This window comes from Natronorubrum sp. A-ect3 (genome assembly GCF_041821125.1).
Taxonomy (GTDB): domain Archaea; phylum Halobacteriota; class Halobacteria; order Halobacteriales; family Natrialbaceae; genus Natronorubrum; species Natronorubrum bangense.
Window position 1 is genome coordinate 1 of sequence record NZ_JBGUBB010000002.1, and the last position, 54702, is coordinate 54702.

The window sequence follows — 54702 nt, forward strand, 5'->3', positions numbered from 1 at the left end:
CGACCCGTGAGCGAACGAAGTGAGTGAGAACCGCGGGAAAGCGAACGGGGAGGAACGACCCGTGAGCAAACGACGTGAGCGAGAACCGCGGACAGTGCGATGGGTGTGTCATCGGTTCCATTAGGACACAAAACCTGTTGTTGAAACAGACCAACAGCGCCAGCGCTTTCGATCGGCGCACCAATCGGTGGTTATCACCCATAATCAGCTATCGAAGGAAAAAGTTATTCAATAGTCCCCGCTGATGTCTAGCAACCACAGGTGACGTGATATGGTCAAAATGGAAACGGCAGAGCTGGAAACCGATCTAAGTTTGTTCAAATACGACTCCCTCGAGCAGTTGCCGCCCCAGTATCGGGACCTCGAGACGTCCGAACGAACCGAACGCATCGAAGCGGCACTCGAGGAACTCGGCGACGACGTCGTGATTCTGGGCCACAACTATCAGCGCCAGGAGATCGTCGAACACGCCGATTTCATCGGTGACTCCTATCAGCTCTCGAAGGAGGCTGCCAACGCGGACGCCGAGTACGTGATCTTCGGCGGCGTGACGTTCATGGCCGAGAGCGCGGACATCATCACCGACGACGACCAGACGGTGATCCTCCCGAGCATGGAGGCCTCCTGTCCGATGGCGGGCATGGCCGAGGCGCTGCAGGTTGACGCTGCATGGGCAGAGATTACGGCCGCCGCACCCGACGCGAACATCATTCCGATCACGTACATGAACTCCTATGCGGACCTGAAGGCGTTCTGTGCGAGTCAGGGTGGACTGGTCTGTACCTCCTCGAACGCCCACAAGGCGTTCGAGTACGCCTTCGAGAAGGGTGATAAGGTCCTGTTCTTGCCGGACAAACATCTCGGAGAGAACACCGCCCACAGACTGGGGATGGAAGACGCAATCGCCGAGTGGGATCCGTGGGATCCCGAGGGGAAAGCTGCCGCGGAGGTCGCCGAGAGCGATATTATCCTCTGGGATGGCTACTGCCAGGTCCACGAACGGTTCACGACCGATCATATCGAGCAGGTTCGAGAGGCGAACCCAGACGCACAGGTCATCGTCCACCCCGAATGTCGGCGCGAAGTCGTCGAAGCCGCCGACAAAGCGGGCTCGACCGCGACGATCTGTGAAACGATCGAAACCGCCGACCCCGGCGAGACGTGGGCGATCGGCACCGAGATCCACCTCACCGAGCACCTGAAGCGCTGGCATCCCGAGGTGAACGTCCTCCCGCTATGTGGGGACGCCTGTATGGACTGTAACGCGATGCGCCAGATCGACCCCAACTACCTCACGTGGGTGCTCGAGGAACTCGTTGCGGGCCGCGAACGCAACGTGATCGAAGTCGCCCCCGAGGAGAAAGAACTCGCCGGACTCGCCCTCGAGCGAATGCTCGAGATCTAACCACTAATGACAGAGACACCAGACCACGACACTGCAGACGTCCTCGTCGTCGGCAGCGGCATCGCGGGCTGTGCGGCTGCCCTGTCGGCCGCCCGCAACGGCAGCGACGTTCTGTTGCTCACCAAGGCCGAACGCCCCGACGGCACAAGCACTGACTGGGCCCAGGGAGGCATCTCGACGACTCGAGACGATCCCGAGCGCTTCAAACAAGACATCCTCGCAGCCAGCGACGGCACGGCCGATCCCGACGCTGTCGAGGTGCTCGTCGAGAACGCCGACGACGCCGTCGAAGACGTGCTACTCGAAACGCTGGACATCGCGTTCGACGAAACCGATACCGGCGAGTTCGACTACACACGCGAGGCTGCCCACTCCGAATCCCGCATCCTCCACGTCGATGCCGCGACGGGGACCCACATCCTGCGGCCGTTTCTGCGCTACATCGACGATCACGACCGGATCGAGATCCGACAGGACACCGCCGCACTCGAGTTGATTACCCATGAAGGGCGCGTCCACGGTGTCGTCAGCGACGCCGCACCCACTGGCCACCCCATCTTCGCGGGCACGACGATCCTCGCAACCGGCGGGATCGGTGCACTCTATACACGCTCGACCAACCCCGACGACGCGACCGGAGACGGGATCGCTATGGCCGCGCTTTCGGGTGCAAACGTCGCAGACCTCGAGTACGTGCAGTTTCACCCTACTGCATACGATGGCGATGATCCGTTCCTCCTCTCCGAAGCGCTGCGCGGCGAGGGCGCCGTGTTACGAAACGGTGACGGCGACCGATTCATGGACGACTACCACCCGCAGGGCGACCTCGCGCCGCGGGACGTCGTCGCCCGCGCTGTCGAAATCGAACGCGAGGCGACGGGAGCGGTCGTGCTGGATGTCAGTACGCTCGAGGGCGAGTTCGAGGAAGCGTACCCCGCCATCGCCGAGACGTGTCGCGACCGCGGGATTGAGGGCGAGGAAATCCCGGTCGCTCCCTGCGAACATTTCCTCTGTGGCGGGATCGACGTCGACGACCGCGGGCAAACGTCGCTCGATCGCCTGTACGCCGTCGGCGAGTGCGCCCGCACGGGCGTCCACGGCGCGAACCGACTCGCAAGTACGAGCCTGCTCGAGGGGCTGGTCTGGGGACTGCGTGCGGGTGCAGACGCTGCAGAGTCCGGCGCTGAACCGCAGATCGTCGAGGCACCCGAGCTCCGCAACAGCGACCCCGACCTTCCGGAGCGCTTCGCCGCCGAGAAGTCGATCCGACTGAAGCGGACGATGGACGAGTATCTGGGTCTCGAGCGTGACCCGGACGAAATCGCCCGCGCGAGCGCCGTTCTCCGGCGGCTCAAAGGCGAACTCGACGCCTACATTCGCACGCGGACGGCTCGCGAACTGTACGAACTTCGGCACGCCTGTGTCACCGCCTTGCTGATCGCACGGGCAGCGAGCGAGAACCCCGATTCGAAAGGCTGTCACTACGTCGTTGCCGACTCGAGTGAGACGGTTGACCACACTCATGCTCACTGACACACAGCTCGAACGCTGGCTGCGTGAGGACCTCGGCCACCACGATGTGACGAATCAGGTTCCCGGCGACACGACGGGGCGGCTCGTCGCGACGGAACCCGGCGTCGTCGCGGGCCTCGAGGCCGCAACAGCCGTCTTCGAGTATCTCGACGTCGACATCTGTGCGTGTCTCGAGGACGGCACCGTGATCGAACCCGGCGACGAACTCCTCCGCGTTGAGGGGCCCACACGAGCGGTGCTTCGGGGCGAACGGGTGGCGGTAAACCTCGCTGGCCACGCCTCGGGCATCGCAACGCGAACGCGTCAGGCAGTCGAGGCGGCGCGAGCCGAATCCGACGCTGTCCGAATCGCCGCGACCCGAAAGACGACCCCCGGTCTCCGTGGGCTCGAGAAACGCGCCGTCGTCGCCGGCGGCGGCGACACCCACCGACTCGACCTCTCGCATATGGTGATGGTCAAAGACAACCACATCGCCGAGATGGGCCTCGAGGAAGCGATCGATCACTTCGAGGAGCGAACGTCGTTCGCGACGAAACTCGACGTCGAAGTCGAGACCGTCAACGATGCACCGCGGGCTGCCGAAGCCGGTGCGGATATCGTCCTCCTTGACAACATGACACCCGCCGAGACGAGCGACGCCGTCTCGTTGCTCGCGGAGTACGAGGGCGTTCTCGCCGAAGCCAGCGGCGGCATTACCTGTGAAACCGTCGCCGACTACGCCGCGACGGGTGTCGACGTGATCTCGATGGGATCGCTTACCCATTCGGCGCCGGCGCTCGATTGTTCGTTCCGGACCGGCGAGTAGCGATGGCTCGAGCAGCGACTGCTCGAGAGACAGACACTCACCTCGAGGCGGTCTACGAGGGCTGTCGGTCGTGACTGCTCGCGACAGCCATGCGAGGGCTGGGATTTGAACTACGCGAAGACGATCACCTCGCTTCGCTCGGTGCTGCGACTTCTCTACTTCAAATCCAGATACCGCAGTCGCCACTCACGAGTTGTTCGTGGCGACATGCGAGGGCTGGGATTTGAACCACGCCCAGACGGTCCGAGTCACTCACTTCGCTCGTTTCCCGGGCTGCGACTGGTCTGATTCAAATCCAGATGCTGCAGTTGCCACTCACGAGTTGTTCGTGGCAACATGCGAGGGCTGGGATTTGAACCCAGGGACCTCTACAGGAGCGGGTCTTAAGCCCACCGCCGTTGGCCTGCTTGGCTACCCTCGCACAGAAGTGCACTCGAGGGTAGTACCCCACGTGGAATGTGCGTTTCGATGTTGCTGTCGCGTAGCACGCAGTGCGAAGTCCGCGTTCGTGTCACCAGTCAACACTTAACGTCCCGTCGCCGTGTGGATCGGGCGCGATCTCTTCGTCGGTTCGACGATCGATGATATGGATACAGCCGTCGTCTTTTTTTGCCGGACAGACATCCGCTGCACGAACGTTGTGCTCGAGGTCGTCCTCGCCGAAGAAGTACGTCTTCGGCTGGGCGATTCCGGATGTGATCGACATCTCCCAGTTGTCACTGACCTCAGCGCATTTGCCAGCGCCAAAGCATTTGTTGGCCTCGAAGATGAGCTTGTAGGGCTTTTCCTCGATCGGTGGCGTCTCCGACGAGCCGATGTCGCTCGCACGCTGGATACCGTCGTCGCTCATTGGAGAGAGATTCGTTGCTGTGGTCTTTCGCGTTACGGTCGCGCGCCGGTTGCGGGTGCTCGCTTGCGCCCAGCGGTCGACGCCGTCGCTCAGGACGACCGCGTTTCCGGCATCGGTTCGGGGAGATCGTAACTGACACCGGTGAGGTCGCTCGAGACGGCCCACAGCCGGCGGGCCGTCTCGCGGTCGTACGAGCGATCGGACGACGCCTGTCGCTCTGGCGGGCCGCGCATGTTCATGAGACCACCGGGACCGTAGTACGCCCCACCCTCGACGTCCGGCGCGGTCGCGGCGTACAGCGTCGGCAGTGCACCCTGTTCGGCAGGCTGTGCCAGCACCGTGTTCGCAAGCCGCGTTGCCGCTCGAATCACACGGCCACGGTCCTCGACGCCGCGCGACTGCAGTTTCGTATCGGCGTATCCGGGGTGGACCGCGACGCTTACCGCGTTGACGCCGCCTGCGCGAAACCGTCGCTCGAGTTCGTACGCAAAGAGCACGTTCGCGAGTTTCGACTGACTGTAGGCGTCCCACCTGTCGTAGCTACGCTCGCCGTGAAGGTCGTCAAACACGATCTCGCCGCGTTCGTGAAGGCCGCTTGAAACGGTGACGACGCGTGCCGGTTCCGGGCCGTCGGTCCGCAGGTCGTCGAGCACCAGCCCCGTGAGCGCGAAGTGGCCCAGATGGTTGACGCCGAACTGGGTCTCGAACCCGTCGGCGGTCTCCCGGCGCGGGATCGCCATCGTCCCGGCGTTGTTGATCAGCACGTCGATCGATTCGTCGCCGAGACGGTCTGCAAACGCACGAAGCGACTCGAGACTCGCCAGATCACACGTTTCGACGCGGAGATCTGCATCGGGGATATCCACCCGAATGTCCCGTGCTGCGTTCTCGCCACGGTCGGTATCCCGGCAGGCCATGACCACTGTCGCACCGTTTCGGGCGAGTTTTCGGGTGGTCTCGAGGCCGATACCGCTGTTTGCACCCGTCACGACAACGGTGTGACCTCGTTGCTCCGGAATGTCGGCGGCAGTCCAGCCCATACCTGTTCGAACAGGTGCGACACAACTAAACATACTGTTCGCGGTACTCCACGACGGCGGGCAGGAACTCAGCGCTGTCTGGTCCGGATAGCAACAACCGTTGTAGACACAGTGACACAGCCCGTCTCAGGACAGTGTTCGTGACGGTTGCTGTACATGACACGTAGCCTTTTGTGTCTAGCGAACCAATGTCAGAGTATGCCACACGGTCAAGACGTCGAAAACGACACGTCAGATATCACATCCGAGTACGAGTGTCTCCAGTGTGGAAAGATCGTCACAGCCGAGACCAATCCCGGCGAATGCGAGGCCTGTGGCGGTGATTTCCACAACCGGGCGAAATCGGTCGAGTAGTCATTCATTCACGAGATTGACTGCTCGAGACGCGCTGTTATCAATAGAAAAACGGGACTCGCTCGAAACGCCAAGCGGTGGCGTTACTCGTAGTTGACGGAGACCGACTCGAGGACGACCTCGTCTCGTGGCTTGTCGTTTCGGTCGGTGTCGACGGAGCCGATCTCACGGACGACGTCCATGCCGTCAGTGACCTTGCCGAAGACGGAGTGGCGGTCGTCGAGGTGAGGTTGGGCGGCGAGCGTGATGAAAAACTGCGAGCCGTTGGTGTTCGGGCCGGAGTTTGCCATGCTCAGAACGCCAGCGTCGTCGTGGCGCAGCTCCTCGTGGAACTCGTCGTCGAACTGATAGCCGGGGCCGCCGCGACCGGTTTCGGTTGGGTCGCCACCCTGAATCATGAAGCCCTCGATGACGCGGTGGAAGGCGACGTCGTCGTACAGCGGCTCGCCCTCGACGTCCTCGCCCGACTCGGGGTCGGTCCAGGTTTTGCCACCAGTTGCGAGGCCGACGAAGTTATCGACGGTCCGTGGTGCGCGGTCGTCGTACAGTTCGACATCGATGTCTCCCTTGTTAGTGTGGAGGGTCGCAGTAACGTCTCCCATAGCGTCAGCGACGGCGGGCCGACAGAAAACGATAGTGGTCTCGAGTCGCGGCGGCGATCACGACACCATCGCGTGGAGACAGCAGTCGCAGGTGGCACGAGGCGGCCGCAGCTACATACACCCGGACGTGGAACGACACCGTATGACCACTGGAACGCATACGTCCGAAGAGGTGACGCTCGCGCGGCTCCCCTCCGGCATGGCGGTGACGACGACGATCCACCGGTATCGAGGTGCGGAGGATGGTCCGACCTGTTACGTCCAGGGGGCCCAGCATGGCCGCGAGATCAACGGAACCGAAGCGCTCCGACGGTTTCACGATCGGCTGCCGCTCGAGGAGTTGTCGGGAACCGTCATCACCGTTCCCGTCGCGAACCCGCTGACGTTCGATCGCGTCTCCTATACGACGCCGGAGGTGCTCGACAGCGTCAACCCAAACATGAACCGGATCTGGCCCGGCGACGCCGAGGGGAGTCTCCATCAGCGCATGGCAGCCCGACTCTGGGCGGAGATCAGTCAGGCAGACGCCGTCGTCGACCTCCATACGGGCAGCCCAGATATGCTCCCCCACGTCGTCTATCAGGAGGGTGACGAGGACGCGCGACAACTCGCGGAAGCGTTCGGAACCGGTCTCTTGCTCTCTGAACAGGCTGACGACGACGCAAAAGAGGAGTGGCACCAACGCGGGTTCGCGGGCAAACTTCGTGTCGTCGCCGCCGAGGAGGGGATTCCGGCGATCACGCCCGAACTCGCACACAACAAGCAGATCGTCGAAGCCGTCGTCGAGATCGGTGTCGACGGGCTGCTCGACGTCTGTCGCCACCTCGGGATGCTTCCCGGGGACGTCCCCGAGCGAGAGCAGACGGTCGCCCGAAACCATCTCGGACAGGTCAGTGCCACCGATTCTGGGCTGTTCCGCCCGGAGCCGACACTCGAGGTCGGCCAGTTCGTCAGTGAGGGGACGACGGTCGGAACGGTGTACGATCCGACGACGTACGAACCACTCTACGAGGCGTCGGCAGACCGGAGCGGGCTGCTCTACGTGCTCACCCAAGAGGCGACCGTCGTCGCGGGCGATCAACTCGCAAGCGTCGCGCTGGTCCGCAACCGGTGAACCGCCACGAACGCGATGGCAGACGGTCGGCTATCCAGTGGTGGACCACGAACAGTGTGGTGTGCTGGGAGACGGGGTTTGCCATCCGTCTCAGCAGGTCGAAAAGCCACCGTCGACAACCAGTCCGTGGCCGCTGACGAACGAGGACTCATCGCTCGCAAGAAAGAGGACTGCGTTCGCGATCTCTTCGGGCGTCCCCAACCGCTTGAGCGGATACTGCTCGACCATCTCTTGGCGGGCGTGATCTGGATCGTCCTGTCCTGCCAGATACTGCTCGAGCAGCTGCGTCTCGGTAAAACCCGGACAGACGGCGTTGGCACGGACGCCGTACGGGCCTGCCTCGGCGGCGATCGCCCGAGTCATGTTCAACACGGCGGCTTTGGTCGTCGAGTAGGCGGCCTGTTTTGGCAGCCCGAGAAGACTTGCTAGCGAGCCGATGTTGACGATCGAGCCGTGGCCCTGTGCTTTCATGTGTGACAGTGCGGCATGACAGCCGTTCCAGACGCCGTTGATGTTGACGTCGACCACGAAATCCCGAATCTCGTCGTCGATCTCCTCGAGGCTGCAACCGGGGTGACCGATGCCGGCGTTGTTGACCAGCACGTCGAGGCCGTCGTTCTCGGCGATCTCGTCGACGACGGCGTGGACGGCCTCGCTGTCGGTGACGTCGAGTTCGGCGAACGACGCCTCGCCGCCGGCGTCTTCGATTGAAGCCACCGTCTCCTCGCCACCACTCGTGTCGATATCCGTCACGATCACTCGCGCACCCTCCTCGGCACACCGTTTGGCTGTTTCCTGCCCGATCCCCGACGCTGCACCTGTGATAACAACTGTCTTGCTTTTGAGTCGCATACAGCTGTCATCGGACCGCCATCACATAACTTCGTTCATCGTTTTCGGACGTTGGCTCGAAGCTGTTTGGGATTTGGCGAACCATCCTGAACAGTGGAAAGTATTCACGTTAGCTATCGATAAATTGGTATTTAACGAAACGTCTCGGCCGGCAGCTATGCAACGCCCGCTGAAACGGGTTAGAACGCCTGCAGTTCCTCGAGGACCGCTTCAGCGCGACCGTCTGCAATGACCTCACGGGCTAGCGCTAACCCCTCCTCGAGCGTGTCGACGTCTTGGCGAGCGTACATCCGAAACGCGCCGTTGAGTGCAATTGCGTCGGCGAACGCGTCATCGCGCTCGCCAGCGAGAACGGCCTCGGTGATCGACGCCGACTCCGCGGTGACGTCGTCGACTGCGAGGTCGTCGCTTTCCATTGCCATGCCGTACTCGGCGGTTTCGATCTCGTAGTCCTCGAGTTCGTCGTCCTCCTCGTTCCATTCGGCGACTTTCGTGTAGCCGGGTCGGATGTCGTCGTAGCCTTCCATGCCCTGGAAGAAAATCGCCCGGGAGAACTCGAGTTGGTCGCTTTCGTTGAGGAGGTCGGTCAGCTTCTTCGCGAACGCGAGGTGATAGAACGAGCCGAGGTGGACATCGGCGTTTGCGGGGTTGGCGACGGTTTCGATGGTGTTGACGAACGTGCGAACGCCCATCTCATCGCGTCGCTCGTAGAGGTCCTGAATACCTGGGTTGAACGCGGGCTGGTAGTAGAAGCCGAAGCCGGTCTCGTCGACCATCTCGGCGCTCTCGGCCGGCTCGAGCTCTGTTCGAACGTCGAGTTCGTCCAGGACGTGTTTGTACGCCGTCGCTTTCTGCGTGGGAACACGGTCACCGGAGTGGACGACGACTGGCGTGCCCGCGGCCGCAGCGACGATTCCGGCACCAACGCCAAGGACGGCAGAGGAGTGTTTCCCGTCGTAGTTTGCTCCACAGTCGACAGGGTCGGCGTCGGGTTCTGCAGTCACGACCGACTCCTCGCGCATGACGTCGGTGTAGGCTGCCAGCTCTTCGGGGGTGTTTCGCTTCCAGCGATTTGCCAGCCAGAACGCACCGAGCGTTGTCTCGTCGGGTTCGCCGGCCAGAATGCGCTGGAAGGCCTCTCGAGCCTGTGCGTGGCTCATGTCGTCGGCAGACTTGGGGCCGGAGCCGACGACGGCCGTTAGCAGCCGTTTGAGCGGCCAGTCGCCGAATTCCTGGGACGGATGAGTCATGGATGGCGGTTTGGAGGGGCCAGTCAAAAGCTTCCCGCTTCCGGGAGCAAACACGGGGGACGCGACCGTTCTCGACCGTCTGCACGAGACAGAGACGAATCACAGCACGCTGATCGGGCCGCGTGGCCCGCACGCAGTCGAACACGCCGTCTCGATGGACGACGATCGACGCTACTCGACCGTAACACAGCGATGGACAGGTGTACGCTTATCGGGCCTCGAGGAGAGTCTCACACTGTGAGCGAGACGACGGAGACGGCGTCTTCTGCTGACGTCTATCGCGGTGAGCCGTCGCGGCGAAAACTGCTCGAAATCGCGAGATACTTTCTGTTCATCGGCATCGTCGGCTTTGGCGGGCCACTCGTCCACATCGCGATGATGGAAGCCGATCTCGTCGGTGAGAATAGCCGTGAGTGGGCGGATGAATCGACGTTCATGGAGGGGCTTGCGATCTGTAATATGCTTCCCGGCCCCGCATCGACACAGCTTGGGATTTTTATGGGGTGGCTCTACGCTGGAAATCTCGGAGCGATCGTCGCTGGGTTCTTTTTCATGCTCCCGACGTTCGTCATCGTCGTCTTCTTCTCATGGCTGTACTTCGCCTACCAGGAGCTGCCGTCGGTTGTAGCGCTGTTTTACGGCATCAACCCGGTTGTGATCGGCCTCATCGTCGGGGCATCGTGGTCGATGGCACAAAGTGCGTTCGCGGAGGGACGGGCAGACGTCGAGTTCCAGTTTGGCGATGAGACGTGGTCGATCGATTATCTGCTGGTCGGGCTGCTCGCTGCCGCCGTCGTCGTGACAGCCACCATCGGGATGAATCCTGTCGTGCAGTTCGTTGTCGCCGGAGCGATCGCGGTCGGGATCTACCGATCGGGGTGGGTCCGGCAGAACTGGCAGCGAGTCTCGCTGTGGTCGATCGTCGGACTCCTCGCCGGGATCACATTCGCGATCCGTGATCGCCTGTTTGCGCTTCTCGGCCCAGCGACACGTCGGATCATCGAAGCGAGTCCGCTATGGGGCTTGTTGCTCGCGGTCTGGGCGAACCCATGGGTGCAGCTGTTCGCGTTCATGGTTTACACTGGCTCGTTCATCTACGGCGGCGGGCTCGTACTGATTCCGTTTATCGAACTCTACGTCGTCAGCGAGTTCGGCTGGATGACCGGTCGCGAGTTCGTCGACGGCATCGCAATCGGGCAGCTCTCTCCCGGGCCGGTCGTGATGACGACGGCGTTCGTTGGCTACAAGCTCATGCTCGATACCTATGGCCTGGTCACGATCGCCGTTGTCGGCGCACTCGTCGCGATGGTCGGCGCGTTCGGTCCCTCTTTCGCGTTTATTATGGGCTTTTTTCCGTACTTCGCGAACGTTCGGGAGAACGACATCGTCCAGTCGGCGCTCGTCGGCGTCAACGCCGCCGTCGTCGGTGCGATCCTCGGTGCGACAGTCACGCTCGCCATGGAGTCGTTCGTTGATCCCTTCACCGTGCTCTTAGCCGCCGTGACCTGCTGGCTGTTCGTTCGTGGGATCCACGCCGCGGCACTCATCCTCGGTGGCGGTGGCGTCGGAGTCGCGTGGTTCGTTCTCGTGGTGTAGCTCACCCGAGTGGTGGCTGGGGTGGGTGATCGACGAACGGATCTCGGATCCGTCGATCAACACGTGAGAGCGAACCGGTGTACGCGAGCCGAAAAGTGGCCCCGTTGTTTTCCCACGTGCGCCCCAGGGGCCGCCGTCTGCGTAAGACGGCACACCGTAGTACGGATAGAATTGCAACAAGAAATATGCCTAACCAGTTAGGATTCATCTGGAGCGGCCCGCAGAGCAGTCGGTTGTAATCGCATCGACTGCCGGATAGCCCGGGTGATGGCTGTTCAGTCACACGACTCTCGAGTGCGACCGAGAGGCGATGTTTCGATGACACCGAGTTGCTGCCCACCTGGCCGGCGTGCTCCGGTCGACGACCTGTCGCAGCGCTCGCCGATCCGTCCGTAGGTTTATCAGTCATACCGCGGCCAACGGGGGCATGTCTCACCGACAACGGCCATCGCGGCGAACCGTTCTCCAAACACTTGGCGCCCTTGGAACGGCAACAGGCCTTGCATCAGCAGTCGCCGGTGCACAGCCTGGTGCTGATGAGCACCAGTCAGCAGACACCGCTGTCCACCCGACCGGCGTGACGGCAGACGACATCCCGGATGGCGCGACACAGTACGTCGCCGTCGTCGACCGAATCGTCGACGGACAACACGTCGTCTTGCTGCTCGAGAAGGATGGCGAACTCGTCGACCAACATGTCGAACCCAGAGCCACGTTCGACGAGATCGCAGAACGGGACATCCTACACGTCGTGCTCAAAGACGGCTCGCTGCTGAGCTACACGCACCTGTCAGAGCGACCAGGAAGCAGTGTTCGCGACGCTCGAGACCGTTCGCTCGCTCCCCTCACAGCGAACGCCACGGAGCAGAACTGACAGCCGCCTCGGAGCGGTTCCAGCGCTCACTCTCCGTTACTGATAGTTCGGTATCTGACGGAGGAGCGACGCCGAACTCGAGCAGTCGGGTCGTTCATCGTTCGCTCGCTCGAGATGAGCCGATATGAGCGGCTGAGTCGGCGTCTCAGAACGCAACTCAACGGAAAAGCAGTCGATCCACTCGGAATTCATGCGTGAGACTCGCGAGTTTGCTCGCCACGAGAATATGGGCCAACTCGGATTTGAACCGGAGGAAGACGGTCTCACTCGCTTCGCTCGCGAGCGTGCGACTTCCAGGGCTCAAACCGAGTTAGATACAGAATTTGCTGCTCACGAAGTTGTTCGCAGCAAAAGTATGGGCCAACTCGGATTTGAACCGAGAGCCTCCACCTTATCAGAGTGGCGCTCAACCTGATTGAGCTATTGGCCCGCGTTCGCATTCAGTAGTTGTTGGCTGGTATGTTTAAGGGTTTCTTTCTTCGAGTGCCGTGAGAATCGCTACCGAGCGGAGGGATCGTCGGTGTCGTCGTCCAGTTCATCCGTCGTGGACTCGTTCCCGAAGTCGATCGTATACGACTCCTCACCGTTGTTGGCGTCGACGGAGTAGTCATCGGCACCGAGGTCGTACGTTCCGCCGTCGGCCGAGCTAGTCTGGGTGCTCTCTCGAGCCATCCCCTCGTCAGGGAAGCCGAAAGTCCAGACCTTCCCGCTGGCGAAGCCGCCGGTTTTCTTGTCCGCGTAGGGGACGATCACGAAGCGTTTGAGCGCGGCCCGAATCGGGAGCCGCGTCAGCGGAACGACGAGTAGGAACCCGATAATGTCGGTGACCAGTCCGGGTGTGAGCAGGAAGGCACCAGCGGCGATCAGCAGGCCCCCATCGAGCAGTTCGTTCGTCGGCGGTTTGCCCTGGGCCATCGACCGCTGCATTTTCCGGATGGTTCGACGACCCTCGGCACGAACGAGTAACATGCCAACGAGTCCGGTCAGGACAACGAGCAACACCATTCCCACCCAGCCGATGTACGTCGTCTGACTGACGACGATTGCGAGAATCACCGCATCGAGAAATGGGATGAGCAGGAGCGCGAAGATCCACCGGAGCATGCCCCAGTATAGCCGGTGGAGAGTGAAAACGCTTTACTCTCGTGTTTTACAGGATGAGCGAAACGATCTCGATCGCGCTTAGTCCCTCGAGTCCCGGAGATGTCGATCTAGCATCGAACGAAGGGCTTACGCCCGCGACAGCCGAGACACCGATATGAACGATCCGACGCGTGTCGAGTGGCGCGAGTGGGGACAGGAAGCCTTCGATGAGGCGGCGGAGGCAGATATGCCCGTCTTGCTCTCGCTCACTGCGACGTGGTGTGATCACTGTCACGAGATGGACCGCACGACCTACGCCGAGCCACGAATCGCGGCCAACATCAACGATAGTTTCGTGCCGGTTCGGGTCGACGCCGACCGTCACCCGCGCGTGCGTGATCGGTACAACATGGGCGGCTTTCCGTCGACGGTGTTTCTCGCCCCCGACGGTTCCGTGCTGACCGGCGCGGGCTATCTCGGAACGGATGGAATGCGTCAGGTACTCGACAGCGTTCGCACCATGTGGGACACCAAAGGAAGCGGTGCCGGACGGATCCCGCGGCCACTCAGAGAAGACAGCCCACCCGCGGGCGAACTGACAGCCGACGTCGAAGCCGCGATGCTCGGCCAGCTTACCGAAACGTACGACGAAGTCGCCGGTGGCTGGGGAGACAGTCCGAAGTTCCCGCTCCCTGACGCCCTCGAGTTTGCGCTCAAACGCGACCGAGAGATGGCTCTGCGGTCGTTCGATGCAGTCAGCGCGAATCTGTTAGACGAGTACGACGGCGGCTTCTATCGCTTTGCAAGCGAATCGAACTGGTCTGGGCTCCACCACGAGAAACTGCTTGATTCCAACGGCGCGCTCGTTCGGGCGTTCGCAAACGCCTATCTGCACACGGGCAACGACGTGTATCGCGAGCCCGCCGACCGGACGATCGAGTATCTCACGACAACGCTGTGGAACGACGATGCCGACGCCTTTGGGAACAGCCAGGCTCCCGGTGAGGACAATGCACATACCCTCGATGCGACCGACCGCGCCAGTGCAGCCGAGCCGCCGGTCGACACGGGCGTCTTCGCCGGCCCCAACGCGCTGGCGATCGAGGGGCTGTGTACGTACTACGCCTACACCGACGACGAACGTGCGCGGCGGTACGCCGAGCGTGCACTCGAGACACTTCGGGAAGACCTGCTTACTGACGGCATCGTCGCTCACACGCTCGAGGGCAGCACGGAACGCGAACAGAACGGCGAGCCGATCCCGCTGTTGCTCAATCAGGCTCGTACGCTGGCGGCGCTGACGACTGCCGCGAGTACGCTCGAACCGGCCGTCCTTGCGGACGCAACTGCGGTCGCAGACGCGACGATCGAGCAGCTGCATGACGAAGACTCGTTTTTTGACGGCCCTGCGATTGGTGCCGGGCTGCTTGACCGACCGCTCCGGCCACTCGACGCAAACGTCGCAATCGCAGACGCGTTGCTCGAGCTCTCGGTCCTGACGGAGACACAGCGGTATCGTGATCTCGCCCGGGAAACACTCGAGGCGTTCGCCGGTGCGAGCGATCGCTTTGGCGTCCAGATCGCCGGCTACGCAACGACTGTCTCGCGGCTGCTCGAAGGCCCGCTCGTGATCACGGTCGGTGACGAGCCCGGCACCGACCTCCACCGAGCTGCCCTGCGACTCGCCGACCACGAGAAGGTCGTCGTCCCGGCTGCCGACTCCCTCGAGGCCGGAACAGCCCGAGCCGAACGCGGCGAGTTCGTCTCCGACCGTGCCGAAACCCCCGCCGAGTTGAGTAACCGCGTTCAGTCGATCCTCGAGTAACGCCACCAGGCGCTGCTGCGATGGAAAACTGAACGGCAATCAAACCACCACAGCGTTTATGTTTCTTCAGTTGGTCGGTCATCACATGGCCAGTCTCAGGGATCTCGGGCTCTCGGAGTACGAAGCTCGAGCATATCGGGCATTGCTCAACACCGGCCCCACAACAGCCAAGGAGTTGTCACGCGCGAGCGACGTGCCGATGGGTCGGATCTATGACGTCCTTAACAGCATCGAGCAGTACAATCTCGTCCGGAGCCAGACCGCAAGCCGGCCGAAAAAGTACGTCGCCGTCGAGCCTGCGACGGCGCTCGATCGGCTGCTCGACGACAAGAAACGCGAACTCGAGGAGAAGGCAGACCAGTATGCGTCGATCGTCGACGAACTGGCCGACGAACTCGACGCCGCAGAGCCGGTCGAAGATCAGTTCTGGACCGCTGCTGTCGGTCCTGAAGAGACGATCGACCTGCTGCTCGAGCGGCTTGCAGCCGCCGACGATCACATCGTGATGGTCTCTGCAGATCCGGCCCCCCAATGGGATCTCCAGACCGTCAGCGAGCAAGTTAACGCGCAACTCGAAGACGCCCTCGACCGGGGTGTCTCGGTCGATCTCCTGTTGACTCGCGAGATGGTGGCGTCGCTTTCCGAAGATGTGGGCACGCGGTACCGAGAAACCTTACAGCAACGGTCTGATTTCGACGTGCGGACGAACGATGACGTCACGGGCTCGTTCAACATTATCGATGGTGTCGAGGTCTGCATTCAGGTCCCGAACCCACTCGCCTCGAGCGAGGCGTTCGGTATGATCGACCTCAAAGACCCCGAGTTCGCTGCGAACGTCCACAAGGAGTTCGCCCCCCGGTGGGACGAGGCAGAGCCGCTCGAGTTCTGAGCATCTCGAGTCGGGCAGACAGATCGGTCTCAGTTGTCGCCGTTGACTTCCTTGCGTAGCGTCGCCATCTCGACGATGCGTTCGGCGTGGGCGTTGTGCTGGTGGATCGACTCGTCGTTGGACTGGGCCATCGTGATCACTGCGTCGTCTGGCAGATGATCGAACTCGTCGACGACGCCGTCGGCCAGCGCGCGCACACAGTCCTCGACGAACTTCGCGTCGGCGTGGGCCGCGTAGGTCATGTGATCCTCGTCGGGTCGTTTCGCGAGGTTGTAGATCCGGGCACTCATCGAGTCGCGGGCGACGTCGATGATATCGTTCAGATCAATCTGCGGGTCGCCGCTAGATTCGACGGTCAGCGTTGCATGCCCTCGCTGCGAGTGGCCGGGCTGAGGGACTTCGTCCAAGAACGCCGTGATCGTCTCGTCTTCGACGCCCAGATTCTGCAGCGTCTCTTTCGCGCGTGAGGTGGACATCCCCTGCGAACACGGACAGACGGTCATCCCGGTGACCTCTGCGCCGATCTCCTCGCGCGTGCCGTCTTCGGTCGCCGTCGCCGAGGCGATGATATCGACGGTGTGTTGGGTCTCACGGTCGCTTGCGGGTGTCTGCTCGCGGCGCATGAACTCTGCTTCCATCGACACCTCGGCTTTCGAGGTGTAGTCGTGTTTCTCGAGGAGTCGCTCTGCGGCCTCTCCACAGACTTCTTCGACGCGGTAGGCCTCTTCGCGAGTTGCATCCTCGAGAATCTCGTCGATGACCTCCATGTTGCGGCTCATGTCCGCGCCCTTTCGCCAGCCAGGGAGATCGACGAAGACCTCGAATTCGGCAGTGAGAACGATCGGGCGCTTGTCTTCGCGGGCGATCTTGACGAGTTTGTCGACGCCAGTGACGCCAACCTGACTCAGTCCGACGGTGACGTCGGGAGACGACGCCTGCACGTCCGGCAACTGGTGACTCATTGTGCGCATTCAGAGCAGGATGTGATTCAACCTTTCGGAAGACGACATTCTCGGGATGAGCAGTCATCGACTCCAGTGCCGGGACTGCACCAGCAGCAAGCTGGGCCCGAGCAACGGCAACTGCCGGCCGCTCGGTACGATGGCCTGCAACGCTCGAGGTACTTTAAGTACTTCTAGTCACAAGGTAGAGATACGACGGGAGAACGGTTACTTCTTGACGCGTTACTACCCACACAGCGACCGGTGTGTCCGCCGACCGGCAGTGTTGCTCCGGTCCCGATCCGCCTTTAAGTTACTCTCGTCACAAGGTGGAGCTATGACGGGACGTCGCCGTTCTCGAGGACTCACAACCAGCAAGTCACCACTACGATTGCCGTTCTCAACGACCATCGAACGACTCGAGTGACGACTGCGACCATGCCGCTCTGGCTTTAAGTGCCTCTGGTCACAAGGTGAAGCTACGAAGGGCATTTGGACCTGGTCCACCGCTTTCTCCGTCCAACTCGCAGACAGCAGCTATGGAATCGGTTCCGACACACGTCTTTGACGCGGTCGACGACACACTGGAGACACTCGAGTCCGAGTATGACGTGACCGTCGCGTTGGCCGTCGCCCGCGGCAGTTACGCCTGGGGGGCGGCTGGTCCCGACAGCGACTACGACGTCGGCGTCGTCTTCGTACCGACAGACCTGCGCCAGTACGCCCACCTCCGCGGCCCCACGGAGGTCATCAACCGCGAATACGGCGAGATCGACGTTCAGGGCTGGGACATCCGCACGTTCGCAGGCCTGCTTGCCGACTCCAACGAGGGTGCGATCGACATCCTTCGCAGTCCGATCCGCTATCGAGCCGCATACGATCCAGCCGACCTCGCAGCGTACATCGAACGGACGTACAACCCGATGGAGCTCTATCACACGTGGCGCGGCATCGCGACGAGCAACTACCGAAAGTACATCTCGCACCATCTGGTTCGCAACGACGACGAATGCGTCCCGATCATCGACGTGCTCGAGGATGCATACCTCGTCGAAACTGACGATGGGACGATGACGGTCGCAGCCGGCGACGAGCGATTCACCGAAACCCAGACCAAACCGACGGTGAAACGGAATCTGACGATCACTCGCGCGGCGATGTCGGCCCGCTACCTGCAGGCCACTGGAGAGCGTGACGGCCACGAGCTGCCGGCCCTCGAGTTCGAACGGTTCCTGACCGAGCAGGCACCCGCGGTGTTCGATGCCAAACGGATCGAGCGCGCTCGTGAGCTGCTCGAGCGCAAGCGCGCGGGCGAGGGTGCCGCCACGATCGGCGACGCCGTCGGTCGCGACTTTGCCCACCCACCACAGGAGATCGATCCCGCGATACACGCACGCGATGGTCCCGATATCGGACAGCTAGACGAGTATATCGACGGCCTGATCGCTGCGGTTCAGTAGCTCGTTCTGCGTCTCTCCAGTCACGATCCGTGTCCCATTTAAGTACTTCTCGTCACAAGGTGGAGCTATGACGGGAGAACGGTCGCTTCTCGAGTGCTCATATTCGCCAGTTACGACGTTCGATCGGCTCGCTGTTGATCGCCGACGTTCTTTAAGTGTCTCTGGTCATAAGGTGAAGCTACGAAGGGCTTTTCGCGGACACCATCTCCTCGAGAGCATCAGCGCTGGCGATGGTTCGAGGACTTGTTATCTGAAAGAACAGTCCTCGTTGGAGGCAGTTCGAGACGAGCGAGCCTTTTTCTGTCTGCCTGTCCGAGCGAGACGTAATGAGAGACGACGGTGCTGAACCCGGTCCGGACGCCAGCCAGTCCGTGGCCGTCGGCGACAGCCCGCAATCAGCGTACGAGGCGGACCGGCGCCTCGAGACACGACCCGGCTCTGGCTCGCTCTCTCGAGCGGATGTCCAGCGCGATTCGACGGTTCGTCAGTGGGGCGTCGTCACGCCGAGTGCGACCGTCATCGGCCGCGCGGAGTCGCCCGACGGGGATCTCTCCGACAGCGTTCGTCGCCTCCACGACGAACAGCACGCGGCGACGCCGGGCTACAGCGAGCGCGCCCACCGACTCGACCGCCTCCGAACGACCCAGGCGCTGTGTAACGCCCTCGACGTGACGCCGTGGCAGCGTGATCTCGCTCTCGGAGTCATGGATGAGATCGACCTTCGAGAGTTTGGCAGCCAGCGCGCAATCGAAAAAGTCGCGCTGGTGGTGATCCGCCACGTCGTCGACGTCGACCGGCAAGCGTACTTCGGGCTCGACGATATCGACGCCCAGGCGCTGTCTGCCGAGCGAATGGACGATCTGTTCGGCCAGTACCGTGCCCACGATATTACCGACGAGGAGACGTTCAAACGCCTCGCAGCCGACTACGGCCTCGATACGACGAGTCTGAACCGGCTTCGACGCGTGCTCAAAGCCCAACTCGAGGACGAGCTCCCAGCCTACGGTCGGAACCCGTACCGAGATCCAAATCTGCCGAACGTGACCGGAACGGCCGAAAGCGGCGACAGTGGGGGCGTACCAGCGGGCGAGCGTTCAAACGGACGCTAACCGGGTTTTCGTACCCCCGAAAGCGGGATTTCGGCAACCAGCGTCTCAGATATCAGTCAACGACAATCCGAATTGTGTCATGACTCAGCATATCGACTTTTCTGTCCCGGCGCGTTAGCAGTCGTATGTCCGAGACAGTCGACCAACTCGAGTGCTACGCCGATTACGTCTGCCCGTTCTGTTATCTTGGCACCCAGTCCCTCGAGCAGTACCGCGAGACGCGTGCCGACCCACTCGAGATCGACTGGCAGCCGTTCGACCTCCGAAGCGGGAAGCGCAGGGCAGACGGCTCGATCGACCACGATGTCGACGACGGCAAAGACGAGGCATATTTCGAGCAGGCGAAACAGAACGTCCGCCGACTCCAGGCGGCGTACGACGTCGAGATGGTCCAAGAGCTGGCGATTGAGGTCGACTCGCTGCCTGCCCAACAGGCAGCGTGGTACGTCAAACAGGAGTATCCCGACCAGTGGGCCGCCTTCGATGACGAGATTTATGCCGCGCTCTGGCAGGACGGGCGTGATATTGGCGAGGTCGATGTACTAGCTGACATCGCAGCCACTGTCGGGCTTCCAGTCGATGAGATTCGATCGGCGATCGACGACGACGGCGTCCGGACGGCACTCGAGGATCGATTTTCGATGGCTCAGCAACGGGGAATCACCGGTGTGCCGACGTTTATGTACGACGGCCAGATCGCCCGTGGAGCCGTTCCACCGGCACGGTTCGAGCGCCTCCTCGAGTGATCGAAAATCAGTGATAACGGGTCGCCAGATAGACGATTCGTCAGGAGTCGAGTTTGTCGAGGCTGGCAACGAAGTTTCCTCGCGGTCCGACGAGCCGAACCGGCTCGGCCGCAAGCGAGACCGTAACCGTCGCCGGCGGCTCGAGTCGCCGTCGGTTTCGGCCGTCGCTGATTACGTAGGCGGTGTCAGTACCTGAGACTGAGATCGTGAGTTCAGTCTCGGGGTCGACGACCAGCGGCGGCATCGAATCGGTTGCGGCCATCTGGGTGACGACCAGCGCGTTCGTCGCCGGGTGGACCAGCGGCCCGCCCTCACTCAGATTGTACGCAGTCGAGCCCGCCGACGTTGCGACGAGCACGCCGTCGGCGTGACTCTCGGCGTAGCAGTCGCCGTCGATCCGGACCTCGATGGTCGCGCCGCCACCGTGGCCCCGGCGTGGCCCGTGGACGACGATTTCGTTGAGTGCCGGCTCGAGTGTCCAGTCGTCGTCACTGGTCGCCTCGAGTCGAAAGCGTTCGCAACCCTCGAGCGAACCGGTTTCACGGAGCGTCGTGACGAGGTCGGTGGCGACAGCACGAGCATCGTCGGGCGCGACGGCGTTGAGAAAGCCGACTTCGCCGAGATTGACCCCGAGAATCGGTGTGGAGCCGACTTCGCGGGCAACGAACAGCAGCGTGCCATCGCCGCCGATACTCACGACGAGGTCACGAGTAGCCATCGACGCGACCGGGACGGCAGGCACATCGATCACCTCGCCGGTCAGTTCATCGACGACGACTGAGACAGCCGTCTGCTCGTGTTCGCCTTCGCACTCGAGCGTCTCGGCGAGTGTCGCAGCGAGGTCCTGTGCGCGCTCGTTGTTCCGTTGGGCAACGATTCCGACGGCGACGTCCATCGTCGGCGGCTACCCATCCCGGAGTAAAAAAGCCATGTGTCGCCCGTGCGTCAAGCTGGATCGTCGATGAGTGTAAGACGGTATTGTGAGTCGTTCGATGTGCATACTTTTGTCGCCATCACTGTCATGTACCCACATGACCGAACGGACGACCGCAGACGAAAAGCTCCCGCGCTCTGAGCTCGCAGCATATCTCGAGGCCCTCGCATCGGAGTTCGACGAGGACGATGACGAGATTCACGTCGACGTCGGCAACAAGACAGTAACGCTCAGCCCACCAGAAGCGGTCGATTTCTCTATCGATGTCGTCGAGCGGTCTTCGTTGCTCCGCGGGAGTCGTGAAACAATCGCGATCGAACTCAGCTGGAGGCCCTGATCGGAGCTGCTCGCGGTCGGAGTCGACGGCGCCCGCCGCCGGGCGATACTGGCAGCCAGTGTAACCCAACTGAACGATCTCGAGGAGTTGTGGTCGGAGGCTATTCCCACGCGGGGAGAACCACGAAAACCGCTTTTTTTATCCACTCGAGTCGTCTAGATAGCCCCTGATGTACGACCGAATCCTCGTTCCCACTGACGGAAGCGACCACGCAGCAGTCGTTGCTGCACACGCAGCCGAGATTGCAGCGACGCGAGAAGCGACAGTCCACATCCTCTCAGTCGTCGACGATCGCGCCTTTCTGGTCCTCGATGACGACCGAGTCGAGGCGGTCCGTGATGACCTCCAGGCGAACGCACACAACGCCGTTGACGAGCTCGCGACGGAGATACTCGACCACGGCCTCGAGGTCGAGACAGCGATCGATACGGGCAACCCCGCTGAGTGTATCGTCGACTACGCCGACGGACACGAGATCGACCTAATCGTGATGGGAACGAGCGGTGACGAGTACGAGCGCAACGTCGTCGGGAGCGTCTCCCAGCGAGTCGTTCGCCAGGCACCCGCCCCCGTTCTCACTGTCGGGCCGGACGTCGAACCCTGATACGGTCTGCTCGAGTTCCTAGCGCGACCGCAGGAACTCGAGACAGTAGCCCGTCCGAGTCGCCGATTCATAGCCAGCGACAGTCCTCGATCATCCGGGCCACTCAAACGCTCCCAGCTGTCGATTCGGTGGGCCGACAACAGGCAGTCGCCGGGTGATCGGGCCCGAAATACAGCCAACGCGATCCGTATCGACTGTCACATCTCTCGAGACGTTTTCGTCGCTACTACTCGAGGCGACCGCAACGCCCCCATGAATGTGGATGAGACGAGGTTGTGTTCATCTGTCAGTGTACACACGCTTCGTTGCGCGTACTGTCGTTTCAAACACCTTTTTCGGATCGAAAACGCAACATTCGTCCAGCTATTGGGCGTAAGGGGTGGGTATTAAGCTCAGCCACTCATACTCATTTATATGCCCGACGTTCACTTTTCGGACGCGGAACTGGAGCAGCGGCGCGACCATATCACCGACTTCATCAGGAGTCAGGTCGACGCTGCCGGAGCCGACGGTGCTGTCCTCGGCCTCTCCGGTGGCATCGACAGCACGCTCACTGCCTACCTTCTCGTCGACGCACTCGGTGTCGAGAACGTACACGGCCTCGTTCTCCCGGGAACCGTCAGCAGCGACGAGAACATGAGCGACGCCGAACGAGTCGCCCAGGACCTCGAGATTAGCTACGACGTCATCGAACTCGAGCCAGTGATCGACTCGCTGCTTGCGGCTTACCCCGACGCCGAAGGCGATCACATGGCCGTCGGCAACGCTCGGGCGCGAGTTCGAGCCGTCCTGAACTACCTCGTTGCGAACCACGAAAACCGGCTGGTCATCGGCACCGGCAACCGAAGCGAGGCGGCAGTCGGTTACTTCACCAAGTACGGCGACGGAGCCGTCGACTGTCACCCGATCGGGAATCTCTACAAAGCACAGGTTCGCCAGCTCGCACGCCATATGGACGTGCCTGAAGACCTCGTCTCGAAGACGGCGACGGCAGAACTGTGGGCCGACCAGACCGACGAAGACGAGCTCGGAATCAGCTACGAGACGCTCGATTCGATCCTCGTGACACACATCGATGGCCCGTTGTCGGTCGCTGCGACCTGCCGGCTGCTCGAGGTCGACGAAGCGACCGTCGAGAAAGTCCGCGGAATGTACGAGCGAAGCGAGCACAAACGACAGGTGCCACCGGCGCCGGAACCGCTGCACTGACCGCGCGGCAGTCGTCGGGGCCACACGTGACGCCCTCGATGGGCCGTCTGAACTGTCGCTCGCAGACTGTTATCTCCTGCTGATCATCGACCTCGCCGCCCGCGATGGTACAGCAGACCGTATCAGTCCGTCTCCGAACGCCACTCGTCCTCGAGCAGCCCGTACCAGTAGGCGTCTTGATACTCTCCATCGATGAACTCGACGTCCCGATGAACGCCCTCCTGTGTGAACCCGATCGACTCGAGGAGCCGTCGTGAAGGCTCATTGAACGCGAAGACGCGGGCAGCGATCCGGTGGAGACCGAGTTGGTCGAACGCGTACGCGACGACCCGCTCGACCGCATCGGACGCGTAGCCGCTGCGCCAGTGATCGGGTGCGATCCAGTAGCCGAGTTCCGCTCGATTCGAGGGCCAGTCGATCGATTTCAGCCCGACCGTTCCCACCGGCGTCGACTCGGCAACGATCAACAGCTGGATCGACTCCTCACTGCAGACGACATCCTCGAAGAACGCCCGTTCCTGCACGCGATTGAGTGGCTTCGAACGACCGATCGCCCGCCAGACTTGCGGATCGTTGACGTGTTGCTGAAGGAACTCGAGGTCATCCTCTTCGATGGGCCGGAGAGCCACGCAGTCGCCGGAGAGAAACACCGGTTCGGGCATCGACAGTTCCTACGGTCGACCGATGAATAATGGTTGTGTCGCGGACACATTGGGCGGTGCTGTCGGCTCCTTACTCGAGCAACGCGTCGATATCGTCGGCGTGGCTCTCGACGAGGTCGCCAAAGGCCTGTGCCTCGAGTCGCTCCTGTGTGGCTCGTTCGCTGTCGTCCCGAATCCGGCGTTTCAGCACGGTGAGGGTGTCGGAAGCGTTCGCTGCGATCTCTTCGGCGACCGTTCGTGGCTCGGCTTCGATCCGCGAGATCAATCCCATTCGACGCGCTTCCTCGGCGTCGACGGCTCGCCCCGAGAGCGCGAACTCGAGGGCGTCGCCCTCGCCGATCACGCGGGGGAGACGAACAGTGCCACCCCAGGCACCGAACAAGCCGAAGGTGACGCCGGGCTCGCCGTATGTCGAGTCGGGCGTGCCGACACGGACGTCACAAGCCAATGCGAACTCGAGGCCGCCTCCGCGTGCTGGACCGTCGATGCCGGCGACGACGACAGCCGGCGAGTCTTCGATGGCCCGGGCGACTCGCTGGCCCAGCCGAGCGAACTCGACGGCTCGCTCGCGGTCGCCATCCAGCCCGCTGACAGCCGTGAGATCAGCCCCTGCACAGAACGCAGGGCCGTTCCCACGGAGATAGATGACGGCCTCGTCGGCATCGTCGATCGCTGTCTCGAGCGCCTCGAGCGCCTCGACTGTCAGGGCGTTGCGTGCCTCGGGGCGGTCGATCGTCACGGTCCGGATAGAACGGTCAGCATCGATCTCGACATCAATCATATACGCCAGTCTACCCGACGTTTCCAAAGGTCTTTGCCTCCTCCGTCGTAACCCCCTGCCAATGGAAAAAGCCGACAGCTGTCGGCGGGCCGCCTCCGAGGCAATCGCAGACGTCGAACCGCCGCAGCTACACGACTACATTGAGGCGGTCCTTGACGAGGCATCGATGGTTCCTGGTGTTCTCACCCTCGAGAGTGCCACCGCGGCAGCGTCCGACGGAAGCGACATCCCCGATCTCGAGTCCGATCTGCCGGCCGGTCGATCGGTGTCGGACCACGAGGACGGCCACACCACAGCCGACGACACGCCGATCAACCACGAACCGCTTGCCACACAGGCTGCCGGCGTCCAGCTCATTTACGAAGGCTTGCGTCTCACACGGTTGCTCGCCCACGACGAGCCCTGGGCGAACGAAAGCGACGCCGCCGAGAGCAACACCGGCGACCTCGCGATTCTCGCCGCCGACATCCTCGTCGCCCGCGGCTTTCATCTGCTCGCCCGAACCGATGCGGCCGGGAAAGCCGTTCGGACGGTCCAGACGTTCGGTCGCGATCAAGCCCGCCGCGAGACGGCCACCGATCCGGCGACGATCGATGCCAACTTAGAACACGACATCCTCGAACTCGCCGTCCTCACCGGGACTGCCGCCGTCGGGACCACACCCTCGCCACACCTGCTCGCCACTGCGGAGACGATTGCCGATGACGCCGGCACTGTCTTCCCGCCCGCAACCGAGTGTCTCGATGGTCACGAGCCGTCGCTTTCGGACCACTCGCTCGATGAACACACGACCGACCGAGCGACGTCGGCGACGGACCACTGACACGGACGCTCGAATCGAGGTGAGCCATACCACCCCACTCCCGGTGTCGAATCGAAACTCATAAAGTTAACTCGCGACAACGAAGAGATGCGCGCCTGGGTAGCTTAGCGGTAAAGCGCGTCCTTGGTAAGGACGAGAGCCCGGGTTCAAATCCCGGCCTAGGCTTTTATCAGTCTCCTATCAACCCGATAGCTACGTCTCCTGTGCACAGACACTCACCGACCGTAGCGCATCGGTGGTGCCAGTACGACTCTCCGGTGACATCGTCTGAGCACCGCGACTGCGATCTCGAGGCCGAACTCCAGCCGGGTGCGAACGAACGGGAGCGGACGTAACTCGAGGGTGCTTGCGACAGGTCGTTCCAACTCCCGAAAGCGGATGCCGGCCTGCGACGAGGTGTCATCTGGAAGCCGTCTCTCGCGGAACAACTGACCCGAGTGACACACTGCTCGCACTGTCCGCGGTTCTCGCTCACGTCGTTCGCTCACGGGTCGTTCCTCTCCGTTCGCTTTCCGCGGTTCTCACTCATGTCGTTCGCTCACGGGTCGTTCCTCCCCGTTCGCTGTCCCGCGGTTCTCGCTCACGTCGTTCACTCACGGGTCGTTCCTCCCCGTTCGCTGTCCCGCGGTTCTCGCTCACGTCGTTTGCTCACGGATCGTTCCTCCCCGTTCGCTTTCCCGCGGTTCTCACTCACTTCGTTCGTTCCGAACCGCGTACGTTCCGAACCGCGTACGCTCCGAACCGCGTACGCTCCGAACCGCGTACGCTCCGAACCGCGCTCCCGTCGTGCGATCAGTGTGCAGTGACGAACAGTGGCTACTGCAGGTGGTGGTGCAGCCGAACCGCTAGAAGAGCCCTGTCGGTGTGGCCAGCCAGCCGCCAAGAAGAGTGACGACGAGCCCTCCAGCCAGCCACGGAAGGATGGGTTTGACGAGGAGTCGTGCTGCGCCGTCCTGCGAGGAGTCGGAGACGACGAACGCCGGCGTCTCTGGCCCATCTTCGATCACTGCACTCACGTCTCGCATCGTCTCTCGTGCGTCGACATCGTACCGCGAGTGGCCGAGGACGTAGACGTCGTCACCCGCCTCGAGCCGCCGTTCGTGATACCGTCGATCGTTGCCGGTCGCGATTTCGACGACGCGGAGATCGAGCGCGGTGTTCTCCGACTCGAGATCCGACTCGGTCTCGAGAAACTCCTTGATGGGGTCCGGTTCGGGCTCGCCGCCGTCGACCTCGACCGTGGTTGCCGTCGTCAGCGCCAGCGTGGCCCCGTCAGGATCGACCTGAACGCTTGCCGTCTCGTCCTCGAGTCGGAACCGGACCGCGCCGGACCCCGTCTCGACCGTGTTCCACGACGAGTGCTTGCCGCTGGACTGGTACTCCTCGACCGCGTACTCGTAGGCGAGACAGTCGCGCTTGGTCAGCGGTGCTGTCACGGTCCCATCGACAACGCTCGCGGTGCCCTCGAGTTCGACGGGTCCCGTGGCTCGCTCGATCGCGACGACGTCGTCGGTGTCGCCGCGAGACACGTGATAGGCTGGCCGGAGCTTCCAGCAGCCAACGCCGATCGCGCCGAGTCCGGCGAGGACGAGCAGTGGTCCGATCATCGGTCGATGATTTCGATTCCAACTGGTAATACTGTTGGTTCTCGAACACTCGTGATCGAGACGAACACGACAGCGACGTGTTGGTCGGCGTTGGCTGTCGGCCTTCCGACGGCACTACTCGTGGCGTAGCGCTTCGATCGGGTCGACACGGGCACCCCGCCAGGCGGGATAGAGTCCGGAGACGACACCCACACCGATGCCGACGACGATCGCGATGACGACCCAGTCAAGCGGGTATGCCATCGGCCACTCGAGCAGCCACACGCCGAGGTAGCCGGCACCGAGCCCGGCGGCGACGCCGACGATCGAACCGATCACACCGAGGATGACTGACTCAACGAGAAACAGCTGCATCACGTCGCGTTTGGTCGCCCCGACGGCTTTCATGATCCCGATCTGGCGGGTTCGTTCGGTGACGCTGACGATCATGATGTTGGCGATTCCGATCGAGCCGACCACGAGCGCGATCGCGGCGACGGCACCGATGAACACCGTCAGCTGATCGACGATATCGGTGAACTGCTCGATCGTATCCTCGACGGTCTGGACCTGCATCTCGTGGTCGTCCTGTTTCAACTCGGCTGCATCGGAGTCGTCCTCGAGGTACTCGGTAACTGCGTCCTGGGCTGGATCGACGTCGTTGATGTGTTCGGTGCCGACCACCAGCGATGGATACGCCCGTGTTTCCTCGCCACGTGGCGTCTCGACCGTGGTCGTATAGTAGGCGTCGACGGACACGAACAGCTGCGGCGGCGTCTGCTCACCCATTTCGGTCTCGACGACACCGGTGACGGTGACGTCCGCCGTTTCGCCGTCTTCGAACGTCAGCGAGAGCTCATCACCAGCCGAGACGTTGTCGTCGAATAGCTGGCTGGTCTGTTCGTTGATCACGGCTTCGTCCTCTCCCTCGAACGACTCTCCCTCGACGAACGTCATATGCTCGAACCGATCAGCCGTCGTCGCCTGTGCGTCGATCACACCGGTTACCTGCTCGTCGCCGGTGTCCGTCTGGGCGAGTTCAAGCGAGCCGTCCGGGGCGACGAACTCGACGTCGTCGAGCGCCTCGAGCGCCTCGACATCGCGTTCCGTATAGATCGGCGTATCGACGAGCATGATGCCGACACCCGCCTCCGGCTCTGTCTGGGTCTGAACGGTCATCACTGGCTCCTGTTCGGCCTCGATATCGCCGACAACGCTCTCCGAGAACCCACCACCGAGCACCATGAACGTGATCACGGCAGCGATACCGATGATAACGCCAATCGTCGTCAGCGTCGACCGAAGCTTGTGCGAACGGATCGAACGCCAGCTGATTCGCAGACTCTCCCGCAGATTCATGGGTCCGTTTGCACCTCCTCGTCGGACGGCTGCGCCGCAGTGAGTGCTTGGTGGCCGACCGCCACGTCTCGACGCTCGCCGAGATGTTCGATCTCCTCGAGTTGGCCGTCGACGAGGTGGACGATGTGATCGGCGTACTCCGCGACCTGTCGTTCGTGGGAAACCAGCAGTATCGTCGTCCCCTCACGGTTGAGTTCGGCAAACAGGTCCATAACCTCGGCACCCGTTTCCGTATCGAGGTTCCCCGTCGGCTCATCAGCTAACACGAGCGTCGGATCGTTTGCGAGCGCCCGAGCGATGGCGACCCGCTGGCGCTGGCCGCCCGAGAGCTCACTCGGCGTGTGCTCGAGTCTGTCACCGAGCCCGACGCGCTCGAGCAACTGTTCGGCCCGTTCACGCCGGCTCGCCTCGACAGCGTCGTGAAAGACCAGCGGCAGCGTGACGTTCTCGGCGGCAGTCAGCCGTGGCATGAGATTGAACGTCTGGAAGACGAACCCGATCTCGGTGCCCCGGAGCCGTGCTCGCTCGGCGTCGGAAAGTGCGCCGATCGCTTCGCCACTGACCGTAACGCGCCCCTCAGTCGGCGTGTCCAGACAGCCGATCAGGTTCATCAAGGTGCTTTTCCCCGACCCGCTCGGCCCCATGACTGCGGTAAACGACCCGTCACCAAGCGACAGCGAAATGCCGTCGACTGCATGCACTGGCTCGGCAAGCTGGTACGTTCGGCGGACGTTCGCTGCGGTGACCGCTGCCGTAGTTGGTTTGCTGCTGGACGACATACGTTAGCATTCGCTACTCCGGTTGGTCAGTTAACAGTTACAGGTACTGGTTCGAGCACGAACAGGTCTCGCATCCACCCATGGAACGGGGCGGTCACACCGACAGCCGATGGGAACGAGCGGGCCGAGACGACTCGCTCGAGGCGCGTTAGGCCTCGCGTCCGTCGAAAACGACCTCGCCGTCGACGATCGTCATCGCCACGTCGATCTCGTCGATTCGCTCCGCTTGCGTCCACGGGGACGCCTCGAGCACCACGAGATCCGCCCGTTTGCCGACTGCAAGCGTTCCGAGCCGATCGTCATCGAAGCCAGCGGCGGCCGCGCCGTGGGTGTACGCCCGCAACGCTTCGGTGACCGACAGCCGCTGGGCATCAGTTGGGGCGGTAACTGCGTGTTGAACACCCAACAGCGGGTCGAGTGGCATACAGTCCGAGCCAAACGCGAGGGGAACGCCGGCCTCGAGCACTCGGCGGAAGCGATTCGTCCGGAGTCGGCGCTCCTCGCCAAGTCGCTGGTCGTAGAGCCCTCCCTCGCCGGCCCAGCGATGGAAGTTCGGCTGCATCGACGCGACGATGCCGGCCTCGGCCATGCGGTCTATCTGCCCATCGGTCAGCAGTTCGGCGTGTTCGATCCGATGACGGCGGCCGCCGGGATCGCTGGTCTCCTCGAGCGCCGACAGCGTCTCTTCGATGGCCTCGTCGCCGATGGCGTGGATACAGAGCTGATACCCCTCGCCGTCGGCGCGGGCGACGAGCGTGCCGAGTTCGTCGGGATCGACGACCCACTGGCCTCGTTCGTGGTCGGCCGATTCGCACTCAGCGTCGGGCTCCGCAGCGACAGCCGCGTACGGCTCCTGGAGTTTCGCCGTCCGGCTGCCGATGCTCCCGTCCGAAAAAGACTTGATCGCGCCCGTCTGCACGCGATCGCTGCCCGCGTTCGTCGTCAACCCGACGTCGACGAGGCTCTCGAGGTGGTCGCTCCAGTAATCGATCCGAACGCGAATCGGCAGTTCGTCGTTGGCTGCCAGCTCGCGGTAGACTCGGGGTGCACTCGAGCCACGAACCTTGTCGTGGACGCCAGTGACGCCGTGTTCGACCGCGTACTGTGTCGCTGCCGACAGCACCTCCCGAAGCTCGTCGCGGTCTGCCGTCAACTGCCGCCTGACAGCTTCGGCAGCATCCTCGACAGCGACGCCAGTCGGCTCGCCGTCTGCCGTGCGGAGGTCGTCGGCGGGGAGGTCGTCTGCGAACCGTTCGAGTGCGACCGAGTTCAGCGAGGCGGTATGCAGATCGACGCGCATCGCGACAACGGGGCGGTCCTCGCTGACGGCATCGAGGTCTGCCCGTGTCAGCGGGCCGCTCTCCCACGCGCTGTCGTCGTAGCCGAAGCCGAGCACCCACTCGCGGTCCGGATCACGGTCGGCCTGTGCCGAGAGCGCCTCGAGACAGTCGGCGGCGCTGTCGGCGGTCGATAGGTCGGCGTGGACCAGATGCTGGCCAAGCTGTTCCATGTGTGTGTGCGCGTCGATAAAGCCCGGCAGGACGACCCGGCCGTCGCAGTCGATCACGTCGGTTTCGACGCCCTCGAGAAACTCGAGTTCGTAACTATCTCCGAGGCGGATGATCTCACCGTCGCGGATTGCGACGGCCTCGAAGACGGTATCGGGATCGGTGAGCGTGTGAACCACCGCGTTCACGAGCAGGCGATCTGCAGCGTCAGTCATAGCTGAGAGGCGATGGGCAACCGACAAAACAGTTTGGTCCAGTCGTCGTCGGTAGCCTCTGAAACTGCATCTGAGCACAAGGTTGACCACACCGCCCGTGGATTCGTCCGTATGATCGATCGCAACGGCCGCATCGTCTTCGGGGCGCTTCTGGTGCTCGTGCTCATCCTCACCGTGTCGGCCATCGCCGAATTCCAGTACGGTATCGAGCTTTCCGACTACCCACTCCTGTCGTTTCTGCTGTTTGCCGGCGTCGCCGTGGTCGCGCCACAGCTGTATCTCGCCATGACCGACGACCACGTCCCACCCCGGAGTCGGATTCAGTTCGCGGCGGTCACCACAGCAGTCTTTGCGATCGTGTTCGCTGGTATCGCAGATGGCGTTCGCTCGCTGCTGATCGCAGCCATCGGCACGTGTGCGCTCTTCGGACTCATCAGCTATGAGGTCCTCATCGGCTACCGAGCGACAGGCGATGAGTCCCCGACGAGGGCACCGTGAGTCGTGGGCGATGTCCGCGCGAGAGAAATCAGCAATCCTTAGGACCGGCCGCTGTCTTGGCCAATCCATGACAGACCCCGAGAACCTCGTCGCACAGGTGCGCGAGGGCGACCTTCGGCTTCACGAACTCGAGGATCACGCTGACGCCGACACGGCAGCGACGGCCCGTCGGCTGCTGATCGAACGCGAGACCGACACCGATCTCGAGACGATCGGCGACTACACGTTCCCAGCCGAGCAGGCGGAGCCGAACATCGAGAACATGATCGGTGCAGCCCAGATTCCGATGGGCGTCGTCGGCCCGGTCGCCGTCGATGGCGGCGCAGCCAACGGCGAGCACTATCTCCCGCTGGCGACGACCGAAGGCGCGCTACTCGCGTCGGTCAACCGCGGGCTCAGCGTCATCGACGCTGCTGGCGGCGCTGACGCTCGGGTGACGAAAAACGGAATGACCCGCGCCCCGGTGTTTCGGGTCGCCGGCGTCGCAGAAGCCGCTGAAACGGTCGAATGGGTCACCGACAATGTCGAGGCACTTCGCGAGGCTGCCGAATCGACGACGAGCCACGGCGAACTGATCGATGTCGAACCCTACGTCGTCGGCGACTCCGTCTACCTCCGATTCGCCTACGACACCAAAGACGCGATGGGAATGAACATGGCCACCATCGCAACCGGCGAAGCCTGTGAAATCGTCGAGTCGGAGACGCCCGCCTCGCTCGTCGCGCTCTCGGGCAACCTCTGTTCGGATAAGAAACCCGCCGCCATCAACGCCGTCGAAGGACGCGGGCGCTCGGTCACGGCCGACGTCCTGATCCCCGGTGAACTCGTCGAGCAACGGCTCCATACGACCGCCGACGCTATTGCCGAGGCGAACACGCGCAAGAACCTCACTGGCAGCGCCAAAGCCGGCAGTCTCGGCTTTAACGCCCACGCGGCAAACGTCGTCGCCGCCGCCTTCCTCGCGACCGGCCAAGACGAAGCCCAGGTCGTCGAAGCCGCAAACACGATCACGACCATGGACGCCCGCGAGCGCGAGGACGGCACCACCGATCTGTATGCCAGCGTCTCGCTTGCCTCCCTCGAGGTCGGCACCGTCGGTGGCGGGACGAAACTGCCGACCCAAGCCGAAGCGCTCGAGGTCCTCGGCCTCCGTGGCGGCGGCGAGCCAGCCGGGTCGAACGCCGACGCGCTGGCCGAGATCATCGCCGTCGGCGCGCTTGCCGGCGAACTCTCCTTGCTCGCGGCGCTTGCCTCCCGGCATCTGGCGAGCGCACACGAAGACCTCGGGCGCTAGCCGGCAGCCTGTGTCTCTGCGTTGCGCGCTCGAATCGTGACGAGTGCAATGTAGGAGCCGCTGGCGACGAGCAGGACCAGCCCGCCCAGTACCTGCGGGCCGTTGATAGCCAGCGTCACGAGCGCCAGTCCGACCGCCGCGACGCCGTGTGCAAGCGCGAGGTCACGACGCCCGTATGCGCCGTGGAGGAGCCCGACAGCGGCGAACGTCGCCGCGAACGCTCCCGTCGCCAACATTGCGGCATCGAGGCCGAGTATCGTCTCGTTGATGTACCGACTGTACCCAAAGAACGCAAGCGCGACGAGTGTGCCGACACCGATCGCCGTCCCCTGTACGTCCACCGTCTCATCCATTTCCCTCTCATTGCGGCCCGCGGTGGAAAGCCCTGACGTTTGTCCGATCTCACGTCCCTACAGCAGCCGATAGCGGCCACGGCTCTCGCTGACCGCACCGCGTCTCGTGAGTTTCTCGAGCGCGTTTTCGACGTACCCCGCCGAGACGCCGCGCTCGCTGGCGTAGTCGATCACCTCGTCTTCTGTCGGTCGGTCGAGTTCCGCGAGCGCCGCTTTCACGATCTCCTTCTTGCTCCCGCTGCGTGTCGGCCCGCGCGGATCACGCTCGCCGGCCGCCGCGACCTCGTCAACGTCGAGGCCCGATTCCTCGAGGTACGCCTCGTCGTCGACGACACCGTCGGCTACCTCGTCCTCGAGGGCGTCGTAGGAGTCCAGTTTGGCAAACGCCTCTCCCTCGCCCTGTCGGTTCGCAAGCATCGACGCGCGCACGTCGCGAGCGTGACTCGCGTCCTCGGTCTCGACGAATTTCTTGCGTTTCTCGTAGGCCCGCCGCGAGCCACAGCGGGGACACTGGGTCGTCTCCGAGCGACCTTCGATGATCCAGAGGTTCGAACACTCGCTACAGCCGACGACAGCGTACATACCTCGAGATGGCAGCGGCCGATAGTTCAACCTTCGCCACGCGTGGTGAAACTGAAACCGCCGAACGTATCGTCGCCACCCGGTATTATGCGCCAGCGCGTACTCCTGGGTCGTATGGAACGCGTGTCACTGTCCGACTGTGAACCGTCCGAAGCCGCCGACGGCGTCCACCTGGCGCTGCTTGCCGGCGCTGGTGAAATGAATATCCAACACTTTGAGATCGAACCCGGCGCGGTCGTCGACGAACACAGCCATCCCCACGAACAGACGGGGTTCATCTACGAGGGTGAACTCGTCTTCCGCTCGGACGGTGAGGAGGTCGTCTGCGGGTCGGGAGATTCGTACGCGATCCCGGGCGACCAACCCCACGCAGCCGAGAACCGCGGTGAGGAGACGGTCCGCGGCGTCGACATCTTCAGTCCACCGCGGGAACAGCCGAGTTGGCAAGCCGAGTAACGCACTCGAGGGAAGCCGATTTTTCATGTCTCGATGACGCGACTCGTCAGGCGCTGAGCCGACGGTGTTCGCACGCCGCGTGCACCGAGACAGCATCAGAATATTTACAATGTAGATTTCAATACTACAACTGTGCTTGCACAACAATGGTTGTACCTAGAGCAGATGAACGCGCAACCGACGCGACGGCGAAACACGCGAATGAAGTTTATCGCACTGGCACTGCTCGCCAGCGCGACGCGACTACGAGTTAGATGAGAGACAAGAAATAATAGGATTTGGATAGATTTAATAATATATCATAACCTCAGACATGATGATGTTAAACAGGCGCGGCACTGAAGATGTATCGGAATTCGAACAACAAGCGGGTCCGTGGATCGCACTCACTCGAGTGTTCGTCGGACTGTTGTTGTTGTACGAAGCAGTCGTCGGCGGCTGGTGGAAAGTCGGGACGATCTCGAGCGGCCCAAATCCCGAATGGCTGGGCGATGAGGCCGGTGCAGCGATCGTCTCGACCGCTGAACAGGCGATCGAGCAGGGAACGTACGGCTGGTACGCCACCCTGCTCGAGGCCGTCGTCATCCCGTATGCGCCGCTGTGGAGCTCGCTTGCGACGCTCGCACAGGTCGCCGCTGGGATCGCACTCGTGCTCGGGCTGTGGACTCGCCCGGCAGCGATCATCGGGCTTCTCTATTTCCTGCCAGTGTTTCATTTCGGCACGATCCGTACCTCACCGCTGTTTGCGGTCCCGATTGCGTTCGCCTTCGTCGCCAACGCCGGTCGATACTCCGGACTCGATGCGATCCTCACACGGCGAAGCGATGCCCTCGGCCGAGTGACACGACTTGTCAACGCCACCGGCGTGTTCCCGAAACGGTGGTATCCGGGCGCGGCGGCCGCCCTTGGCGCGATCGCGGTCTACTACTATCTCTCGGTGCCGATGATGGAGGAAACGCGAATCGCCCTCGTCGGCCTCGAGTTGGCCGTTTTCGCTGGTCTCACTGCACTCGGACTCGTGCTGGTCTTCCGCGGTCGGGAGCCGGTTCCCGTCGCAGCGGATATGATCCGCATCTTCGTTGGCTACCGGTTCCTTCACGAAATCTTCGTTCGAGTCGATCCCGGACTGAACGCGCTTCCCGGCTGGGCGAGTGCTGACGCCCAAGCAGCGGTGTTCGAAGCAATCGCAGCGACACACGTCGCTCCGGTCAGTTTCGTCATCGAGACGCTGGTGCTTCCGGCGATCGGTGTCTGGGTAGTGGTCTTTGCCATCGTCCAGACGGCGACGGGACTAGCCCTCCTCGTCGGCTGGCGCACTCGACTCGCGGGTGCCGTTGCGGTCGGCTATCTGCTCGGTCTCATCTCGCTTGGGTTCGTCCGACTCGCGCCGTTGTTGCTCATGGGAACGATCGTCGCGGCGACGATCGGCGGCCGGTACGTGAGCCTCGACGCGGTCGCCGGACGAGACGTGACGCCACCGAACCTGCCGGCAGCCGTCGGTGCTCCCGCACTCGGTGTCGCCGTCGTGTTCGTCTCGATCGGTGCCGCCCTCGGCGTCGAACCCGGCGGCTACGGTGAGACGACCGGCGCGATTGCCCTCGTCATGCTCGGGATTGTCGCCGCCGCCGTCGCCGCTGGGACGGGTGTCGATCGACTCTCCACCCTCGAGTCGACCGATCGACTCGCGACATCGGCCGACGACTAGTCGCTTTTCCAGCGCTCACCCGTCTCGGGAGCCGACTCACGTCACTCCGTTCACCGCCGTCGTTGGGAGATGACAAGCGCGACGGCTCGAGCCGATGGCGCTGTCTCGACGGGAAATAGTTAGTAATACCATGGCGTTATAACGCCCTATCGATAAGGGGGCACGATGGCAACGGAGACACGGTCACAGGAGGGGAGTACGTTCGGGAGGGTGTTCAGCCGATTGGGGCCGGCGTGGCTAGCCGGCGCGATCGCCGCCGGTCCGGCGACGATGGTCAGCCTGCTCGTCGCCGGAGCGAGCTTTGGCTACGCACTGCTGTGGGTCGTCGTTCTCTCGGCGATCCTCGGAACCGTCGGCCAGTATCTCGCGATGCGGCTGGGGCTACTCACCGAGTCTGGGATCGTCGCCGTCGTCGAAGACCATCTCGGCTCGTTTTGGGCCTGGGTGCTCGTCGTCGACGTCGTGTTGGCTGCGGGGCTTGCCCAGCTTGTGATTATGAAAACGCTTGCCGATGTGAGCGCGACGATCGTTGGAAGCGCGGGCATCGGCATCGCTGCGCTGGCCGATCCTCGGCTCTGGGGGATCACCTGGGCGGTAATCCTCGCGCTGGGGCTGGCGGGTGGTGGCTATCGGTTCGCCGAACTCGGTGCGAAAGTGCTCGTCTCGCTGGTCGTCCTCACGTTCGTCGCGTCGGCGTTCGTCGTCCCGATCGATCCGGCTGCGGCCGTCTCCGGGCTGGCCCCCGAAATGCCAGCCGGTGTCGGCGGTGCCGTCGTCGCCGCAGGCGTCCTCGGTGGCGCAGTCCACATCACGCTCCTGACGATGCAAAGCTACACGATGCGCGCGCGTGGCTGGACAGAAGGTGATCGCGATCTCGCCACCATCGACGTCGTGAGTTCGATGCTCGTCGCGTTCGGGGTCTACAGTCTCGCGATCTTCCTCGTTGCGGCGAGTGTCCTCCCCGCCGCTGGTGTCGACCCCGCGACGATCAACGAGATTCAGGCCGCCGAAGCGCTCGGCCCCGTCGCCGGCGAGTACGCGACTTGGCTGTTCCTCGCCGGTCTCTGGGGCGCCGCCGTCTCGACGCTCGGCGGGAACACGATCGTGCCGCCGTATCTCGTCGCCGACAAACTCGGCTGGGAGCAGTCTGTCGACGATTCGCGGTACCGGGCCGCCCTCGTCGTCGTCGCCCTCGCCTCGGCCGGCGGCGCGTTTCTCGAGGGCGCGTTCTTCCAACTGCTCGTGCTCGTGCTCGCCTTCGGCCTCGTCGGCACCCCCTTTGCGCTCGCAGTGATCCTCTACTTGCTGAACGATCCCGACGTCGTCCCCGAGACGAACTCCCACCTCGCGAACCTCGGTGGCGTCGTGCTGTTCGCGATCGCGACCATCCTCGCGACCGAGTTCGTGCTGGACGAACTCGAGACGATCACGGAGCCGATGTCTGCGTTCGTCGTCGCCTTCGCGGTTGCGATGGCGCTTGCAATCGTCGGTCTCGTCGCCAAGTACGGACGCGATCGACTCGATGCCGACTGATAACTGTTTGACACCCGCGTTGAGCGTCCTGCCGAACGAAGCTTCAAGCACCATGGCACCAACCACCACTTGATGACAGCACTCGAAGACGACGTGATCGTCGTCACGGGCGCGAGCCGCGGACTCGGACGGGCGATGGCCGAACGGTTCGCCGAGGAAGGCGCACGGGTCGTGCTCACTGCACGTGATGGCGAACAGCTCGACGCCGTCGCTGCCGACCTCCCTGGCGACTCACTCGTCGTTCCGGCGGACGTCCGCGACAGCGACGACGTGGCGCGGGTGATCGACCGCACCCTCGAGCGGTTCGGCCGACTCGACACCCTCGTCAACAACGCGGGCGTGAGCCTGCTTCACAAATCGGACCACGACGAACTCAGTGATATCACCGAAGACGAGTGGGATAGGGTGCTCGAGGTCAACCTCAAAGGCGTCTTCCTGTTCACCCGTGCGGCCGTCCCCCACCTGTACGAACAGGGCCACGGGACCATCATCAACATCTCCTCCGGCCTTGGCCGGCGTGCGATCCCCGGGGCAGCCGCGTACGTGAGTTCGAAGTGGGGCCTCGAGGGGCTCACCCGGGCGACCGCCCTCGAGAGCGAACCGTACGGCGTCACCGTCAACGGACTCGATCCGGGCGGTCGGGTCAACACCGACATCTGGGCGCATCTCCCGGCGGCCGAACGCGAGGAGATTCTGCAACCGGACGTGATGAACGATGCGGCCGTCTTACTGGCCGCACAGGGTCCCGACGGCGTCACCGGGGAGTCGATGGCAGCCGAGGAATGGGAACAGCGGCTGGGGTGAGTGCGCACTGACGTTCAGTGGCTACTATCGCGACCTCGGCCGAACAGGTCCGTAACGTACCGAAGTCCCGGACAGCCGTCGACGTACCAGAGACCGAGCGCCAGGACGAACAGCGAGACGTCGAACGCGAAGAACACGAGCGGATCGGTGAAGGGAGTCACAATCAATTCGACGACCGCGGGCGGTTCGAACAGTCGCTCGTTGTACCCGAACGTGGGGTGGGTGAGGATTGGCCAGAGCAGGAACTCGGAGCCGAAGGGATAGCCGAGCAAGAGCCGCGGCGGGAGGTCGGCCAGGAGGTGGGACAGATGCGCGATGACGAACGCGGTGGCCGTTTCGACCCGGTTGCGGGCGAACGCCGCGGCGTAGACGATAACGATCAGTCCGGCCGCAAACAGCAGCGAGTGTGCGAGCGTTCGACCGCCGGGGAGGACGCCGAGCCCCCAGGCGAGCGGTTTGTCGACCAGATCGGCGAACTGCGAACCGAACACCACTGCCAGTGTGGGTTCCGGCCGTGGTGGCCGCCGAAATCGCCCGCGAGAGTACAGCGAATACAGGAGGTACGCGACGCCGAGGTGTCCCCATGGCCACATGGGTCAACACGTCTCGCTTTCGGCGGTAGTTATGTCGCGTGTAATCGGGTTCATACCGTGGTTACCGGCATGACCGTCGCTGTTAGACGCGTTCGTCCAGCGATTTTCGCATCTTCACGTGCGGAATGTCGGCTTCCATGAACTCCTCGCCGTACTGTTCATACCCCAATCCGCGGTAGAACTCGGCGGCACGGGTCTGTGAGTGGAGTTTGAGCGACTCGAGTCCCTGTTCGAACGCTCGGTCTTCGATGGCGAGCATCAGGTCGCGGCCAACGCCCGCGTCGCGGCGTGACTCCAGCACCGCGACGCGTTCGACCTTTCCGAGCCCTGATTTGGGCTCTCGCAGTCGGGCGGCTCCGATCGGCTCGTCGCCGTCGTAGGCGACGAAATGAGTCGCTTCATCCTCGTGCTCGTCGTACTCGAGAGCTTCGTCAACGCCCTGTTCCTCGACGAACACGGTCTGTCGGACCGCAAAAGCATCCGCCCGTTCCACCTCGGAGTCGACTGTGCGTACCTCGGCCATCGTGGGGGGATAGGAAACGCCAGATTGAGAGCGTTTCGCCGGCGCGGTGGACGTCAGTATTGCGTCTGGAACTGTCGAACCGCGTCGAAGAACTCGCGGCGTTTGCGTTCAAGGAAAATAAAGTGCGTGCCGCCGGCGATCTCCGTGTACCGTTTCTGGTCGTCGTCGGCACCGGCCGCATCGTACAGGTTCAACGCACCTTCTCGAGAGATGGTTTCGTCGCTCGTTGCGCGAATCACGAACGTTGGGTCGTCGATACGTTTCGGGTGGTACGTCCGTGCTTGCCGGACGAGTGGCGCTGCAATCGTCCCGGGTTCGGCACGTGCCTGATTGCTCTCGACGATCGCCTGCCAGACCGCGGAGAAAACCTCTGCTACCGTGAACTCATCGCCGCCGATCCACCGGTCTACGTCCGCATCCGCTGGAACTTCGCCGGTCCACGCGCTGTAAAACTCCTCGCGCGTGTGCGGCAGGTATGCAGGTCCATCAGGGTCTGCACCCACCTCGAGGGTCTCGAACGAGCCGCCGGCGAGCGTGACCGTCGTATAGTCTGGATCGCCGAGTTCGTACACTGCACGTCCACGCCACGTCCCACCCGACAGGCCGACGTAGTGAATCCGATCGAACCCCTGTTCGTCGCGGATCCAGCGTGTAAGCTCAAGAATGTCACGCGCTTCGCGTTCGAACGACAGTGGCGGCGTGTTCGCCTCCGGCGGCTCCGTATACTCCTCGGGAAGTTCGGTCTCGCCGTATCCGCGCATGTCGGGTGCATAGGCCGCTTGCCCCTGTTCCGTGGCGTACCGCAGCCAGCCGAAGTCCTCGGCAACCGGCGGATCGAACATTGGTACCGCGCCGTAGGTCATCCCGTGGACGAAGATAACGGCCTCGTCTGGATCGTCAGGTGTTCGTTCCCAGACCCGAAGCCGGTGGCCATCGTCCATCGTCAGGTCGTGGGCAGTTGGCTTCCACGTCGCCGTCGACTTTGCCGTTGCCTCGCTTTGATCGTCGTCTGTCGTTGCCACAGCTGTGGCGGTCGTTCCGACAATGGCCGTCCCAACTGTCCCTGCAAGGAATGATCGCCTCGACGCCGGCGGGTTGTTTTTATTTGACATATGTCAACACGATACCCACCTCGAGACGACGGATAACGATAATTGATCGTTTCGAGAACAGTTGGATCGGTTCCTGAGACGGTCTCGAGGCGATACCAAAAATGAGCGTGCGTATGCGTCACACGTCGCCGCTCACTCGAGCACCGCCCAAACGTCGGCTTCGATCCCGTCCGCCTGCCCGTCAGGAACGCGATCAACCCAGAGCCGTTCCTCGAGTGCCGGTCGTGGAGCGGTCGGTTCGTCGGTCCCGCCGACGGACCCTTCGGTCGCTGCGGTAGCGATCGACTCATCTCCGACCGGCCGTCCGGAGACTGGTGCCGTCCGAACGACGATGTTGTACGTCGTGTGCGTCTGGCCGCTGTCGGTGCGGAACTCGATGCGGCGGATGCGAACTGGCGTGTCGAGCGTGACGTCGACGCCGGTGACCGCCTCGGCGACCCGACTGGCAGTCGCTGTCCAGTGGTCGTCGTGGTCGACGGGTGCAGCCGGCAGGGTCCAGCCACGGCTCCCGTCGTTGCTCACCAACACGTCGCCGCCGCCGTTGACGACGCCGACCGTCACGTGGGTCTCGATGTCGCGTGCCGCCTCGAGTTCACCGCGCGTGACGGGCCGCGTCTCGGTTTCACACTCGATGTCCTCGCGCTCGCACAGCGTTTCCGGGTCGGGAGTCTCCATACGTGAGACGCGTGGACAGCGCGTCGAAAAGCTACTGGTTGGACTCGAGGCCCGTAGGTTCGTTTGTGATGGGTGGCAAGCGCGGTCCCGGTTCGCTGGTCCAGAAAAATGAAGGAAAGAGAAACGACCGCTCGAGAAGCTCGTTTATGCGAGCTTTTCGAAAGCGTCAGACCGCTTCGCGGCCTGACTGTCCGAAAAACTGGCTTTATGCCAGTTTTTCGATATTGTCGACGACTTCCTCAGCGAACTCGCTGGTGGCGAGTTTCTCGGCGTCCTCGAGCTGGCGTTCGAGGTCGTAGGTGACTTTGCCGGAGGAGATGGTCTCCTCGACGGCGTCACGGACGAGGTCTGCGGCGTCGTTCCAGCCCATGTACTCGAGCATCATGCGACCGGAGAGGATCATGGCGGTCGGGTTGACCTTGTCCTGACCCTCGTACTTTGGTGCGGAGCCGTGGACGGGCTCGGCGAGCATCAGGCCCTCACCGAAGTTGCCACCGGGTGCGATGCCGAGGCCACCGATCTGGGCACCACAGGCGTCGGACATGTAGTCACCGTTGAGGTTCATCGTCGCGACGACGTCGTACTCGTCGGTTCGGGTGAGAATCTGCTGGAGCATGTTGTCCGCGATGCGGTCGTTGACGACGAGCGTGTCGTCGTCGGCCTCGCCGTCTTTCTCCTCCCAGAGGGTGTCCTCGGTGATGACTTCGTCACCGTACTCCTCTTCTGCGACCTCGTAGCCCCAGTCGCGGAACTGACCCTCGGTGAACTTCATGATGTTCCCCTTGTGGACGAGGGTCACGGAGTCACGATCGTTCTCGAGTGCGTAGTCGATGGCCTCGCGGACGAGTCGTTTCGTACCGAACTCCGTAATCGGCTTGACGCCGATGCCGACGGGGCCGTCGTGGATGACGCCCGTTGCGCCCATCTCGTCTTCGACGAACTCCTTGACCTGCTCGACTTCGTCGGAGCCAGCTTCCCACTCGATGCCGGCGTAGACGTCTTCGGTGTTCTCACGGAAGGTGACCATGTCCATCTCGCCAGGGTTCTTGACTGGCGATGGGACACCGTCGAGGTGATAGGTCGGTCGAACGTTCGCATAGAGGTCGAGCAGCTTGCGCAGGCCGACGTTGAGCGAGCGGAAGCCGGCGCCGACGGGCGTCGTCAGCGGACCCTTGATGGCGACACGGTGTTCTTTGATCGCTTCAACGGTCTCGTCAGGCAGGTTCTCGCCGTACTTTTCGCGGGCGGACTCGCCGGCGTAGACACGCATCCAGTTGATGTCGCGGCCGGTTGCGTCTGCGGCGGCCTCGAGGACCTTCTGTGCGGCAGGACCGACGTCGCTCCCGACACCGTCACCGTAGAGAATCGGAATAATTGGGTTGTCCGGAACCTCGAGTTCGGTTTCGGAACCGTCTTTCAGCGTGATTTTCTCCCCGTCTTCAGGAACCTCGATCTTGTCGTAACTCATCTCGTCTATACGGTTCTGCGACGGGGGTAAAAGGTCTACCTTTTCCATCCACGGGCGGCAAAAGTTGGGACGATACCCAACCGAATTATGCGTGCTACGCGATGTATAAGCGGGTTTTTGCTGACCGAGACGGGTGAAATCGCCTGCAGGCCGAAATGGACATATGTCTCATAATATTTGGATTTGTAGACTTATCTTACTTTCGAGACCTTGTGAGAAGTGTTTAGCAAACAATCGTGTAGAATACGCCACTGGCGAGCTCGAGGAGACCAGCACAGCGGCCGTGTCGACTCACTCGCGTGCGATGGTTGGACTGGCTGACTGATCCCAGTAGCGGACAATTATCACGACGCCGGCGGCGACAACACCGACACCGACGGCAGCCAACAACAGTCGTTCGACCGTCGTCAGCATGGACTCCTCGAGTGCAACCCACAGCGTGGTCAACAGCGTGATCCCGACGACAACGAGCGCCGTGCCGATATCGACGTACTCTCGCTGCTCGCTGACTACCAGTCGCCCGACAGCGATCGCTGCCATCGCCGCACAGAAGAGGACGAGGAGCGCCACTGGCGTCATTGTCGGCAACGGTACACAGGCCGGTATGGTAAGTGTGCGGATTTGGGCGCCACCGGTTGGCACTCGAAATCCATTCGTGTGACCAGGCCGTTGGATGCGTATGCAGCTTCTCGTCCATGGTGGTGCTGGCAGTGACCCCGCTGATCCCGACGCCAGACAAGCGGTCCTCGAGCAAGCCGCCGGTGCCGGTGTCGAACGATCGACTCCCGTTGCAGCAGTCGAGACGGCAGTAACTGTCCTCGAGTCAGATCCACGGTTCAACGCCGGTGTTGGCAGCGCCGTCCAGAGCGACGGCGAGATTCGGACCGACGCAGGGATAATGACCGACGATCGGACGGTCGGAGCCGTCTGCTCGATGCCAGGCGTCGAACACGCGATCAGCGTCGCTCGCCTCGTCATGGAGGAGACGCCACACGGGTTCGTTTCGGGTGAACACGCCGTTGCACTGGCCGATGCGTACGGCATCGAGACAGACGTCGACCTCTGGTCGTCACGCACACGCGAGAAGTGGGCTTCGCTTGCGGTCCCCTCCGGTGGGCCCAAGCCACAACTCGAGTGGGTCCACGAGCGGTACGGCCAGTCGGATCCTGCAGGTTCCAGTAGCGACGAGACAGCGGGAGATCCGGCCACGACTCGCGATCACGATACCGTTGGCGCGGTTGCACTCGATGGCGACGCTCTCGCCGCAGCAACGTCGACGGGTGGTCGGTGGCTCGCACTCGCCGGCCGTGTCGGAGACGTGCCACAGGTTGGCGCCGGCTTCTACTGTTCACCCGCAGCGGCGGTCAGCGCGACGGGTGCCGGCGAAGACATCGCTCGCGTGACGCTCTCACGACGGACCGCTCGCCACATCGAACGTGGCTGCGATGCCGAGACGGCGACGACACTCGCGATCGAGGAGTTCGCGGAGCTCACTGGCGCAACTGCTGGCGTGATCGCGCTCGACGCGCGTGGGACCCTCGGCTCGGCGTACAACAGTGTCGCGATGCAAACCGCTCGAGCCGTTCGATAACGGTAACCACCCTCGAAACCGCCGGATTCAACCCGCCGGGCACGTTCGCCGTCGATCTCGAGGGTGTGTCCATCGCTTGCCGGGAGCCAGTCGGAGCTCACTCGGACGTGGCGTCTCTCACGCCGGATACACCGACTTGTGCTGGCCATAAAACGCCGGTGACTGTTTCAGACAGTCTGCGTATATTATGGCGCATTTCTCCCCTAACTCCCACGAGCACTGCACCGACTGGCTCCGGGCGTCGACAGAACACGTGTCCAGTCGGTTAACTGGGCAACACTACCCACTCGTTTCTCTCGATGGAAAAGCGATGGTCGGTTCCAGTGGGGGTCGACTGGAGGCGGAACCTCTTTTTGTCGACCGGTACAACCCCGGTGCATGGCCGAATCCGAGGTGGACCTGACGTCCGAGAAGTACGAAAAGCACCGCGAAGCTGGCGAGATTCTCGCACAGGTGCGCACAGAGACCGCCGAACGCGTCGAGGTAGGCGCGAGCCACCTCGAGATCGCCGAATACGCCGAGGATCGTATTCGCGAACTCGGCGGCAAACCGGCGTTCCCCGTCAACATCTCGATCGACGAGGAGGCTGCCCACGCGACGCCATCGATCGATGACGACTCGACGTTCGGCGAGGAGATGATCAACCTCGACATCGGCGTCCATGTCGACGGCTGGCTCGCCGACACTGCGATCACTGTCGATCTCTCAGGGAACCCAGAGCTCGCCGAAGCATCCGAGCAGGCCCTTGAGGCTGCGATCGATATCATCGAACCCGGCGTCAACACCAGCGATATCGGGGCCGAAATCGAGGACGTCATCGACGGCTACGGCTTCAACCCCGTGGTCAACCTCACTGGACACGGACTAGGTCACTGGGAACAACACACCAGCCCGAACATCCCGAACCGTGCCGTCTCCCAAGGAACGACGCTCGAGGTCGGCGACGTCGTTGCCATCGAGCCGTTCGCGACCGACGGCGGCGGCAAGGTCACCGAAGGCGCAAGCGAGGAAATCTTCTCCCTCCAGCGTGAGGGGTCCGTTCGAGATCGACAGGCTCGCAAGGCGTTAGAACAGATCACCGAGGAGTTCCGCACGCTGCCGTTTGCCACCCGATGGCTCGAGACCGACCGCGCGGAGATGGCACTGCGTCGGCTCAAGCGCAACAACATCGTCCACGGCTACCCAGTGCTCAAAGAAGACGATGGGTTCCTCGTCAGCCAGAAAGAACACACGATCATCATCACGGAAGACGGCTGTGAGATAACGACAGCGTAGGCAATCCCCCCGATAGATCGAAGATGAGGGTTGTTTTCGAGTCACCGTCTTTCGACTGTGATCACAGACCGTATCGACCAGGAGCGTAGCGTCCTCGAGCGTCGACGTCTATAGTGCAAATGACAGCGGGCGACCGGGCAACGAGGGCGTTTACATACGATGGAGACGATCGTGGCTGAGCGGGGACGATACCCAGCCAGGTGTCGGCTGTAGGGTCAGACAGTTACCCATGACCGAATGTTCCTGTCGTGGGGCCGGGAAACACACTAGGCGTTGTTCATCCGCTGGCTTGTGCGATTGCCACACCGCTGGCATTCAGCCACGCGGTAGGGCTCACGCGAAAACTGCGCGTTCTCTTCTTTTCGGCTTTCAGTTCGAATCTGCACGGACACTTCGTGAAGTGTTTCGAGATCACAGTCATCGCAGTGCTCAGTCATCCCATTGACGGAGTCATCTGTCGTTGCCATTGGCGAAATCTTTCCATAGTGTACTCTTAAATCCCTGTTTCATTTCGAGGACTGTCAAGAAAGAATCGAAAGACGTAATTACTATTCTTATCAGACTGTCTGAGATCAGTCTAGACAGTTCATAAGACATTCTCTTTAGTTTAAACCGTTTTCTGTTAGCCAGACGTTACGAATTCGCGTTCGGCTCAGCAAAAGCCAGCAACCAACTGGCCGAGCCAGCTCGAATCAGCGACTGGTTGCACGCGGCTGGCTGCGTACAAGCAGCACTTGTACTCGGTATCTGAGAACCTGTGCAGTTCGGCAGGGAGTTTCAATGGGTACTATACGTGCTCTCGAGTGGTATCCGGTATGGAGCAGGTGTTTGCCCCGTGGCGGATCGAGTGGATCAGACGGGACAAGGAAAACCCCGATATCGAGGACTGTGTGTTCTGTGAACTGCCTGAACAGGACACAGACAGAGAGAATCTCCTCGTCGCACGCAGCGATCACGCGTTCGTCATGCTGAACAACTATCCATACAACCCGGGCCACGTGATGGTGATCCCATATGCACACACTGGCGACTACAGCGAACTTACCGATGACCAACTGCTCGATCATGCCCGCTTGAAACAGCGAACCTTCGACGCACTCGAGGCTGCCCTCAAGCCAGACGGGTTCAACGCCGGCTTGAACCTCGGTGACGGGGCCGGTGGCTCCATCGACGACCACCTTCACACCCACGTCGTCCCGCGCTGGCAGGGCGACACCAATTTCATGCCCGTCATCAGTGACACGACGGTGATCGTCGAAGCGCTCGAGGAAACGTATGCGCTCGTCCACGAGGCGTTCGCCGAACAGGACGGGGCCATCGTCTCCGATGAGAACAGCGCCGTCGTCTTCGAGTGACGAGTGCAGTGAAGGAATGTCGCATCGTCGAAACGAAGGGAACCGAAGCCGGGGCCGCTCGAACGTGGATCGGATAGCGTCGGCGATGCGGGCGCCGCCAGCCCAGATTGCGAGAGGCTCGTTTGTGACGTACGCCATGTCTGTCTTGCCCTAAAGACACAATACAAAGTGGGGTGTAGAGGCGCCTGCATCGAGGGAGACCCCTAATATTCGACGCAAAACAGGCTGAGCTATGCTTTCACATCGGTATGCAAAGCTGCTAGGCGCCTTCTCCCCACACTGATTGTATAGAATTGGGAAGAAGCCGCAATACTTATGGCAGTTGTCCACCAAGCCAGTATTGCATGTCAACCGAAAACCCGAGAATGCTGGCGTTCGATTACGAGTGGGAGTACTCGCCACGCGTGTCGATCCTGTTCGGCGTCTTCACGCTTGTCGCCGTGATGGGCTGGTTAGTGTCCGTTGCCCTCACAGCGATCCACTTCTTCGCCATTCCGGCGATCCCCGCCGACGCGCCAGTACAGGGTAGTATCGAAGTTATCACGAGTCAGTGGGCGTACGTCTTCGGCGTCCCGCTCGCAACGCTGGGCGGGTTCTACTACCTGACGACCATCGGGCTCTCCCTCTGGTGGTTCGACACACGCCACCCCCTGATCATTAAGATCTTGACGCCGATTACGGCCAGTGGCGTGGCGTTCTCGTCGTACTTCGTCTACCTCCAGCTGGGCGTCATCGGTGAGATCTGCCCGTTCTGTATGATGTCCGCGGGCGCGACGGTTATCCTGTTCGCCCTCGAGTTGGCGATCCTGCGAAAGAGCACGACGCCGTCGCTCTCGAACATGGTCGGTGACCTCGGCGGCGTGCTCGGTGAGACGAACCTCCCGCTGATCCTCTTCCCGGTGCTCATCGGGCTGGTCACGCTCGCTAGCCTGTTCATGGTCACGATCCTGCCGCTTCCGGACCCGGTTCCGTTCGTCTAAGCCGCTCTCTTCCTGTCAGTTATGTCGCTTGCCCAGACCGGTGACCCGTCCGAACCGACCGTCACTGTCGATTACTCTGGACGATCCATGGTCCGTTTGAGTTTTTCCACCGCGACTCGAGACACGAAGACTGCTCGCTGTAGCTGACGTTGGTCGGTCAGCTGTTTCTCACCACTCCGGCACTGAAATACTGTCGGCGAAATCGAGTTCCGAACTGACGTCAAAACAGTTGAGATCGAGTCGCTAGATCGGCTTGCCGAACGCGTACATCGTCTCGTGGGCCGTGATTTCGAGATCGACGAAATCGCCGGGCTCGAGGCCGTACTCGCTGGCGTTCTGGACAATAACCTGTCGGTAGGCCGAGTCTCGACACTTCACGGAGTCGGCAGTCCCCTCCTCGACAACGAGCACGTCTTCGCGTGTCTCGCCGACCATATCGGCGTAGGCGTCGGCGACGAGCTCCCGTTTTGCGGCGCTCATCTCCTTCGAGCGCTCCTTTTTGATCGTCCCACCCAGTCCTTTCATGTCGGCGGCGTCGGTGCCCGGCCGCTTGGAGAATCGGGTGACGTTGATCTTCTCCGGTCGGGTCTCTCGGAGCAAGGCCATCGACTGGGCGTGGTCGTCATCGGTCTCGGTCGGGAAGCCGACGATGAAGTCCGTCGAGAGCGTCCAGTACTCGAGTGCGTCGTCGAACGTGTCGACGACCTCGAGATACTCACTGACCTGGTGTTGGCGGCGCATATCTCCGAGGACGTCGTTCGATCCCGACTGAACCGGCGCGTGGAGGAAGTCGTACAGCTCGTCGTGTTCGGCGAAGACCGCAGCGAGTTCCTCGCGGATGCCGTGGACGCCTTTCGGGTTGGCCATCCCGACACGGACGCGGAACTCGCCCTCAATCTCGCAGATGCGCTCGAGCAGCCGGTGGAGTTTGCGTTCGCCTTCGTCCCAGCCGTAGACACCGGTATCCTGGCCCGTAATGCGAATCTCCTTTGCGCCGGCGTGGATCAGTGCGCGGGCTTTCGCGACGTTTTCCTCGATCGATGGCGAGTCGATCTTCCCTGTTGCGTGTTTGGTGATACAGTACGAACAGTCGGACATACAGCCGCGAGCGATGGGCAGAATGCCGACGACGCCGTCGAGGATCGGCTCGGCGTCGGGAGTCGTGGTTGGACACTCGCCGTTGGTGACGGCTTCGGGAACTTCGTCCCAGTGGAGCACTTGCCCGTCGATATCTGCCTGAGCGAACTCTTCGCCCTGTGCGAGGGCCATACAGCCCGTAATGAAGAGGTCTGCAGTTTCTTCGGAGAGCTCTTCAGCTCGACGGAGCATGTTCCGTTCGGTCTTCTCGACGACAGTACAGGTGTTCAAAATGGCGACGTCAGCGTCGTCCAGTCCATCGACCCGGTAGTGGCCCGCATCGCGGAGCCGTCGCTCGATCTCACGGCTCTCTCCGCGATTCGACGTACAGCCGTAGGTTTCGATGTGATAGCGGGCCATTCGCGTATCCGCTTCTCCGCGCTCGTCGGGCAAAAGCGCGACGGATTCCCGCGCTCGTGTGGCTGTTCATACTGCCGGACAGCACGATCCACGCACCGATCGCACACGAACGCTCGTCGCCGTCGCCGACGAGTCGTGAGACGCGATCGGGCGGTTACTGACTGTTGTCCGGTAGTATCACTCGTCCGCTCGATCACCACTCGAGGCCAGCGACCAGAGCACGAGCGCTCCGATAATGACGATGCCGATGGCTGCCGCTGCCATCGCCGAGAGTTCGATGCCGAAAAACCCGAGTACTGTTCGCAGTTCGACGAGCACCACGATCAGAAAAGCGATCACTAGGAGCAACTGCACACGCGAGAGAGCCATCGAACAAACACCTACTGTCCGTCTGTATGCTCACACACATATAGTTTCGCCGGCATATCCGCCCACGTCACGGATCGATGGCAGTTCGGACGCATACGGACGGACGGCGGACTAGGCGAGTGAGTGGTTTCATATGGACTGTTGTGGTCAATTACCGCCAATCACGGACCCCACCGCGGGTGATCGGTGGTACACCGGTACAGCAGACCGATCAGGATCGCTCGTCGTAGGCGGTTTCCCGGTCCTCGTCCAGAACGAACGGTCCCTCTTCCGGCGTCCGCCTCGTCACGTTTGCAGCACGCAGGACGTAGGCGGTGAGCACGGCGTACGGGGCGAGTGCGATGGTGTACGCGAGGCTAATGAAAACCGTCAGTGGGGTGTAGCCAAAGACGGTGACATCTGGAAAAAGCCCGGTGTCGAGGGCGAGCAACACGTAGGTGATGAAGACGATAATCGGCAGGGAGACGGTCAGCAGCGTCGTCGAGAGGTCCGAGAGCTCGAGTTTGTAATAGAGCGTCTTGAAGTACTCCCTGCTCACCATCTGCCTGCGGAGCATTCTCACGATATCGTCGATAGCCGCTCGTTCGGCCGAAGTGAGTTCGTCCCCGTACTCGGTGCGGATGCGCCGTGACTGATAGAGCTGCCACGACGAGTCATAGTTCAGTCCCGTCAGCAGTTCGTCCGTAGAGCCGTCGGGAACGCGGGAGAGCGTCGTCAGCACCTCTTCGGTGTTCACTTGGATGTCTTGCTGGAGGCGCTCGATCTCGCTACGGTACTCCCGGTCGCTCGTTCCGTCGATCGACTGCAGGTCGTTGGCCCGGCCCTTGATCGACCGGAGGACGACAGCCATGAACTGCCCCGGTCGCGCCGGACTCACGTCTACGATGTCGTGCTCCTCGATCTCCTCCTGGAAGTCGATGATCGTGTCGACCCGTTCCGACTGGTTGCCAAGCGAGGTTAGTTCTTGAGAGATTCCGACGGCCGCGATCGAGACGACGATCGAGACCAGCAGTATCGTCCCGCTGAGTAGGGTGTTAAACACGGTCTGGACCATCGTCGTCTCGGCCAGCAGTTCCTGATACTCGATCGGCCAGATACCGCCCATCGCCAGCAGGATCGTGAAGACGGTTGCGAGGAGTGCAGTCGCCACCCGCTCGCGACTGCCGTCGAACAGGAGCCACCGTTTGAGTCGGTTTTCGCTCGAGCGGTCGAGTCGACCGCGAGAGGTACCGATACGGTCGCGGAGAGACTGCAGGGCAGAGTCACCATCGGCCATCGGTGGATATCCGACATCCTCGAGCCACAAATAGGCGACACCGGCACTGAACGACGACGCACCTCGATCACGTCTCAGGTCGACTCGGACCCATCCTCGAGTCGATCGTAGTTCTCGTTGACGACCTTGAGCGTCGCGAGCAGGGCACCGAGGAGCACGGGACCGAAGAACAGCCCCATGATGCCGAAGGCGTAGATCCCGCCGAGGACGCCGAGGATGATGACTGCCGGATTGATTTCGGCGTAGCGATCGACGACGATCGGCCGTAGGTAATCGTCTGCAACTCCGACGACGATAGCGCTGTAGACGGCAAGCCCCAGTGCGAGAAGCGGTTCGCCGGTCAACAGGAGGTAGATTGAAGCGGGGATCCACACCAGCGGCGCCCCGATCAACGGGACGAGCGAGAGGATAACCATGATGAACGTCCAGAACGTGGCGTTGGGGATGCCGGTCGCGAATAGCCCCAGACCGGCGATGACGCCTTCGACGATCGCAATCAGGACGTGGCCGGCCAGGACAGCCCACATGACTTCGTTCAGTTCGCCGTAGAGGTCGTTCTGAACGTCCTCGGGAAGTGGGGTCGTCTCTCGGAGCCAAGCCATCAGATTGTCGCCATCCTTGAGCAGGTAGTAGAGGAGAAATAGCGCCAGCCCAAGGCCGATCAGCGCGTGGGTGACCACGCTGAACCAGGCCGTTGTCTGTTCGATGATGATGGTCCCGATCTGCTCTGCGGAGTCGACAAGCGTCTCCGTCAGATCGATCTCGAACCCCGTCTCGTCTTCGAGCCATGCCTCGAACTCGGCTACCTGTAGTGTTTCAGGATCGAGTTCCTGGACGAGTGCGGCGGCGTCGTCGGCGACGACAAGGGCGACCAGCACGAACGGAATGATGAACGCGATGATCGAAAGCAAGACCAGCGTTAACGCCGCAATCGTCGGCGAAACGTAGCTCTCGAGTCGAGCCTGTAGCGGATAGCAGACGAAGGCGATGAGCACGGCTCCGAGGACGAACTGCAAAAACGGTGTGACTAGTTGCCACGAAAGATACGCGAAAAGGACGACGAGTGCCAAAAGATATCCCTTACTCAGATTCACAGTAAGCGTCTCCACGAAGTGACGGATAAATCTGGGGCCAGAACTGTAGTGTGAGGCCACGCTGGTCCTGTTACGTTCTCGATGTCTGCGGTGCTCGCTTGCTCAGCCAGCCCGGGCGTACACAACGCAGTTGAAAGGCACCAGTCCGAAAATCAGTGTGCGTCTCGAGACGCCGCCGTCGTTCCAGGAGGTCAGGTTACAGTTCGATGACGGCCTCGAGTGCGATATCGATCGCGCGGCCGACGTTGTTTTTGGCCTTATCGGGGAGTTCGTCGTCTTCGGTGTCGGTGCCTTTCTGGGTGCCCTCGACGAGGTTGCCGTCGACGGTACAGATCGCGCCGGCACGAAGGCCTTTGCGGCGGGCCAGCGAGAAGACGGCAGCGGCTTCCATCTCGACTGCGAGGAGACCGGCAGCCTCCCAGTCGGCGACGGCCGCCTCGGATTCGGCGTAGTAGGCGTCATCAGAGGCGATGGGGCCGACGTGAACGTCTTCATCGTTTGCTTCCGCAGAGTCGACCAGCGCCGACAGCACGTCGTAATCCGGGACGGCGGGGTATTCGACGGCTTCGTACCGTTTCGTGGTCCCCTCGTTTTTGGCAGCGCCGGTTGCGACGACCATGTCGCCGATCTCGATGTCGGACTGGAGTGCGCCGGTCGTGCCGACGCGGATGAACGTCTCGACGCCGACGTTTGCCAGTTCCTCGATCGCGATGGCTGCGGACGGACAGCCGATCCCGGTCGAGCAGATCGTCAGCTCTTGCCCCTCATACGTTGCGTTGACGACCTTGTACTCGCGGTTTTCGGCGACCGTCTCGGCGTCGTCACAGTGGCTGGCGATTCGGTCGACGCGGCCGGGGTCACCCGGGATGAGTACGCGATCGGTCAGATCTCCGTCGTCGACCAGCAGGTGTGGTTGGGTTGCCATACGCTCTGATTCCCGTGGTGGCGAGAAAAAAGGTTCGAGGACGAGCCCCGAAATCGTGCGTTCGGCGCTCGTCACTCACATCCCACTCTATCTGAGAGCGCGGCGGATTCCGCGCTGTCAGTTCATCTGACGCACGTCGATTCGACCTGCCCGAACCGTCACCAGCACGTCTTCGACCGCGAACTCGATGGTCCCCGCTTCCCGGCGCCGCCCCGTTTGCGTGTCCGCAAAGAGGGCATCGAGTGCATCAGGGTCGATGTAGTCGTACAGGCACGTATCGGTTTCCTCGACGCGTTCTCCGTGGTACTGTGCCAGCGCCGTTGCAACGGCGATACTTGGCGATTCCTCCGCACCTCGCTCGTACTGGATGTGGCGTTTAAACTCACACCCATGGGACTCCCTAATCCTTCCTTCCGTCATGTCTCTCCGTCACGTCTCCGTGACTCTCTACTCGAGTGGGCAACGGCGTCGTGTATATAACTACCGTCAGACAACGTCCGGTGAGAACCGCCAGACTGCGCCGGATTCGGCCAAAACTCGTCATCGTAAATATGTGTTGGCTATGATCTGTCTGCGAGAAACGTTTCGACCTCGGCTCGCGTTGGCGCGCTCCGTGCGCCGTCTCGGCCGGCTGTGAGCGCTCCACAGGCGTTTGCGTACGCGAGTGCGTCCTCGAGGTCGCCACCCTCGAGTCGGGTTCGGAGAAAGCCCGCGGCGAACGCATCTCCCGCACCGGCCGTGTCGACGGGATCGATGTCGAATCCGGGATGCGTGTACGTTCCGTCGGGAGCCCAGAGTTCCGCGCCATCGTCGCCGGCAGTGACGACGACGATCCGTTCGTCGCCGTGATCGATGACGTCTCCGGCCAGCGCGGTCGCCTCGCGCTCGGTGACAAACAGGATGTCAGCGGCCGAAACCGTCGCGTCGTACTCGCGGTCGCCAACGCGACGACCGGGGTCGAAACTAACCGTCACGCCGGCCGCTGTCGCAATCTCTGCGATGGCCGCAGCGGTCTCCGGCTGCTGGCTCGTGAGATGAACGTGATCGGCCGCACAGATGCGTGGCGGCTCGAGGTCTGCCGGCTGGATGGCTTCGTTAACGCCGTCGGTGCCCAGTATCGAGACCTCGCCGGCGTCGTCGACGAGCAGATACTTGACGGCCGTTTCGGCTCCCTCGATGACACGCAGTCCCGACAGCGAGACCCCTGCATCCTCGAGGTCGCGTCTGGCCAGCAGGCCGTTGTCGTCGTCGCCAATGCTGCCGATCAGCCCGGTTTCGACCTCGAGGCCGGCGAGTGCGGCGGCGACGTTTGCAGCACTTCCACCACCGGACTGGCGTTGAGAGCGGATCGTCGCCTCACCGTCGGCTTCGGGGAGGCGATCGACACGAAGCGTCACGTCCCAGTTGACGTGACCAGCAGTGAGTACGGAGGGTCCCATTCGATGCTACAGCAAAACGGCGGGGGTCAAAAAAAATCTAGGTGATGAGAAAGAGCAAGACGTTGTGTGTGCCCGGCCCGAGTCCGACTGCAGCGACCAGTGCGAGAAGCAGTCGGGCTTGCTGTGGTTGTTCCTCGACGTACTCTCTGAACAGCCCGAGAATGACCATCGCAAGGGCGA

General features: G+C 62.3%; 58 protein-coding genes and 3 tRNA genes (1 of these 61 only partly in view). 28 read left to right on the forward strand and 33 right to left on the reverse strand.

Annotated features, from left to right (window positions below; translation table 11 throughout):
* Positions 1-271 precede the first annotated feature (271 nt).
* From nadA to nadC, 3 genes are read left to right on the forward strand one after another with little or no spacing between them, the layout of a single operon-like run.
* Entirely contained in the window at positions 272-1405 is a 1134-nt protein-coding gene (nadA, locus tag ACERJA_RS06590) for a quinolinate synthase NadA (RefSeq protein ID WP_373607466.1), read from the forward strand.
* Positions 1406-1411: 6 nt separating this feature from the next.
* On the forward strand, positions 1412-2938 hold the full coding sequence (locus ACERJA_RS06595; protein WP_373607467.1) for an L-aspartate oxidase: 1527 nt from the start codon (positions 1412-1414) through the stop codon (positions 2936-2938).
* Positions 2928-3743 (forward strand): carboxylating nicotinate-nucleotide diphosphorylase, encoded by an 816-nt coding sequence (gene nadC / locus ACERJA_RS06600; RefSeq protein ID WP_373607468.1) that lies wholly within the window; start codon positions 2928-2930, stop codon positions 3741-3743. The genes ACERJA_RS06595 and nadC overlap by 11 nt, the downstream gene beginning before the upstream one ends.
* A gap of 337 nt (positions 3744-4080) precedes the next feature.
* Here nadC and ACERJA_RS06605 read toward each other — a convergent pair.
* The 3 genes from ACERJA_RS06605 to ACERJA_RS06615 all read right to left on the reverse strand — a co-directional run bounded on the left by ACERJA_RS06605 (position 4081) and on the right by ACERJA_RS06615 (position 5633).
* Positions 4081-4164 (reverse strand) — tRNA-Leu (locus tag ACERJA_RS06605).
* Between the two features lie 90 nt (positions 4165-4254).
* Entirely contained in the window at positions 4255-4593 is a 339-nt protein-coding gene (locus ACERJA_RS06610) for a ferredoxin (protein WP_373607469.1), read from the reverse strand.
* A gap of 89 nt (positions 4594-4682) precedes the next feature.
* Positions 4683-5633 (reverse strand): oxidoreductase, encoded by a 951-nt coding sequence (locus ACERJA_RS06615; RefSeq protein ID WP_373607470.1) that lies wholly within the window; start codon positions 5631-5633, stop codon positions 4683-4685.
* 198 nt (positions 5634-5831) lie between these two features.
* On the opposite strand from ACERJA_RS06615, the gene ACERJA_RS06620 reads away from it, so the two are divergent.
* Positions 5832-5987 (forward strand): rubrerythrin-like domain-containing protein, encoded by a 156-nt coding sequence (locus ACERJA_RS06620; protein ID WP_006065028.1) that lies wholly within the window; start codon positions 5832-5834, stop codon positions 5985-5987.
* Positions 5988-6070: 83 nt separating this feature from the next.
* On the opposite strand, the gene ACERJA_RS06625 is transcribed toward ACERJA_RS06620, so the two are convergent.
* A complete protein-coding gene (locus tag ACERJA_RS06625; protein ID WP_373607471.1) occupies positions 6071-6589 on the reverse strand; it encodes a peptidylprolyl isomerase in 519 nt (172 codons plus the stop codon).
* A gap of 142 nt (positions 6590-6731) precedes the next feature.
* Between ACERJA_RS06625 and ACERJA_RS06630 the strand changes: the two genes are divergently transcribed.
* Entirely contained in the window at positions 6732-7703 is a 972-nt protein-coding gene (locus ACERJA_RS06630) for a succinylglutamate desuccinylase/aspartoacylase family protein (RefSeq protein WP_373607472.1), read from the forward strand.
* Between the two features lie 90 nt (positions 7704-7793).
* Here the strand turns inward: ACERJA_RS06630 and ACERJA_RS06635 are convergent, their stop codons facing one another.
* Both ACERJA_RS06635 and ACERJA_RS06640 read right to left on the reverse strand, forming a co-directional pair.
* Complete coding sequence (locus tag ACERJA_RS06635; protein ID WP_373607473.1) at positions 7794-8555, reverse strand: SDR family NAD(P)-dependent oxidoreductase; 762 nt, start codon at positions 8553-8555, stop codon at positions 7794-7796.
* A 179-nt stretch (positions 8556-8734) separates the two neighbouring features.
* Positions 8735-9805, reverse strand: a complete 1071-nt coding sequence (locus tag ACERJA_RS06640) for an anthranilate phosphoribosyltransferase (RefSeq protein WP_373607474.1) — start codon at positions 9803-9805, stop codon at positions 8735-8737.
* On the opposite strand from ACERJA_RS06640, the gene ACERJA_RS06645 reads away from it, so the two are divergent.
* The 3 genes from ACERJA_RS06645 (at position 9804) to ACERJA_RS06655 (ending at position 12275) form a co-directional block, all read left to right on the forward strand.
* Positions 9804-10046, forward strand: coding sequence for a hypothetical protein (locus tag ACERJA_RS06645; protein ID WP_373607475.1), 243 nt, complete (start codon positions 9804-9806; stop codon positions 10044-10046). The genes ACERJA_RS06640 and ACERJA_RS06645 overlap by 2 nt on opposite strands.
* Entirely contained in the window at positions 10043-11401 is a 1359-nt protein-coding gene (chrA, locus tag ACERJA_RS06650) for a chromate efflux transporter (protein ID WP_373607476.1), read from the forward strand. Before ACERJA_RS06645 ends, chrA begins: the two co-directional genes overlap by 4 nt.
* 427 nt (positions 11402-11828) lie before the next feature.
* Positions 11829-12275: a hypothetical protein gene (locus ACERJA_RS06655; protein ID WP_373607477.1), complete on the forward strand. Its 447-nt coding sequence runs from the start codon at positions 11829-11831 to the stop codon at positions 12273-12275.
* Between the two features lie 356 nt (positions 12276-12631).
* Here the strand turns inward: ACERJA_RS06655 and ACERJA_RS06660 are convergent.
* Positions 12632-12705 (reverse strand) — tRNA-Ile (locus ACERJA_RS06660).
* A 68-nt stretch (positions 12706-12773) separates the two neighbouring features.
* Entirely contained in the window at positions 12774-13379 is a 606-nt protein-coding gene (locus tag ACERJA_RS06665) for an FxsA family protein (RefSeq protein WP_373607478.1), read from the reverse strand.
* A gap of 154 nt (positions 13380-13533) precedes the next feature.
* Here ACERJA_RS06665 and ACERJA_RS06670 point away from each other — a divergent pair, with 154 nt between their 5' ends.
* Complete coding sequence (locus ACERJA_RS06670; protein ID WP_373607479.1) at positions 13534-15183, forward strand: DUF255 domain-containing protein; 1650 nt, start codon at positions 13534-13536, stop codon at positions 15181-15183.
* A gap of 85 nt (positions 15184-15268) precedes the next feature.
* Positions 15269-16072 (forward strand): TrmB family transcriptional regulator, encoded by an 804-nt coding sequence (locus tag ACERJA_RS06675; protein WP_373607480.1) that lies wholly within the window; start codon positions 15269-15271, stop codon positions 16070-16072.
* Between the two features lie 29 nt (positions 16073-16101).
* On the opposite strand, the gene mptA is transcribed toward ACERJA_RS06675, so the two are convergent.
* Positions 16102-17034: a GTP cyclohydrolase MptA gene (mptA, locus tag ACERJA_RS06680; protein ID WP_006065038.1), complete on the reverse strand. Its 933-nt coding sequence runs from the start codon at positions 17032-17034 to the stop codon at positions 16102-16104.
* 518 nt (positions 17035-17552) lie between these two features.
* Here mptA and ACERJA_RS06685 point away from each other — a divergent pair.
* The 3 genes from ACERJA_RS06685 to ACERJA_RS06695 all read left to right on the forward strand — a co-directional run bounded on the left by ACERJA_RS06685 (position 17553) and on the right by ACERJA_RS06695 (position 20328).
* Positions 17553-18473 carry a DNA polymerase beta superfamily protein gene (locus tag ACERJA_RS06685; protein ID WP_006065039.1) on the forward strand — a complete coding sequence of 307 codons (921 nt, stop codon included), beginning with the start codon at positions 17553-17555 and terminating at the stop codon, positions 18471-18473.
* 326 nt (positions 18474-18799) lie between these two features.
* Positions 18800-19582 (forward strand): DNA-directed RNA polymerase subunit epsilon, encoded by a 783-nt coding sequence (locus ACERJA_RS06690; RefSeq protein WP_373607481.1) that lies wholly within the window; start codon positions 18800-18802, stop codon positions 19580-19582.
* Positions 19583-19707: 125 nt separating this feature from the next.
* Positions 19708-20328, forward strand: a complete 621-nt coding sequence (locus ACERJA_RS06695; protein WP_373607482.1) for a DsbA family protein — start codon at positions 19708-19710, stop codon at positions 20326-20328.
* Between the two features lie 40 nt (positions 20329-20368).
* Here ACERJA_RS06695 and ACERJA_RS06700 read toward each other — a convergent pair whose 3' ends face one another.
* Entirely contained in the window at positions 20369-21223 is an 855-nt protein-coding gene (locus ACERJA_RS06700; protein WP_373607483.1) for an NAD(+)/NADH kinase, read from the reverse strand.
* 136 nt (positions 21224-21359) lie between these two features.
* On the opposite strand from ACERJA_RS06700, the gene ACERJA_RS06705 reads away from it, so the two are divergent.
* From ACERJA_RS06705 to ACERJA_RS06715, 3 genes are all read left to right on the forward strand, one after another.
* Positions 21360-21599 (forward strand): amphi-Trp domain-containing protein, encoded by a 240-nt coding sequence (locus ACERJA_RS06705; RefSeq protein ID WP_373607484.1) that lies wholly within the window; start codon positions 21360-21362, stop codon positions 21597-21599.
* A gap of 169 nt (positions 21600-21768) precedes the next feature.
* Complete coding sequence (locus ACERJA_RS06710; RefSeq protein ID WP_373607485.1) at positions 21769-22203, forward strand: universal stress protein; 435 nt, start codon at positions 21769-21771, stop codon at positions 22201-22203.
* 414 nt (positions 22204-22617) lie between these two features.
* Positions 22618-23412, forward strand: a complete 795-nt coding sequence (locus ACERJA_RS06715; RefSeq protein ID WP_373607486.1) for an NAD+ synthase — start codon at positions 22618-22620, stop codon at positions 23410-23412.
* A 122-nt stretch (positions 23413-23534) separates the two neighbouring features.
* On the opposite strand, the gene ACERJA_RS06720 is transcribed toward ACERJA_RS06715, so the two are convergent.
* Together ACERJA_RS06720 and ACERJA_RS06725 are read right to left on the reverse strand one after the other, a co-directional pair.
* Positions 23535-24074, reverse strand: coding sequence for a GNAT family N-acetyltransferase (locus tag ACERJA_RS06720; RefSeq protein ID WP_373607487.1), 540 nt, complete (start codon positions 24072-24074; stop codon positions 23535-23537).
* 70 nt (positions 24075-24144) lie between these two features.
* Positions 24145-24855, reverse strand: a complete 711-nt coding sequence (locus ACERJA_RS06725) for an enoyl-CoA hydratase/isomerase family protein (RefSeq protein WP_373607488.1) — start codon at positions 24853-24855, stop codon at positions 24145-24147.
* Between the two features lie 61 nt (positions 24856-24916).
* Between ACERJA_RS06725 and ACERJA_RS06730 the strand changes: the two genes are divergently transcribed.
* Positions 24917-25678 carry a hypothetical protein gene (locus tag ACERJA_RS06730; RefSeq protein ID WP_373607489.1) on the forward strand — a complete coding sequence of 254 codons (762 nt, stop codon included), beginning with the start codon at positions 24917-24919 and terminating at the stop codon, positions 25676-25678.
* A 93-nt stretch (positions 25679-25771) separates the two neighbouring features.
* A tRNA-Thr gene (locus tag ACERJA_RS06735) sits at positions 25772-25843 on the forward strand.
* A 680-nt stretch (positions 25844-26523) separates the two neighbouring features.
* On the opposite strand, the gene ACERJA_RS06740 is transcribed toward ACERJA_RS06735, so the two are convergent.
* The 4 genes from ACERJA_RS06740 to ACERJA_RS06755 all read right to left on the reverse strand — a co-directional run bounded on the left by ACERJA_RS06740 (position 26524) and on the right by ACERJA_RS06755 (position 31125).
* Positions 26524-27285, reverse strand: a complete 762-nt coding sequence (locus ACERJA_RS06740) for a GIDE domain-containing protein (protein WP_373607490.1) — start codon at positions 27283-27285, stop codon at positions 26524-26526.
* 114 nt (positions 27286-27399) lie between these two features.
* Positions 27400-28623, reverse strand: coding sequence for an ABC transporter permease (locus tag ACERJA_RS06745; RefSeq protein ID WP_373607491.1), 1224 nt, complete (start codon positions 28621-28623; stop codon positions 27400-27402).
* A complete protein-coding gene (locus ACERJA_RS06750) occupies positions 28620-29402 on the reverse strand; it encodes an ABC transporter ATP-binding protein (RefSeq protein ID WP_373607492.1) in 783 nt (260 codons plus the stop codon). Before ACERJA_RS06750 ends, ACERJA_RS06745 begins: the two co-directional genes overlap by 4 nt.
* Positions 29403-29550: 148 nt before the next feature.
* The gene (locus tag ACERJA_RS06755; RefSeq protein WP_373607493.1) at positions 29551-31125 is read right to left on the reverse strand and encodes an amidohydrolase; all 1575 of its coding nucleotides are present in this window, start codon (positions 31123-31125) and stop codon (positions 29551-29553) included.
* A gap of 111 nt (positions 31126-31236) precedes the next feature.
* Between ACERJA_RS06755 and ACERJA_RS06760 the strand changes: the two genes are divergently transcribed.
* Both ACERJA_RS06760 and hmgA read left to right on the forward strand, forming a co-directional pair.
* Complete coding sequence (locus tag ACERJA_RS06760) at positions 31237-31623, forward strand: hypothetical protein (RefSeq protein WP_373607494.1); 387 nt, start codon at positions 31237-31239, stop codon at positions 31621-31623.
* Positions 31624-31690: 67 nt separating this feature from the next.
* Complete coding sequence (hmgA, locus tag ACERJA_RS06765) at positions 31691-32917, forward strand: hydroxymethylglutaryl-CoA reductase (NADPH) (RefSeq protein WP_373607495.1); 1227 nt, start codon at positions 31691-31693, stop codon at positions 32915-32917.
* On the opposite strand, the gene ACERJA_RS06770 is transcribed toward hmgA, so the two are convergent.
* Both ACERJA_RS06770 and ACERJA_RS06775 read right to left on the reverse strand, forming a co-directional pair.
* Positions 32914-33270, reverse strand: a complete 357-nt coding sequence (locus ACERJA_RS06770) for a hypothetical protein (RefSeq protein ID WP_373607496.1) — start codon at positions 33268-33270, stop codon at positions 32914-32916. The two genes, hmgA and ACERJA_RS06770, sit on opposite strands and share 4 nt — an antisense overlap.
* A gap of 57 nt (positions 33271-33327) precedes the next feature.
* The gene (locus ACERJA_RS06775) at positions 33328-33852 is read right to left on the reverse strand and encodes a DUF5817 domain-containing protein (protein WP_006065017.1); all 525 of its coding nucleotides are present in this window, start codon (positions 33850-33852) and stop codon (positions 33328-33330) included.
* A gap of 114 nt (positions 33853-33966) precedes the next feature.
* Here ACERJA_RS06775 and ACERJA_RS06780 point away from each other — a divergent pair, with 114 nt between their 5' ends.
* From ACERJA_RS06780 to ACERJA_RS06795, 4 genes are all read left to right on the forward strand, one after another.
* Entirely contained in the window at positions 33967-34308 is a 342-nt protein-coding gene (locus ACERJA_RS06780; protein ID WP_373607497.1) for a cupin domain-containing protein, read from the forward strand.
* A 316-nt stretch (positions 34309-34624) separates the two neighbouring features.
* Positions 34625-36013 (forward strand): DoxX family protein, encoded by a 1389-nt coding sequence (locus ACERJA_RS06785; protein WP_373607498.1) that lies wholly within the window; start codon positions 34625-34627, stop codon positions 36011-36013.
* 165 nt (positions 36014-36178) lie between these two features.
* A complete protein-coding gene (locus ACERJA_RS06790) occupies positions 36179-37546 on the forward strand; it encodes an NRAMP family divalent metal transporter (protein WP_373607499.1) in 1368 nt (455 codons plus the stop codon).
* A gap of 72 nt (positions 37547-37618) precedes the next feature.
* Complete coding sequence (locus tag ACERJA_RS06795; protein ID WP_373607500.1) at positions 37619-38350, forward strand: SDR family NAD(P)-dependent oxidoreductase; 732 nt, start codon at positions 37619-37621, stop codon at positions 38348-38350.
* 14 nt (positions 38351-38364) lie between these two features.
* On the opposite strand, the gene ACERJA_RS06800 is transcribed toward ACERJA_RS06795, so the two are convergent.
* From ACERJA_RS06800 to ACERJA_RS06825, 6 genes are all read right to left on the reverse strand, one after another.
* Positions 38365-38943: a metal-dependent hydrolase gene (locus tag ACERJA_RS06800; protein ID WP_373607501.1), complete on the reverse strand. Its 579-nt coding sequence runs from the start codon at positions 38941-38943 to the stop codon at positions 38365-38367.
* A gap of 82 nt (positions 38944-39025) precedes the next feature.
* Positions 39026-39466, reverse strand: coding sequence for a GNAT family N-acetyltransferase (locus tag ACERJA_RS06805; RefSeq protein ID WP_373607502.1), 441 nt, complete (start codon positions 39464-39466; stop codon positions 39026-39028).
* A 53-nt stretch (positions 39467-39519) separates the two neighbouring features.
* Positions 39520-40578 carry an alpha/beta hydrolase gene (locus ACERJA_RS06810; protein WP_373607503.1) on the reverse strand — a complete coding sequence of 353 codons (1059 nt, stop codon included), beginning with the start codon at positions 40576-40578 and terminating at the stop codon, positions 39520-39522.
* A 132-nt stretch (positions 40579-40710) separates the two neighbouring features.
* Positions 40711-41253, reverse strand: a complete 543-nt coding sequence (locus tag ACERJA_RS06815; RefSeq protein ID WP_373607504.1) for a hypothetical protein — start codon at positions 41251-41253, stop codon at positions 40711-40713.
* 205 nt (positions 41254-41458) lie between these two features.
* The gene (icd, locus tag ACERJA_RS06820) at positions 41459-42721 is read right to left on the reverse strand and encodes an isocitrate dehydrogenase (NADP(+)) (protein ID WP_373607505.1); all 1263 of its coding nucleotides are present in this window, start codon (positions 42719-42721) and stop codon (positions 41459-41461) included.
* 291 nt (positions 42722-43012) lie between these two features.
* Positions 43013-43300, reverse strand: a complete 288-nt coding sequence (locus ACERJA_RS06825) for a hypothetical protein (protein WP_373607506.1) — start codon at positions 43298-43300, stop codon at positions 43013-43015.
* A gap of 100 nt (positions 43301-43400) precedes the next feature.
* Between ACERJA_RS06825 and ACERJA_RS06830 the strand changes: the two genes are divergently transcribed.
* Both ACERJA_RS06830 and map read left to right on the forward strand, forming a co-directional pair.
* Complete coding sequence (locus ACERJA_RS06830; protein WP_373607507.1) at positions 43401-44312, forward strand: isoaspartyl peptidase/L-asparaginase; 912 nt, start codon at positions 43401-43403, stop codon at positions 44310-44312.
* A 378-nt stretch (positions 44313-44690) separates the two neighbouring features.
* Positions 44691-45587 (forward strand): type II methionyl aminopeptidase, encoded by an 897-nt coding sequence (gene map, locus ACERJA_RS06835; RefSeq protein WP_373607508.1) that lies wholly within the window; start codon positions 44691-44693, stop codon positions 45585-45587.
* Between the two features lie 266 nt (positions 45588-45853).
* On the opposite strand, the gene ACERJA_RS06840 is transcribed toward map, so the two are convergent.
* A complete protein-coding gene (locus ACERJA_RS06840) occupies positions 45854-46054 on the reverse strand; it encodes a hypothetical protein (RefSeq protein WP_006065006.1) in 201 nt (66 codons plus the stop codon).
* Between the two features lie 348 nt (positions 46055-46402).
* On the opposite strand from ACERJA_RS06840, the gene ACERJA_RS06845 reads away from it, so the two are divergent.
* Complete coding sequence (locus tag ACERJA_RS06845) at positions 46403-46942, forward strand: HIT domain-containing protein (RefSeq protein ID WP_373607509.1); 540 nt, start codon at positions 46403-46405, stop codon at positions 46940-46942.
* A gap of 344 nt (positions 46943-47286) precedes the next feature.
* Entirely contained in the window at positions 47287-47922 is a 636-nt protein-coding gene (locus ACERJA_RS06850; RefSeq protein WP_373607510.1) for a vitamin K epoxide reductase family protein, read from the forward strand.
* 243 nt (positions 47923-48165) lie between these two features.
* On the opposite strand, the gene ACERJA_RS06855 is transcribed toward ACERJA_RS06850, so the two are convergent.
* From ACERJA_RS06855 to ACERJA_RS06890, 8 genes are all read right to left on the reverse strand, one after another.
* Positions 48166-49419: a tRNA (N(6)-L-threonylcarbamoyladenosine(37)-C(2))-methylthiotransferase gene (locus ACERJA_RS06855; RefSeq protein ID WP_373607511.1), complete on the reverse strand. Its 1254-nt coding sequence runs from the start codon at positions 49417-49419 to the stop codon at positions 48166-48168.
* A 177-nt stretch (positions 49420-49596) separates the two neighbouring features.
* On the reverse strand, positions 49597-49788 hold the full coding sequence (locus tag ACERJA_RS06860; RefSeq protein ID WP_373607512.1) for a CbaC protein: 192 nt from the start codon (positions 49786-49788) through the stop codon (positions 49597-49599).
* Positions 49789-49999: 211 nt separating this feature from the next.
* On the reverse strand, positions 50000-51064 hold the full coding sequence (locus ACERJA_RS06865) for a hypothetical protein (protein ID WP_373607513.1): 1065 nt from the start codon (positions 51062-51064) through the stop codon (positions 50000-50002).
* A gap of 74 nt (positions 51065-51138) precedes the next feature.
* Complete coding sequence (locus ACERJA_RS06870; RefSeq protein ID WP_373607514.1) at positions 51139-52158, reverse strand: AI-2E family transporter; 1020 nt, start codon at positions 52156-52158, stop codon at positions 51139-51141.
* A 196-nt stretch (positions 52159-52354) separates the two neighbouring features.
* Positions 52355-53083, reverse strand: a complete 729-nt coding sequence (locus ACERJA_RS06875; protein WP_373607515.1) for a nucleoside phosphorylase — start codon at positions 53081-53083, stop codon at positions 52355-52357.
* A gap of 117 nt (positions 53084-53200) precedes the next feature.
* Complete coding sequence (locus ACERJA_RS06880; protein WP_006064998.1) at positions 53201-53503, reverse strand: HalOD1 output domain-containing protein; 303 nt, start codon at positions 53501-53503, stop codon at positions 53201-53203.
* Positions 53504-53643: 140 nt separating this feature from the next.
* Positions 53644-54522, reverse strand: coding sequence for a carbohydrate kinase family protein (locus ACERJA_RS06885; RefSeq protein ID WP_373607516.1), 879 nt, complete (start codon positions 54520-54522; stop codon positions 53644-53646).
* A gap of 37 nt (positions 54523-54559) precedes the next feature.
* Positions 54560-54702, reverse strand: partial view of a DUF63 family protein gene (locus tag ACERJA_RS06890; protein WP_373607517.1) — the end only. The gene runs 679 nt beyond the window's last position; 143 of the gene's 822 nt are visible here — the last part of the coding sequence; the start codon falls outside the window, past its right edge; the stop codon is at positions 54560-54562.

Bases quoted from the DNA above. Each gene is read 5' to 3' on its own strand.
- nadA (WP_373607466.1), top strand. From the start codon at position 272: ATGGTCAAAATGGAAACGGCAGAGCTGGAAACCGATCTAAGTTTGTTC.
- ACERJA_RS06595 (WP_373607467.1), top strand. From the start codon at position 1,412: ATGACAGAGACACCAGACCACGACACTGCAGACGTCCTCGTCGTCGGC.
- nadC (WP_373607468.1), top strand. From the start codon at position 2,928: ATGCTCACTGACACACAGCTCGAACGCTGGCTGCGTGAGGACCTCGGC.
- ACERJA_RS06610 (WP_373607469.1), bottom strand. From the start codon at position 4,593: ATGAGCGACGACGGTATCCAGCGTGCGAGCGACATCGGCTCGTCGGAG.
- ACERJA_RS06615 (WP_373607470.1), bottom strand. From the start codon at position 5,633: ATGGGCTGGACTGCCGCCGACATTCCGGAGCAACGAGGTCACACCGTT.
- ACERJA_RS06620 (WP_006065028.1), top strand. From the start codon at position 5,832: ATGCCACACGGTCAAGACGTCGAAAACGACACGTCAGATATCACATCC.
- ACERJA_RS06625 (WP_373607471.1), bottom strand. From the start codon at position 6,589: ATGGGAGACGTTACTGCGACCCTCCACACTAACAAGGGAGACATCGAT.
- ACERJA_RS06630 (WP_373607472.1), top strand. From the start codon at position 6,732: ATGACCACTGGAACGCATACGTCCGAAGAGGTGACGCTCGCGCGGCTC.
- ACERJA_RS06635 (WP_373607473.1), bottom strand. From the start codon at position 8,555: ATGCGACTCAAAAGCAAGACAGTTGTTATCACAGGTGCAGCGTCGGGG.
- ACERJA_RS06645 (WP_373607475.1), top strand. From the start codon at position 9,804: ATGGATGGCGGTTTGGAGGGGCCAGTCAAAAGCTTCCCGCTTCCGGGA.
- ACERJA_RS06640 (WP_373607474.1), bottom strand. From the start codon at position 9,805: ATGACTCATCCGTCCCAGGAATTCGGCGACTGGCCGCTCAAACGGCTG.
- ACERJA_RS06655 (WP_373607477.1), top strand. From the start codon at position 11,829: ATGTCTCACCGACAACGGCCATCGCGGCGAACCGTTCTCCAAACACTT.
- ACERJA_RS06665 (WP_373607478.1), bottom strand. From the start codon at position 13,379: ATGCTCCGGTGGATCTTCGCGCTCCTGCTCATCCCATTTCTCGATGCG.
- ACERJA_RS06670 (WP_373607479.1), top strand. From the start codon at position 13,534: ATGAACGATCCGACGCGTGTCGAGTGGCGCGAGTGGGGACAGGAAGCC.
- ACERJA_RS06675 (WP_373607480.1), top strand. From the start codon at position 15,269: ATGGCCAGTCTCAGGGATCTCGGGCTCTCGGAGTACGAAGCTCGAGCA.
- mptA (WP_006065038.1), bottom strand. From the start codon at position 17,034: ATGAGTCACCAGTTGCCGGACGTGCAGGCGTCGTCTCCCGACGTCACC.
- ACERJA_RS06685 (WP_006065039.1), top strand. From the start codon at position 17,553: ATGGAATCGGTTCCGACACACGTCTTTGACGCGGTCGACGACACACTG.
- ACERJA_RS06690 (WP_373607481.1), top strand. From the start codon at position 18,800: ATGAGAGACGACGGTGCTGAACCCGGTCCGGACGCCAGCCAGTCCGTG.
- ACERJA_RS06695 (WP_373607482.1), top strand. From the start codon at position 19,708: ATGTCCGAGACAGTCGACCAACTCGAGTGCTACGCCGATTACGTCTGC.
- ACERJA_RS06700 (WP_373607483.1), bottom strand. From the start codon at position 21,223: ATGGACGTCGCCGTCGGAATCGTTGCCCAACGGAACAACGAGCGCGCA.
- ACERJA_RS06705 (WP_373607484.1), top strand. From the start codon at position 21,360: ATGACCGAACGGACGACCGCAGACGAAAAGCTCCCGCGCTCTGAGCTC.
- ACERJA_RS06710 (WP_373607485.1), top strand. From the start codon at position 21,769: ATGTACGACCGAATCCTCGTTCCCACTGACGGAAGCGACCACGCAGCA.
- ACERJA_RS06715 (WP_373607486.1), top strand. From the start codon at position 22,618: ATGCCCGACGTTCACTTTTCGGACGCGGAACTGGAGCAGCGGCGCGAC.
- ACERJA_RS06720 (WP_373607487.1), bottom strand. From the start codon at position 24,074: ATGCCCGAACCGGTGTTTCTCTCCGGCGACTGCGTGGCTCTCCGGCCC.
- ACERJA_RS06725 (WP_373607488.1), bottom strand. From the start codon at position 24,855: ATGATTGATGTCGAGATCGATGCTGACCGTTCTATCCGGACCGTGACG.
- ACERJA_RS06730 (WP_373607489.1), top strand. From the start codon at position 24,917: ATGGAAAAAGCCGACAGCTGTCGGCGGGCCGCCTCCGAGGCAATCGCA.
- ACERJA_RS06740 (WP_373607490.1), bottom strand. From the start codon at position 27,285: ATGATCGGACCACTGCTCGTCCTCGCCGGACTCGGCGCGATCGGCGTT.
- ACERJA_RS06745 (WP_373607491.1), bottom strand. From the start codon at position 28,623: ATGAATCTGCGGGAGAGTCTGCGAATCAGCTGGCGTTCGATCCGTTCG.
- ACERJA_RS06750 (WP_373607492.1), bottom strand. From the start codon at position 29,402: ATGTCGTCCAGCAGCAAACCAACTACGGCAGCGGTCACCGCAGCGAAC.
- ACERJA_RS06755 (WP_373607493.1), bottom strand. From the start codon at position 31,125: ATGACTGACGCTGCAGATCGCCTGCTCGTGAACGCGGTGGTTCACACG.
- ACERJA_RS06760 (WP_373607494.1), top strand. From the start codon at position 31,237: ATGATCGATCGCAACGGCCGCATCGTCTTCGGGGCGCTTCTGGTGCTC.
- hmgA (WP_373607495.1), top strand. From the start codon at position 31,691: ATGACAGACCCCGAGAACCTCGTCGCACAGGTGCGCGAGGGCGACCTT.
- ACERJA_RS06770 (WP_373607496.1), bottom strand. From the start codon at position 33,270: ATGGATGAGACGGTGGACGTACAGGGGACGGCGATCGGTGTCGGCACA.
- ACERJA_RS06775 (WP_006065017.1), bottom strand. From the start codon at position 33,852: ATGTACGCTGTCGTCGGCTGTAGCGAGTGTTCGAACCTCTGGATCATC.
- ACERJA_RS06780 (WP_373607497.1), top strand. From the start codon at position 33,967: ATGGAACGCGTGTCACTGTCCGACTGTGAACCGTCCGAAGCCGCCGAC.
- ACERJA_RS06785 (WP_373607498.1), top strand. From the start codon at position 34,625: ATGATGTTAAACAGGCGCGGCACTGAAGATGTATCGGAATTCGAACAA.
- ACERJA_RS06790 (WP_373607499.1), top strand. From the start codon at position 36,179: ATGGCAACGGAGACACGGTCACAGGAGGGGAGTACGTTCGGGAGGGTG.
- ACERJA_RS06795 (WP_373607500.1), top strand. From the start codon at position 37,619: ATGACAGCACTCGAAGACGACGTGATCGTCGTCACGGGCGCGAGCCGC.
- ACERJA_RS06800 (WP_373607501.1), bottom strand. From the start codon at position 38,943: ATGTGGCCATGGGGACACCTCGGCGTCGCGTACCTCCTGTATTCGCTG.
- ACERJA_RS06805 (WP_373607502.1), bottom strand. From the start codon at position 39,466: ATGGCCGAGGTACGCACAGTCGACTCCGAGGTGGAACGGGCGGATGCT.
- ACERJA_RS06810 (WP_373607503.1), bottom strand. From the start codon at position 40,578: ATGTCAAATAAAAACAACCCGCCGGCGTCGAGGCGATCATTCCTTGCA.
- ACERJA_RS06815 (WP_373607504.1), bottom strand. From the start codon at position 41,253: ATGGAGACTCCCGACCCGGAAACGCTGTGCGAGCGCGAGGACATCGAG.
- icd (WP_373607505.1), bottom strand. From the start codon at position 42,721: ATGAGTTACGACAAGATCGAGGTTCCTGAAGACGGGGAGAAAATCACG.
- ACERJA_RS06825 (WP_373607506.1), bottom strand. From the start codon at position 43,300: ATGACGCCAGTGGCGCTCCTCGTCCTCTTCTGTGCGGCGATGGCAGCG.
- ACERJA_RS06830 (WP_373607507.1), top strand. From the start codon at position 43,401: ATGCAGCTTCTCGTCCATGGTGGTGCTGGCAGTGACCCCGCTGATCCC.
- map (WP_373607508.1), top strand. From the start codon at position 44,691: ATGGCCGAATCCGAGGTGGACCTGACGTCCGAGAAGTACGAAAAGCAC.
- ACERJA_RS06840 (WP_006065006.1), bottom strand. From the start codon at position 46,054: ATGGCAACGACAGATGACTCCGTCAATGGGATGACTGAGCACTGCGAT.
- ACERJA_RS06845 (WP_373607509.1), top strand. From the start codon at position 46,403: ATGGAGCAGGTGTTTGCCCCGTGGCGGATCGAGTGGATCAGACGGGAC.
- ACERJA_RS06850 (WP_373607510.1), top strand. From the start codon at position 47,287: ATGTCAACCGAAAACCCGAGAATGCTGGCGTTCGATTACGAGTGGGAG.
- ACERJA_RS06855 (WP_373607511.1), bottom strand. From the start codon at position 49,419: ATGGCCCGCTATCACATCGAAACCTACGGCTGTACGTCGAATCGCGGA.
- ACERJA_RS06860 (WP_373607512.1), bottom strand. From the start codon at position 49,788: ATGGCTCTCTCGCGTGTGCAGTTGCTCCTAGTGATCGCTTTTCTGATC.
- ACERJA_RS06865 (WP_373607513.1), bottom strand. From the start codon at position 51,064: ATGGCCGATGGTGACTCTGCCCTGCAGTCTCTCCGCGACCGTATCGGT.
- ACERJA_RS06875 (WP_373607515.1), bottom strand. From the start codon at position 53,083: ATGGCAACCCAACCACACCTGCTGGTCGACGACGGAGATCTGACCGAT.
- ACERJA_RS06880 (WP_006064998.1), bottom strand. From the start codon at position 53,503: ATGACGGAAGGAAGGATTAGGGAGTCCCATGGGTGTGAGTTTAAACGC.
- ACERJA_RS06885 (WP_373607516.1), bottom strand. From the start codon at position 54,522: ATGGGACCCTCCGTACTCACTGCTGGTCACGTCAACTGGGACGTGACG.